Annotated in this window: 38 protein-coding genes, 1 tRNA gene and 2 pseudogenes; 18 read left to right on the top strand and 23 right to left on the bottom strand. The window is 70.0% G+C overall.

Translation table 11 applies throughout. The annotated features are described in order from the left end of the window. Nucleotides 1-77 precede the first annotated feature (77 nt). A complete protein-coding gene (locus tag HNV26_RS22645) occupies nucleotides 78-1,469 on the bottom strand; it encodes a dihydrolipoyl dehydrogenase family protein (RefSeq protein WP_171443116.1) in 1,392 nt (463 codons plus the stop codon). 501 nt (nucleotides 1,470-1,970) lie between these two features. On the opposite strand from HNV26_RS22645, the gene HNV26_RS22640 reads away from it, so the two are divergent. From HNV26_RS22640 to HNV26_RS22610, 7 genes are all read left to right on the top strand, one after another. Beyond that, nucleotides 1,971-2,333, top strand: coding sequence for a ribosome-binding factor A (locus HNV26_RS22640; RefSeq protein ID WP_011550424.1), 363 nt, complete (start codon nucleotides 1,971-1,973; stop codon nucleotides 2,331-2,333). Beyond that, a complete protein-coding gene (locus HNV26_RS22635) occupies nucleotides 2,330-3,487 on the top strand; it encodes an RtcB family protein (RefSeq protein WP_171443115.1) in 1,158 nt (385 codons plus the stop codon). The genes HNV26_RS22640 and HNV26_RS22635 overlap by 4 nt, the downstream gene beginning before the upstream one ends. A 205-nt stretch (nucleotides 3,488-3,692) precedes the next feature. Beyond that, nucleotides 3,693-3,766 (top strand) — tRNA-Gln (locus HNV26_RS22630). Between the two features lie 61 nt (nucleotides 3,767-3,827). Next, nucleotides 3,828-4,355, top strand: coding sequence for a non-proteolytic archaemetzincin-like protein (locus tag HNV26_RS22625; protein ID WP_171443114.1), 528 nt, complete (start codon nucleotides 3,828-3,830; stop codon nucleotides 4,353-4,355). 90 nt (nucleotides 4,356-4,445) lie between these two features. Then, nucleotides 4,446-5,408: a TolB family protein gene (locus HNV26_RS22620; RefSeq protein ID WP_171443113.1), complete on the top strand. Its 963-nt coding sequence runs from the start codon at nucleotides 4,446-4,448 to the stop codon at nucleotides 5,406-5,408. Between the two features lie 132 nt (nucleotides 5,409-5,540). After that, nucleotides 5,541-6,065 (top strand): DUF6484 domain-containing protein, encoded by a 525-nt coding sequence (locus HNV26_RS22615; RefSeq protein WP_171443112.1) that lies wholly within the window; start codon nucleotides 5,541-5,543, stop codon nucleotides 6,063-6,065. A gap of 183 nt (nucleotides 6,066-6,248) precedes the next feature. Next, nucleotides 6,249-6,719 carry an ankyrin repeat domain-containing protein gene (locus tag HNV26_RS22610; RefSeq protein WP_171443111.1) on the top strand — a complete coding sequence of 157 codons (471 nt, stop codon included), beginning with the start codon at nucleotides 6,249-6,251 and terminating at the stop codon, nucleotides 6,717-6,719. Nucleotides 6,720-6,815: 96 nt separating this feature from the next. Here the strand turns inward: HNV26_RS22610 and HNV26_RS22605 are convergent, their stop codons facing one another. Further along, nucleotides 6,816-9,023, bottom strand: a complete 2,208-nt coding sequence (locus tag HNV26_RS22605) for a (Fe-S)-binding protein (protein ID WP_171443110.1) — start codon at nucleotides 9,021-9,023, stop codon at nucleotides 6,816-6,818. 547 nt (nucleotides 9,024-9,570) lie between these two features. On the opposite strand from HNV26_RS22605, the gene HNV26_RS22600 reads away from it, so the two are divergent. From HNV26_RS22600 to HNV26_RS22580, 5 genes are all read left to right on the top strand, one after another. Continuing rightward, entirely contained in the window at nucleotides 9,571-9,732 is a 162-nt protein-coding gene (locus HNV26_RS22600) for a hypothetical protein (RefSeq protein WP_171443109.1), read from the top strand. A gap of 264 nt (nucleotides 9,733-9,996) precedes the next feature. After that, on the top strand, nucleotides 9,997-11,244 hold the full coding sequence (locus HNV26_RS22595; RefSeq protein ID WP_171443108.1) for a vWA domain-containing protein: 1,248 nt from the start codon (nucleotides 9,997-9,999) through the stop codon (nucleotides 11,242-11,244). 199 nt (nucleotides 11,245-11,443) lie between these two features. After that, the gene (locus HNV26_RS22590) at nucleotides 11,444-13,768 is read left to right on the top strand and encodes a protein-disulfide reductase DsbD family protein (RefSeq protein WP_171443107.1); all 2,325 of its coding nucleotides are present in this window, start codon (nucleotides 11,444-11,446) and stop codon (nucleotides 13,766-13,768) included. 46 nt (nucleotides 13,769-13,814) lie between these two features. Continuing rightward, nucleotides 13,815-14,396 (top strand): thioredoxin family protein, encoded by a 582-nt coding sequence (locus HNV26_RS22585; RefSeq protein ID WP_171443106.1) that lies wholly within the window; start codon nucleotides 13,815-13,817, stop codon nucleotides 14,394-14,396. Between the two features lie 148 nt (nucleotides 14,397-14,544). Next, complete coding sequence (locus tag HNV26_RS22580; RefSeq protein ID WP_090490897.1) at nucleotides 14,545-14,781, top strand: hypothetical protein; 237 nt, start codon at nucleotides 14,545-14,547, stop codon at nucleotides 14,779-14,781. A 113-nt stretch (nucleotides 14,782-14,894) separates the two neighbouring features. On the opposite strand, the gene HNV26_RS22575 is transcribed toward HNV26_RS22580, so the two are convergent. Next, on the bottom strand, nucleotides 14,895-16,325 hold the full coding sequence (locus tag HNV26_RS22575; protein WP_171443105.1) for a DHA2 family efflux MFS transporter permease subunit: 1,431 nt from the start codon (nucleotides 16,323-16,325) through the stop codon (nucleotides 14,895-14,897). Nucleotides 16,326-16,490: 165 nt separating this feature from the next. Here HNV26_RS22575 and HNV26_RS22570 point away from each other — a divergent pair, with 165 nt between their 5' ends. Together HNV26_RS22570 and HNV26_RS22565 are read left to right on the top strand one after the other, a co-directional pair. Next, nucleotides 16,491-16,784, top strand: a complete 294-nt coding sequence (locus tag HNV26_RS22570; RefSeq protein ID WP_171443104.1) for a UBP-type zinc finger domain-containing protein — start codon at nucleotides 16,491-16,493, stop codon at nucleotides 16,782-16,784. Between the two features lie 71 nt (nucleotides 16,785-16,855). Next, the gene (locus HNV26_RS22565; protein ID WP_253816918.1) at nucleotides 16,856-17,158 is read left to right on the top strand and encodes a hypothetical protein; all 303 of its coding nucleotides are present in this window, start codon (nucleotides 16,856-16,858) and stop codon (nucleotides 17,156-17,158) included. A 1-nt stretch (nucleotide 17,159) separates the two neighbouring features. Here the strand turns inward: HNV26_RS22565 and HNV26_RS22560 are convergent, their stop codons facing one another. The 3 genes from HNV26_RS22560 to HNV26_RS22550 form a co-directional block, all read right to left on the bottom strand. After that, entirely contained in the window at nucleotides 17,160-18,077 is a 918-nt protein-coding gene (locus tag HNV26_RS22560) for a S1C family serine protease (protein ID WP_171443102.1), read from the bottom strand. Between the two features lie 12 nt (nucleotides 18,078-18,089). After that, nucleotides 18,090-18,983: a S1C family serine protease gene (locus tag HNV26_RS22555; RefSeq protein ID WP_171443101.1), complete on the bottom strand. Its 894-nt coding sequence runs from the start codon at nucleotides 18,981-18,983 to the stop codon at nucleotides 18,090-18,092. 107 nt (nucleotides 18,984-19,090) lie between these two features. Next, nucleotides 19,091-19,354, bottom strand: coding sequence for a hypothetical protein (locus tag HNV26_RS22550; RefSeq protein WP_253816917.1), 264 nt, complete (start codon nucleotides 19,352-19,354; stop codon nucleotides 19,091-19,093). Between the two features lie 355 nt (nucleotides 19,355-19,709). Between HNV26_RS22550 and HNV26_RS22545 the strand changes: the two genes are divergently transcribed. Further along, nucleotides 19,710-20,246: a pyridoxamine 5'-phosphate oxidase family protein gene (locus HNV26_RS22545; protein WP_171443100.1), complete on the top strand. Its 537-nt coding sequence runs from the start codon at nucleotides 19,710-19,712 to the stop codon at nucleotides 20,244-20,246. A gap of 18 nt (nucleotides 20,247-20,264) precedes the next feature. Here HNV26_RS22545 and HNV26_RS22540 read toward each other — a convergent pair whose 3' ends face one another. The 3 genes from HNV26_RS22540 to HNV26_RS22530 are packed head-to-tail and all read right to left on the bottom strand — an operon-like array spanning nucleotide 20,265 to nucleotide 23,577. Continuing rightward, nucleotides 20,265-21,110: an ROK family protein gene (locus HNV26_RS22540; RefSeq protein WP_216612614.1), complete on the bottom strand. Its 846-nt coding sequence runs from the start codon at nucleotides 21,108-21,110 to the stop codon at nucleotides 20,265-20,267. A gap of 8 nt (nucleotides 21,111-21,118) precedes the next feature. Beyond that, complete coding sequence (locus HNV26_RS22535) at nucleotides 21,119-22,312, bottom strand: glycosyltransferase (protein WP_171443098.1); 1,194 nt, start codon at nucleotides 22,310-22,312, stop codon at nucleotides 21,119-21,121. Next, nucleotides 22,297-23,577 (bottom strand): asparagine synthase-related protein, encoded by a 1,281-nt coding sequence (locus tag HNV26_RS22530; protein ID WP_216612613.1) that lies wholly within the window; start codon nucleotides 23,575-23,577, stop codon nucleotides 22,297-22,299. Before HNV26_RS22530 ends, HNV26_RS22535 begins: the two co-directional genes overlap by 16 nt. A 74-nt stretch (nucleotides 23,578-23,651) precedes the next feature. Here HNV26_RS22530 and HNV26_RS22525 point away from each other — a divergent pair, with 74 nt between their 5' ends. Next, nucleotides 23,652-24,440, top strand: coding sequence for a radical SAM protein (locus HNV26_RS22525; protein ID WP_171443096.1), 789 nt, complete (start codon nucleotides 23,652-23,654; stop codon nucleotides 24,438-24,440). 29 nt (nucleotides 24,441-24,469) lie between these two features. Here the strand turns inward: HNV26_RS22525 and HNV26_RS22520 are convergent, their stop codons facing one another. The 11 genes and pseudogenes from HNV26_RS22520 to HNV26_RS22475 all read right to left on the bottom strand — a co-directional run bounded on the left by HNV26_RS22520 (nucleotide 24,470) and on the right by HNV26_RS22475 (nucleotide 36,015). Beyond that, nucleotides 24,470-25,480, bottom strand: a complete 1,011-nt coding sequence (locus HNV26_RS22520; protein WP_171443095.1) for an aldo/keto reductase — start codon at nucleotides 25,478-25,480, stop codon at nucleotides 24,470-24,472. Nucleotides 25,481-25,562: 82 nt separating this feature from the next. Beyond that, complete coding sequence (locus HNV26_RS22515; RefSeq protein WP_216612612.1) at nucleotides 25,563-27,650, bottom strand: PAS domain-containing sensor histidine kinase; 2,088 nt, start codon at nucleotides 27,648-27,650, stop codon at nucleotides 25,563-25,565. Between the two features lie 122 nt (nucleotides 27,651-27,772). Continuing rightward, nucleotides 27,773-29,092 carry a phenylacetate--CoA ligase family protein gene (locus tag HNV26_RS22510; RefSeq protein ID WP_171443093.1) on the bottom strand — a complete coding sequence of 440 codons (1,320 nt, stop codon included), beginning with the start codon at nucleotides 29,090-29,092 and terminating at the stop codon, nucleotides 27,773-27,775. Then, on the bottom strand, nucleotides 29,080-29,643 hold the full coding sequence (locus HNV26_RS22505; protein ID WP_171443092.1) for a hypothetical protein: 564 nt from the start codon (nucleotides 29,641-29,643) through the stop codon (nucleotides 29,080-29,082). The genes HNV26_RS22510 and HNV26_RS22505 overlap by 13 nt, the downstream gene beginning before the upstream one ends. Before the next feature lie 92 nt (nucleotides 29,644-29,735). Further along, a pseudogene (locus HNV26_RS39505) lies at nucleotides 29,736-29,933 on the bottom strand (hypothetical protein); the annotation flags it as partial. A 1,131-nt stretch (nucleotides 29,934-31,064) separates the two neighbouring features. Continuing rightward, nucleotides 31,065-31,313: pseudogene (locus HNV26_RS39500) on the bottom strand (hypothetical protein); the annotation flags it as partial. After that, complete coding sequence (locus HNV26_RS22495) at nucleotides 31,310-32,137, bottom strand: hypothetical protein (protein ID WP_171443090.1); 828 nt, start codon at nucleotides 32,135-32,137, stop codon at nucleotides 31,310-31,312. The gene HNV26_RS22495 and the pseudogene HNV26_RS39500, both read right to left, overlap by 4 nt. Then, nucleotides 32,134-33,669 carry a MoxR family ATPase gene (locus tag HNV26_RS22490; protein ID WP_171443089.1) on the bottom strand — a complete coding sequence of 512 codons (1,536 nt, stop codon included), beginning with the start codon at nucleotides 33,667-33,669 and terminating at the stop codon, nucleotides 32,134-32,136. Before HNV26_RS22490 ends, HNV26_RS22495 begins: the two co-directional genes overlap by 4 nt. Nucleotides 33,670-33,732: 63 nt before the next feature. Beyond that, on the bottom strand, nucleotides 33,733-34,362 hold the full coding sequence (locus HNV26_RS22485; RefSeq protein ID WP_171443088.1) for a helix-turn-helix transcriptional regulator: 630 nt from the start codon (nucleotides 34,360-34,362) through the stop codon (nucleotides 33,733-33,735). Between the two features lie 49 nt (nucleotides 34,363-34,411). Further along, nucleotides 34,412-34,780: a hypothetical protein gene (locus HNV26_RS22480; protein ID WP_171443087.1), complete on the bottom strand. Its 369-nt coding sequence runs from the start codon at nucleotides 34,778-34,780 to the stop codon at nucleotides 34,412-34,414. A 158-nt stretch (nucleotides 34,781-34,938) separates the two neighbouring features. Further along, entirely contained in the window at nucleotides 34,939-36,015 is a 1,077-nt protein-coding gene (locus HNV26_RS22475; RefSeq protein WP_171443086.1) for a dipeptide epimerase, read from the bottom strand. Between the two features lie 189 nt (nucleotides 36,016-36,204). Between HNV26_RS22475 and HNV26_RS22470 the strand changes: the two genes are divergently transcribed. After that, nucleotides 36,205-38,169 (top strand): ATP-binding protein, encoded by a 1,965-nt coding sequence (locus HNV26_RS22470; RefSeq protein WP_253816916.1) that lies wholly within the window; start codon nucleotides 36,205-36,207, stop codon nucleotides 38,167-38,169. Nucleotides 38,170-38,205: 36 nt separating this feature from the next. On the opposite strand, the gene HNV26_RS22465 is transcribed toward HNV26_RS22470, so the two are convergent. The 3 genes from HNV26_RS22465 to HNV26_RS22455 all read right to left on the bottom strand — a co-directional run bounded on the left by HNV26_RS22465 (nucleotide 38,206) and on the right by HNV26_RS22455 (nucleotide 41,026). Continuing rightward, nucleotides 38,206-38,892 carry a suppressor of fused domain protein gene (locus HNV26_RS22465; protein ID WP_011550459.1) on the bottom strand — a complete coding sequence of 229 codons (687 nt, stop codon included), beginning with the start codon at nucleotides 38,890-38,892 and terminating at the stop codon, nucleotides 38,206-38,208. Nucleotides 38,893-38,976: 84 nt separating this feature from the next. Continuing rightward, the gene (locus HNV26_RS22460) at nucleotides 38,977-40,176 is read right to left on the bottom strand and encodes a GNAT family N-acetyltransferase (RefSeq protein WP_171443085.1); all 1,200 of its coding nucleotides are present in this window, start codon (nucleotides 40,174-40,176) and stop codon (nucleotides 38,977-38,979) included. Nucleotides 40,177-40,231: 55 nt separating this feature from the next. After that, nucleotides 40,232-41,026, bottom strand: coding sequence for an acyl-CoA desaturase (locus HNV26_RS22455; RefSeq protein ID WP_171443084.1), 795 nt, complete (start codon nucleotides 41,024-41,026; stop codon nucleotides 40,232-40,234). Nucleotides 41,027-41,251: 225 nt separating this feature from the next. On the opposite strand from HNV26_RS22455, the gene bioA reads away from it, so the two are divergent. Next, on the top strand, nucleotides 41,252-42,583 hold the full coding sequence (gene bioA / locus HNV26_RS22450; protein ID WP_171443083.1) for an adenosylmethionine--8-amino-7-oxononanoate transaminase: 1,332 nt from the start codon (nucleotides 41,252-41,254) through the stop codon (nucleotides 42,581-42,583). The last annotated feature ends 559 nt before the right edge of the window (nucleotides 42,584-43,142 follow it).

Raw genomic sequence — 43,142 nt, 5'->3', positions numbered from 1 at the left:
CTCCGTTGCGTGCGCGGGGGTGGGCAGCGGCACCATTCCACGCCCACCCCCGCGCACGCAACGGAGGGGGCGGCGCGTTAGAGGCCGTACGCCTCCAACAGCTTCAACCACACCTCGCTCATGGTGGGGAACGACGGCACCGCGTGCCACAAGGTATCGAGCGGAACCTCTCCCGCCACGGCGATGGTGGCCGCATGGAGCATCTCTCCCACCTCCGGCCCGGTGAACGTGGCGCCCACGAGCACCCGGCGCTTCTCGTCCACCACCCACTTCACGGTGCCAGTGAGGCCCTTGCCCACCAGCGACGTGCCGGACACGTCCTGGAGCTGCTGCTCCACCGTGCGCACCGGCAGCCCGGCCTCGCGTGCCTTGGCCTCGGTGAGGCCCACGCTGGCCACCTGCGGGTGGGTGAAGATGACTTGCGGGGTGGCCTTCGCGTCCGCCCAGGCTCTTGCCTGTTTGCCCGCGATGACGTCGCCCACCATGCGGGCCTGGTACTTGCCCATGTGGGTGAGGAGGTTGCGGCCATTGGTGTCGCCGCACGCGTAGAGCCAGCCGCCGTCCACGCCCTTCGCGCGGAGCTGGTCATCCACCTCCACGGGCTTGCCGCCCTCGAGCCCCACCGTCTCCAGCCCGATTCCTTCCGTGCGGGGCACGCGGCCCATGGCCACCAGGATTTCGTCCGCGACGACCTGCTCGCCGTTGGACAGCGTCACCGTCACCTCGCCCTTGCCGCCGGGCCGCTGGACGCGCGTCACGGTCATTCCCAGCAGCACGCGCGCGCCGGCCTCTCGCAGCGCCTGGGCCACCTGCTCGCTGGCGAAGGGCTCCGCGCGGGACAGCAACCTCTTTCCGCGCTGCACCAGCGTCACCTCGGAGCCCAGCGAGCGCCATGCCTGGGCCAGCTCCACCCCGACCGCGCCGCCGCCCAGCACCACCAGCCGTTTGGGCACCTGCCTGGCTGCGGTGCCCTGGCGGTTGTCCCAGGGCTGGGCGTCCTTCAGCCCCGGGATGTCCGGGATGCGCGGATGGCTGCCGGTGGCCAGCACTACGGCTTTTCGGGCCTCCAGCTCCCGCGCGGCGCCGTCCTTGTTCTCCACGCGCACCTTGCGCGGGCCCGTGAGCTTGCCGGTGCCCCGCACCACCTTCAGCTTCGCGCCCTCGGCCCACTTCACCTGGGAGTCGTCCTGGTAGTTGTTGACCATCGAATCCCGGCGGGCCAGCACCGCGCGCGCGTCGATGCCCTCCTGGAGCTTCTCGCGGACGCCGGCGGCATGCTCCGCCAGCCACCGCGCTTCGCTCGGGCGCAGCAAGGCCTTGCTGGGGATGCAGGCCCAGTACGAGCACTCGCCGCCGAGCAGCTCATGCTCCACCAATGCCACTGACAGCCCGGCCTCCGCGGCGCGCGCACCGGCGACCTCACCCGCGGGGCCTGCCCCAATCACCACCACGTCGAACGCTTCCGCCATGTGCCTTCACCTCGTGCCCGCTGCGTAGCGCGGCGGCGGGCCATGCCCACGGCCGCGTTGAGACGCACGTCCGCTGCTGGAAAGTGAGGGTGGCCACCCGCCGACACCGGACACAGGGCACGGGCCCCAGGGGTGGCTGGCTGTCAGGTCTGTCCGCGTCCTGCCGTCCGGGGCTGTCGCTTGACGCGGGCAGGGGGCGGTTACATCTTGCCTGCGTAGCATCACGGTCCGCGCGGGAGTCACGCACGCGGCGGGAGGTGTGCCATGGGACGTGTCTTGAATGGAGTCTCGGGTCGCTCCGCGCTGAACGTGCTGAACCGGTCGGGCCGCCTCCCTCGCTGAGCGGGACGGAGCGCGCTTCCAGAGCCTGGGATTCGGCATGTGCGCGGGGCTTTTGCCTCCGTGCAATGGGCCGGCGTGTGTCTCGTGCGTCGCTGACGGCTTTGAAGCCGGGAGCGCACGAGGGGCACGCGCGGCCTTCTGGGAACCGTTCGTCCTCTCATGTCCTCTTCCAGGAATCGCCGTACCTCGGCATCGCGCCATCTGCGCGTGCAGTCCCATCTGTCCCAAGAAGTCTCCCGCACCTTCCGGGGTGAGCTGTCCGACCCGAGGCTTGAAGGCGTCGCGCTGACGTCCTTCGAGCTGTCGCCGGATGGCCGCCTCGTTCGCATCGGCTACACCGTCACGCCCGAAGCCGCGGCTGCCGGCCTTCGTCCCCTGCAGGCGGCGCTCGAAGGCGCCAGCGGCTACCTGCGCTCGCAGCTCGCGGAGCACCTCGACCTCAAGCGCGTGCCGCAGCTTCGCTTCATCTACATCGGCGTCTCGGAGCACACGCCCGGAGCGGCGGAGGAGGGCGAGTCATGATGCCCCGTCTCCTTCCGCCCGCGCCGGGCTGCAGGCCCATCCTCGTCTGGGCCCGAGCGCTGCCTCCCGGCGCGGAGAAGCAGCTGCGTCACATCGCTTCCCAGCCCTACGTCGTGGAGCACGTGGCCGCCATGCCGGACCTCCACGTCGCTTCCGGCATCGCAGTGGGCACCGTCTTCGCCACGGAGCACCACGTCGTACCGGGGGCCCTGGGCGGAGACCTGGGCTGCGGCGTGAGCGCCTGGCGTTTCCCACTCACCTCGGGCCCTCCCGGACGGGACGTGCTGGAGCGCGTGCTGACTCGGTTGGCCGAGCGCATCCCCGTGGGGGACGCCGCCCACCGGGGCCGGGGGCTGCCCTTGCCCCCAGCGCTGGAGTCACCGCCCCTGTCCACCCAGAAGCTGCGCCATGCCTGGGAGCGGCTGGCGCCCAGACACCTGGCGACGCTCGGGGGCGGCAACCACTTCCTCGAACTGGACCGGGATGCGGACGGGGCCCTCTGGCTGCTGCTGCACACCGGCTCGCGGGGCGTCGGCGCGGCCATCGCGGACCACCACGGGCGGGTGGCCCGGGCGCTCGGGGAGGGCGGCTTGCCGGCCCTGGACATCCACACCGCCGAGGGCGCCGCCTGCCTCGCTGACACGCAGTGGGCCTGCCGCTTCGCGCTCGCCAACCGGGAGGCCATCGCCGCTCGCGCGCTGGTCGTCCTGGAGGAAGCCCTGGGCGTGGCCGCCGACCCCACGTCGGCCGTGGACGTGCACCACAACCACGTCGCCCAGGAGGAGCACGGGGGCCGCCTGCTGTGGGTCCACCGCAAGGGCGCGGTGGGGCTCCAGGCCGGCCAACGCGGGCTCATCCCGGGGTCCATGGGGACGGCGTCCTACGTCGTGGAGGGCCGGGGCGAGCCGCGTGCCTTCCGCTCCTGCTCACACGGGGCGGGCCGCGTCCTCACCCGGGCGGAGGCGCGGGCGCGCATCCGCCCGGCCGCGCTGGAGCACGTGCTGCGCCGCGTGGTGTACGACAAGGGGCGCGCCGCCGCCCTGGTGGAGGAGGCGCCCGCCGCCTACCGCGACATCACCGAGGTGCTGGAGGACGAGGCCGACCTCGTCCGGCCGCTCCTGCGCCTGACGCCGCTCGCCGTCCTCAAGGGCTGACCGGGAGGGCCGCTCCTGGCGAGAATCCGGGGGCGGCTTTACTCCAGGTGTAGTGGGAGAGTGACAATGCGCCCGGCTCCGGCCGTCACCGGGGCCCGGGCGAGGGGTCCAGTGGCTGACATTGCAGAGAACCGCGTCAGGGGAGTTCCCCGCACCCGTCGGGATGCCGTACACTCGGACACCAGAAGTACACGAGAGAACCTGCTGGGGCGTCGTCTAATGGCAGGACATCAGACTTTGACTCTGAGTATCAAGGTTCGAATCCTTGCGCCCCAGCCACTCCGCTCCGGGGGGACGCGGTAGCCATGCGTCCGTCCCGTGCATGAAGGACGGTGGGCCGATGCCGCAGAAGACACTCCTTCTGGTCTCCGTGGGTAGCCCGCCAGTCTCTCTCTTGAGGGACTTGCAGGACCCGCTGGCGGCGCAAATGGGTGTCGCGGCCGTGGTGTCGAAGACGGTATTGCCGACGCCCGCCTACGCCTTCAACAAGGACCGTGGCCAGTATCACTGCAACGCCATCATGCGGCGGCTGACGCCCATGCTGGAGCCCGGCCAGTTCGCCGTGTTGGGCATCTCCGACGTGGACCTCTTCGTCCCGGACTCGCCTTTCGTCTTCGGGGAAGCGGACCGCGAATCGAAGACGGCGGTGATGAGCCTCCATCGCCTGGCCCAGGGCGCCGCCAGTGACATGTTGCGGCGCCGCGCGCAGGTGGAGGTGGTGCACCAGGCGGGACACCTGCTCGGGTTGTCCTACTGCGAGGACCCGCGGTGCGTGATGTTCTTCGCGCAGACGCCGCAGGACTGCGACCGCAAGCAACTGTCGCTCTGCAACCTCTGCCGCAACGAGCTCCAGAAGCTCAACCGCTGACCTTGACCGTGCGTTGAATCACCCGTGGCGCGTTGACGTCAGTCCCGGTGCGCTCTGTAGTACGGGGCTCTCTATCGGCCGGGAAGCGGAGTGATGACGATGACGGGCAAGCGGAGGTTCCTCGGAGCGGTCTTGGCGGTGGGGATGTTGGGGGGCTGCGAGCCCCTGGACGACGGCGGCGGCGGCGGCATCGGGGACGTCCTCTTCACCCGCGGCTTCGCCTTCGTGCGCGAGGACGACCGCAACGTCTTCGTGGTGGACGACAACGGCGACGCCAACAGCCCGCAGCGGCTGACCAGCGTGGGCGGCGCCTACTGGCCTTCCGTGTCGCGTGACGGCCGCAGCGTGGTGTTCGTCCAGCGCAGCGGCGGCACCACCTCGCTGCTGACGGTGCCCACCTCGGGCGGCACGCCCTCCACGCTGTTCCGGGCGAATGATTCGACGTGCGCGCGCGGCTGCTCCAACTTCCGCACGCCCACCTTCAGCCCGGACGGGCGCAGCGTCGTCTTCGTCTTCTCGCCCGGCAACAGCTCCCAGACGGCGCTGGCGCGCATCAACACGGACGGCAGCGGCTTCCAGGAGCTCACGCCCAACAACGTCATCGCCTACGGCGCGCCGTCTTTCCTGCCCAACGGGAGCGCGGTGCTGGCGGGCGCGGGCAGCGGGCTGAACCAGCTCGACCAGCTTGCGCACGTGCCGCTCAACGGTGGCACCATCACCTACTCTTCCCTGAGCGCGGGTGTGCAGTTCGTGGAGAACCGCGTGGCGGTGTCTCCGAACGGCTCCCAGGTGGCGCTGGATGGGCGCCTGTCCTCCGGTGGCACGCGTATCTTCGTGGGGCCGTTGTCGGGCTCGAACGTGGGGGCGCTCCAGCGCGTCACCGTCGGCGGGACGGGCGAGGAGTCGTGGCCGAGTTGGACGGGCGCCAGCCAGTTGGGCTTCCTCATCAGCGCTGGCGGGAGCGACACGGGCATCTACCGCGCGAACCTGAGCACCGGCTCGGTGTCGCTGGCGGTGCCCAGCGCCACGGAACCGTCCTACGGGCCGATTTGACCTGGAGCCGCTGACCTCGGACCCGGTGGGGTGGCGCCAGCGCCGCCCGCCTGGCGTCCGAGGGAAGGGGGTTCGGGCCTGATTCGCGCCGTGGGGGGCGCCTGCGGTACCCTGACGCATGGAGATGCTGGCATGAGCGTGTCACCCGACAGCAAGCCCCTTGCCTCTGGCGCGCAGTCCCCGGAGCCCATCCTGGGGAGCCGGGCCGGCCATCTGGTGGGCGTCGATGCCAGTGGCGCGGTGCTCGTGGATTTTCCGGGGAACACCTCGGGCCCGGTGGTCGCGCGGCTCGCCGTCGTCGTGGAGCCGAAGGCGCTCCAAGCCGCCGTCGCCCAGCGGCAGAAGGCGGTGCTCCTCTTCGAGAACGGAGACCCCCGGCTGCCCTTCGTCATGGGGCTCATCCAGGAGCCCAGCGCCACGCCGCTGTTGGACGCGTTGCTGGAGTCACCCCCCCCAGAAGCCGCGCTGCGCCCGACAGAGGCCCATGTCGACGGCAAGCGCGTCGTCATCGAGGGCCAGGACGAAGTCGTCCTCAAGTGCGGTGAGGCCAGCATCACCTTGCGCCGCAACGGCAAGGTCATCGTGAAAGGCACCTACCTGGAGTCGCGCGCCACCGGTACCCACCGTATCAAGGGCGGCACGGTCGAAATCAACTGACGCTCCGGGCGTAAGGCGACCTGCGTGGACGCCACGTCCAGCACGACGCGGCATGGGCCGCCGAGGGGCGGGGTGCATGGCTTCCCTGCCGGGCGCCGTGCTTGTGAGCCAGGGCGCCGAGCGCCCGGGGGCAACTGGCGTCCCAGCGCGCGAGGCGCGATGCTGCCGCGCGGAGGTCTGACGATGTCCCTCTTCGATGCCGTGCTGGCGGGCGACCGTGACGCCGTGGAGTCCCACCTGTCCGCTGGAGCGGACCCGAACCCCTTCGACGCGGAGGGGCGCACGCCGCTGATGGCCGCGGCCCGCGCGGGGCGAGCGGACCTGGTGCAACTCCTCCTGGAGGCGGGAGCGGACCCCGAGCTGACGGACAGCATCGGCGAGTCCGCGCTCATCATGGCCGCGGCGCACGGGCACCCCGAGGTCTGCCAGTGGCTGATGCCTCACGCGCGCGCGGATGACCAGGACCTGGCCCGCACGCTGCTCTCCGGCCTGGGCATCACCGACCTGCGCTTGGACGCGCCGCCTCCTCCGGACAACAGCTTCCGCCGCAAGCTCGCCTCCGCGGGGGCGTATGTCTCCGGCAAGCTGGGGGACGACGGCGCCACGAAGCGGCTGGAGCGCGTCCTGCGCTCGGAGAAGCAGCGCAAGCCCTGAAACGGCGAAGGCCCGGGGCTTCACGGTGGAAGCCTCCGGGCCCTAGTCTGAAGCGAAGCGGGCGGGCCCTTCATCGGGCCCGCCGCACCGCTGGCGCTACTCCGGCTTGGCGCTCACCGTGGCGCTGGGGGCCACGGTGCCCACCGCGCCGCTCTTGGTCTCCAGCGCGTCGGCGACCAGCTCGGTGATGTCCTTGATCTTGATGTTCTCCTCGCGGCCGGTGTCGTTCACCGCGTCGGAGAGCATCGTGGAGCAGAACGGGCACGCCACCGCGACGATGCCGCTGCCGCCCTTCTCCTTGTAGTCACCCACCTGGCCCGGCTTCTTCTTGTCCGCGGCGTTGGGGTAGGGCGTGGTCGGGTCCTCGGCGTGCTTCAGCGTGAGCGCGGCCTCGTTCAACCGGTTGTGGTTGATGCGCGTGCCAATGTGCTCCTCCATCCACATGCGGCCGCCGCCGGCGCCGCAGCAGAAGCCCTCGCGCTTGCTGCGCTGCATCTCCACCACCTCGAGCCCGGGGATGCTGTTGAGCACCTCGCGGGGGGCGTCGTAGACGCCGTTGTGGCGGCCCAGGTAGCAGGGGTCGTGGTAGGTGAGCTTGCTGTTCATCACCGCGGAGAGCTTGATGCGCTTCTCCTTCAGCAGCTCGTTGATGAGCTGCGTGTGGTTGATGACGCGGTACTCGCCGCCGAACTCCGGGTACTCGTTCTTGATGGTGTTGAAGCAGTGCGGGCACTGGGTGATGACGGCCTTCACGCCCATCGAGTTCCACGTCTCGACGTTCGTCTTCGCCATCGTCTGGAACAGGTACTCGTTGCCCATGCGGCGCGCGGAGTCGCCGTTGCACATCTCCTGCTTCGACAGCGTGGCGAAGCTCACGCCCGCCTCGCGCAGAATCTTCACCAGCGCGCGGCTGACCTTCTTCTGCTTGTCGTCGTAGCTGCCCGCGCAGCCCACGAAGAAGAGGTACTCGTAGGGGCCGCCGTCGTCACCCCACGTGGGGAGCGCCAGGTCCTCCGCCCACTCGTCGCGCCGGTCCTGGCCCAGGCCCCAGGGGTTGCCCTGGCGCTCGATGCCCTCGAACACGCGCTGGATTTCGGGGGGGAACTCCGCCTTCACCTGCACCTGGTAGCGGCGCATGTCGATGAGGCGCGGCACGTTCTCGATGAACACCGGGCAGGCCTGCTCGCACCAGCCGCAGCTCGTGCACGCCCACACCGTCTCCGCCGACAGCGCGCTGCCGACGATTTCAGGCAGCGGCTCCTTGATGCCATTGGGGCCGTAGCCTTCCTCCACCCACTGCTCGTTGTCCCAGAGCCAGTGCTTCAGGTCCTGGTTGACGCCCTTGTGGGTGAGCGGCTTGCCGGTGATGTACGTCGGACAGTGCGTCTGGCAGCGGCCACACTCCGTACAGGAGTAGAGGTCCAGGCCCTGCTTCCACGTCAGGTCCTTCACCGTGGCGGTGCCGAACTCCTCCTTCTCCAGGTCCGGCGTGGGCAGCTTGCCGGTGGAGTGGGTGCGCTGGAAGAAGACGGTGGGCAGGCCGGTGATGATGTGGAAGTGCTTGCCGATGGGCAGGAAGTTCAGGAACGCCAGGATGATGACCAGGTGAACCCAGAAGCCGGCCACGCCCACCACGTGCGCGGCGGTGGCGCCCAGCGGCATCATCGCCAGGCCGGTCAGGCTGGTGAACGGCTCCCACCACACCAGCGCGGCGGGGGACTGGGGCACTTGCGCGGCGCCCACCTGCGCCTGCGCGGCGTGCGCGGCCACCATGTGGCTGCCGCCGAACAGGAACTCGGAGACCATCAGCCCGCCGATGAAGCACAGGATGAGGTACGCCTCCCACGACGGCGTCAGGCGGTCCGGCTTCACCTTCCAGCGGACCCAGATGTAGTAGGCCACGCCCAGCAGGGCCAGCGCGGCGACCACGTCCTTGGCCAGCAGATAGACCTTGTAGATGAAGAGCAGCGCGGATTGATCCGCCCAGAACGGGTGGCCCAGGTCTGTCAGCACGTCCAGCGCCGTGGTCGAAAACCCCATGGCGAAGAGCATGACGGTGCGCAGGGCCAGCACCATGAAGGCCGCGTAGATGAGGACGTGGAACAGGCCCGGCGTGAACTCCTCCGGGTCCACCAGTCGCTTCTGGCCAAGACCGAAGCGCACCAGCTGCGCCACGCGGAAGGGGATGTTGTCGAGCCGGTTCTCCTTCTTCATCGCGAGCAGGACGCCCACGCGACCGGACATGGTCATTACGAAGATGGGAATGGCGAGGGCTAGCAACAGGCCGGTGATGATGGGACTCATGGGACTCCGAGGACCTCTCGGGCGCCGCAGCGGATGGGCCCGGGCTGCCGCGTCGCGGCAATTCTTGAGTGCACTTCAACCCTAACAGGGGTGATTCTCGAATCAAGCACCCTGCTGCCCCAGGTGTCCTTCACTGGAGAACGCGGCCCGGGTCCACTGGGGAGTGAGCGGCCATCGCACGGATTTACCAGTGGCGGACGGCAGCCAGGCGCCCTTTGAAAATGCCCGGGCGTAAACCGCTGTGGGGGTTCCTTTCTCGGGCCCAGGGCTTACCTTGTGCGATTGCCACGGGCACTATCTGACGCCTGAATGTTCGTAACTGCCTGTAAATACGAACACTCCTCGCTGGAGGGCAGGCAGGCAGGCAGCCGGACGACATGGCCTTCAGAACTTTGAGACCCCAAGGGCTTTACAACGCGAGGCGACATCCCCAACATGGTCGGTAAATCGGTCAACGATTGATGGAGCGGGCCTCGCATGGGGCGAGCCCGGGTCGACCGAAGCGGGATGCCTCCCTTCACCTGGGTGGCCTCCAGAGGAGCCGGCGATGGTTCACGATGACACCACGTACATGGACGATGAAGGTTTGCCTTATGTGGATCCGCGGCCGGAAGGTGGCGTGGAGTCTTCTGAGGCCGACGAGGGCGCGCCCGGCCGCCGTTGGGGCTACTCCGAAGAGTCGTGGGGCGGCTGGACTGCGGCCGAGTGATTCGCGGCCCCCGCGGCCGGTGGACGCGCGGGGGCACTAGCGGTAACCGGGGCAACCGACGCCCGCGTGGTGGCTCCCCTGGGTGAGCCCCCGGGCCCCCTTGCTCCAAAGCACGACTCCCGACATTCTCAGACCCCGCAGCCTGCCCGTGAGCGCCCCCCGCTCCCGTGCGTTGTGGCCCATGAGACTTCCGGCATCGGGGGCGGTCCGCTCTCGCAGATTGATTCGCGGCACAATGCCTCGTGCGACCACGGGGGAGTACGTATGAAGCAGACGGCCTGGGCAGTGGAGCGTGACGCCGAGCATGGCCGCGAGGTGCTCCTCCTCGTCACCCTGGAAGCCGACGCCGACGCCCCCCGCGCACCCGTGGCCATCAACCTCGCTTTGGATCGCAGCGCCTCCATGCGTGGCGTGCCGCTGCTCGCCGCGGTGCAGGCCGCCCAGGCGCTCGTGGAGCGCGCCAGCCCACGCGACTACCTGGGCCTGCTCACCTTCGACGCCGAGCCCGAGCAGGTCCTCCCCATGCGCGCCATGGACCCCAACGCCCGCGCGCAGCTCCTCAAGGTGCTCGCGCGCCTGGAGTCCGGCGAGGGGACCGCCCTGCACGAGGCCGTGGAGCGCGCCTCGGAGTCCGCCCGCCGCGTGCTCGTGCCCGGCGCCCGGCCCCAGGTGCTGATGCTCACCGACGGCGAGCCCTCGGTGGGCCCGTCGCAGCTCGCCGAGTTCAAGACCCAGGGCGCCCGCATCGCCGAGTCTGGCGTCATGCTCCACGCGCTGGGGCTGGGCCGCCACTACCTGCCCGACATCCTGGAGGCCCTCACCAGCCCCTCCGGCACCGGCTTCGTGCACGTGGATGACCCGGAAGGTCTGCCCATGGCTGTGGGCCAGCTGGGCGCCGAGCTCTTCGGTGAAGTCGTCGCTGACGCGCGCGTGCACGTGCTGCCCACGGGCTTCGCCGACGTCCGTTGCCGCCACCGCTACCCCTCGCGCGTGGAAGGCGACGCCATGAGCGCCACCCTGGGCGCCATCTCCCAGGCCTTCCCGCGCCGCGTCCTCTTCTCGGGCATGTTGAGGGACGCGGAGTGGAACCTGGGCGTGTCCACGTCCTACTCCGAGCGCGGCGATACGCGGCGTATCAGCGTGCCAGTGACGCGTGTGCTGCCCGACAGTGACGCGGGCCGCTTCGTGCGCGCCGTGTCCGCCGAGCTGGACCTGGTCGCCGGTGAAGCCGCCGCGTGGAAGGCCCTGGGCCGCCGTCACCAGGACGCCGCGGAGCGGGCGCTGGAGGCCGCGGACGTCGCCCTCTACAAGCTCGCGCGGCTCGGCTCGGCGGAGGTGCCCGCGCAACGCCACGTGGAGCGGCTGGCGGATCTGCGCCGGGTGATGGAGCGCCGTGCAAACAAGCTCCCCGCGCTGGTGATGCGGCGCGCACACTCCGAGGTCTCCCGCATCACCATGAGCCGCGTGGGCCCCGCGGCGCCCGCGCTGCTGCCCTGGAAGACCGAGGACTGACGCCCGTCGCTCGGCTGCCGTTGTGGGTTCATGACGTTACCTCTGTGACGCTGTAACCCCTCCTGTCCGGACCGTCCGCCTGGGAGTGGGCGTGGCGCGTCATGTGAGGGGAATGCCCGCCTGCCCGAATGGTTCACTGTGCTCGGAGGCGCGTGTCTGCCGCTGGCGGGCCGGCCTCCTCTGGGTTAACGGGAGTCGCATGACGCATCAGCAGTCCAAGAGGCTCGGCGTGGTTGGTGGAATCGGACTGCTGCTGGTGGCGGCGGTCGCGTGGGCGGACCTCCCCGCGTCAGCGGTGGCATCGAGCGCGCCGGACGAAGGCGACCCTCGCATCGAGGGTGCCCTCCTGGTGGACGCCACCCAGGTGAAGCCGGGAGACACCTTCCGCGTGGGCGTGCGCTTCCGGTTGGATCCGGGCTGGCACGTCTACTGGAAGAACCCGGGCGACTCCGGCCTGGAGACGGAAGTGGCGTGGGACACGCCCGGCGTCACCGTGGGGCCGCTGCAGTGGCCCTTCCCGGAGACGTTCCGCACGCCCGATGGCTTCATCACCACCCATGGCTATGACGGCGAGGCCATCCTCGTCGCCGACGCGAAGGCCGTGGAAGGTCCCTCCACGGGTCTGCTGACGGTGTCCGCCGCCGTGGAAGCGCTGGTGTGCGAGGTGCACTGCATCCCCGCGGAGCTGATGCTGACGCGCTCCATCCCCCTGGGGCCCCAGACGGTGCGCGACGCCGAGACGGCGGCTGTCTTCGACGCGGAGCTGGCCAAGGTGCCCCGTCCCGCCAAGGACAGCGGCCACGCGGCGACGGTGGCGCTGGATGCGCCGCAGCTCACCGCGGGCCAGGATTTCACCGGCACCCTCACCCTGACGGCCTCGGGCGGCGCGGCGGTGCCCGCGGTGGAAGGTGACTTCTTCGTCGCTGACCGCATCCCCGGCGTCGTGCGCGTGGGGTTGGCCTCGGACGGTCCGGGCCGCTTCAAGCTCAAGGGCAAGGCGGAGCCGGACGCGCAGGCGTCGGCGCCGGGCCTGACGGGCGTGATGCGCCTGGGCACGGCGGCCACGGGCTACCAGTACCTCGAGGTGACGGCGCCGCTGGCCCCCATGGTGGCGGCTGGTGGCGCGGCTGGGACGCCGGCCGCGGTGAAGCCGCCGTCGGTGAAGGACAGCATCGCGGCGGTGAAGCCGGTGGGCGCCGCCATCGCCACGCCGCCCGCGGCCGAGTCATCCATGGGCCTGGGGCTGGCGCTGGTGTTCGCCTTCTTCGGCGGCGCGCTGCTCAACCTGATGCCGTGCGTGTTCCCCGTGTTGGCGCTCAAGGCCTACGGCTTCACGCGCATGGTGCAGCAGGAGCAGGGCCGCGTCGGCGCGCACGCGGCGGCCTACGCGGCGGGCATCATCGGCACCATGCTGCTGCTGGCCAGCGTCGTGCTGGCGGTGCGCGCGGGTGGCGCGAGCGTGGGCTGGGGCTTCCAGTTCCAGGAGCCGCTCTTCGTCGCGGGTGTGTGCGCGGTGTTGGTCGCCTTCGCGCTCAACCTCTTCGGTGTCTTCAACGTGGGCCTGGACGGTACGGCGCTGGCGGGCAAGGTGGACCAGAGCCACGGCCTGATGCACAGCGCTGGCGAGGGCGTGCTGGCCGTGGTGCTGGCCACGCCGTGCTCGGCGCCGCTGCTGGGCACCGCGGTGGGCTTCGCCTTCGCGGCGGGCCCCGTGACGGTGCTGGCCGTCTTCACCGCGCTGGGCCTGGGGCTCGCGCTGCCCTTCTGCGTGCTGGTGCTGGTGCCCGGGCTGGCGAAGAAGCTGCCCAAGCCGGGCGCGTGGATGGAGCGCTTCAAGCAGGTGCTGGGCTTCGCGCTGCTGGCCACCACTGTCTGGCTGGTGTGGGTGATGGGCGGGCTGGCCGGCGTGGACGGCATGGCGCGGCTGCTGGCGTTCCTGGTCGCGGTGGGGCTCGTCACGTGGCTGTACGGTCAGGGGCAGGCGCAGGACGGCGTGCGCAAGCTGGCCACCGTGGCGGTGGCCGCGGGCGTGCTGGTGGCGTCAGGGCTGCTGACGCTGCGTTTCGATGACCAGGACGCCGTGGCGGCGCCTCGGCCCGGGTCCGCGGTGGCGCAGGCGCAGCCGTGGAGCACGGACGCGGTGAACGCGGCGCTGGCGGCGGGCCAGCCGGTGTTCATCGACTTCACGGCGGACTGGTGCCTCACCTGCAAGTTCAACGAGCGCACTGTGCTGTCCACCGACGAGGTGCGGGACGCCTTCACGAAGCACCAGGTGGCCTTCTTCATCGCGGACTGGACGCGCCGGGACGCGAGCATCACCACCAAGCTGGCCGAGCACGGCCGGGCCGGTGTGCCCATGTACCTGGTGCTGAGCCCGGGCGCCCCCGACAAGCCGGAGGTGCTGCCGGAGTTGCTCACGCCGGGCATCGTGACGGACGCCGTGAAGCGCGCGGCGGAGTGTGCACCCTCGAAGCTGGGCGACGGCGCGAACGTCTTCTGCGCCGCGGGTTTCCCAAGCCACTGAAGTCGTGCTGTCTTCCCCGCAGCCCCAAAAACTCTGGAGGAACGCCATGCAGCAGGTCTTCACTGCACTCGCGCTGGGCACGTTGTTCGTGGGGGCGCCCGCCCTCGCCGACGCGGAAGTTGGCAAGCCCGCGCCGACCTTCACGCTGAAGGATGAGTCCGGCAAGGAGCACTCGCTGGCGCAGTACAAGGGCAGGGTCGTGGTCCTGGAGTGGACCAACCCCGAGTGCCCCTTCGTTCAGCGGCACTACAAGAGTGACACGATGGTCACCACGCTGAAGGGCTTCGACGCGAAGAAGGTGGTGTGGCTGGCGGTGGACTCCACCGCGCACAACACCCCGGAGAAGTCTGCGGCGTGGAAGAAGGACGAGGGCTTCCCCTACCCGGTCCTCCAGGACGCGAGCGGCACGGTGGGCAAGTCCTATGGCGCGAAGACGACGCCGCACATGTACGTCATCGATGAGACGGGCGTTGTCCGCTACGCGGGCGCCATCGACGATGACCCGCGCGGCAAGAACGCCAAGCCGGCCAACCATGTGAAGACGGCGGTGGACGCGGTGGTGGGTGGCCAGCAGGTCCCGACGAGCACCACCACGCCCTACGGCTGCTCGGTAAAGTACAAGAGCTAGCGCTGGCTCGGCTGTGTTTGTTCCCGAAGGCCCTCGTCCCTGCTGGGACGGGGGCCTTCTGCTTGGGCGGCAGGCGACGGCGCCATGACAGGTGCCTTGTCCGGTGCGAGGGCGGTTCGGACCTTTCCCCCTGAAAGGGGAAATGACCATGGCCGACAACAAGGGCAGTCCGGTACGGGGCGACGAGCGGATGGACACGACGCGCCCGGAAGAACTGGAGCGCGAGGCGCGGCACCAGAAAGGCCCGGTGCGAGGCGACGTGACGGACGAAGACGTGGGCGAAGACCGCATCCTCCAGAAGGGGATTGGCGGCTACGGCGCTCAGAAGGGCACCGAGCCGGCGCGCGAGGCACCTCCGCTGAGCGACGACCACGGACGTCATTGAGGTGCGAGCCTGGGGACGGCCCGCACGCCGGCAGGGCCGCGAAGAAGCCATCCGGGGGCTGAGGTGCCATCCGGCGACGACGTCAGGGGCGCTCGTTGGACCCGCGCGGTGCGCTAGGCCCCGTGTTCCTGTTGCGCGGAGCTCGCGCGCCCGGCCTCGCGTGGAATCGTGAGCAGCGAGCACAGCGCTCCCACGGCACACAGGCCGGCGGACGCCCAGAGCGCACGCCGTGTGCCCACCAGGAAGTCCATGCCGGCGTCGCCAGCGAGGCCGCCCAGCAGCGGCAGCAGCGCCACCGCGAGCAAGCCGGCGATGCGGGCCACGGCGTTGTTCACGCCGGAGGCGATGCCCGCGTAGCGGTCCTCGACGGCGCCAAGCACCACCGCCGTGAGCGGGCCCACGGTGAGCGCCAGCCCCAGTCCCAGCACCAGGATGCCAGGCAGCACGGTGCTGACGTAGTCACCTCCGCGCTGGATGCGCGTCAGGAGCGCCAGCCCCACGCCCGCGAGCAGCGGCCCCGCCGTCATCAACGGACGCGCGCCGATGTGCCCCGCGAGCCGCCCCACGGAAGGTGAGAACAGGAGCAGCATCAGCGTGATGGGGAGCAGCGCCGCCCCCGCGCCGAGCGCCGAGTAGCCGAGTTGCTGCTGCAGGGCGAGCACCACCAGGAAGGTGGCGCCTCCGAGCGCGAAGTACACGACGAGCGTGGTGAGGTTCGCGCCGGAGAAGGTGCGCGAGTGGAAGAGGGTGAGCGGGAGCATCGGCTCCCGCTGCCGTGCCTCCAGGACGACGAACGCGGCCAGCAGGACGGCGCCTCCGGCCGCGGCGCCGATGGCCGCCAGGGGCCATCCGTGAGCGGGGCCTTCGATGAGCGCGTAGATGAGGCCACCCAGCCCGAGCGCCGCTGTCACCGAACCCGCGACGTCCAGCCCGCGCGCCCCTGCCTTCGGCGCGATGTCCGGCACGTGGCGCAGCGCCACCCACGCGGTGAGCGCGGCCAGGGGCACGTTGAGGAAGAAGACGAAGCGCCATGAGCCCGCGTCCACGAGCCACCCACCCAGCAGCGGCCCCACGGCCGTGGTGACGCCGGACAGTCCGGCCCAGGCGGACACGGCGCGTTGCCGGTCCTGAGGCGGAAACGACGTGCGCAGCAAGGCGAGGCTCGCGGGCACCAGCAGCGCGGCTCCCACGCCCTGCGCCGCGCGGAAGGCGGCCAGCGTCCAGGTGTTGGGCGCCAATCCGCACAGCACCGACGTGATGGTGAAGGCGAGCATGCCCAGCAGGAAGACGCGTCGCTGGCCCTTCACGTCGCCGAGCGCGCCCCCGGTGAGCACCAGGGAGCCGAGCGTGAGCAGGTACGCGTCCACGGCCCATTGGAGGCCGGACAGGCCCGTATGCAGCTCGCGGCCCATGGCGGGCAGGGCGACGTTGACGGCGGTGGAATCGAGGAACGCCATGCCGCTGCCCAGCACGCTGGCGAGCAGCACACCCCGGCCACGGGGACTGCCATAGGTGACGGTGGTGTCGGGGGCGTTGGTGGCCATGTGGCTCTACCGTGCGCCCGGGGCTCCGCGCGCGCCATCCGCCGCTGCGGGGTGGGGACGTGCCTCCAGTGGCTCGCCGTCCTGGCTGGTGCCCACTGAAGGGCCTCGCACCCAGTGCCTACGCTGTGGAGGGCACGGGTCGCCCCCGTCACGGAGAGGTGTCACATGGAGCCGATTTGCGAGCACATTCAACAGGCCGGAGACCCGCCTCCGCGCTCGCGAGGCTGCGAGGAATGTCTGGCCATGGGAGCAAGCTGGGTGCACCTGCGGCGCTGCCTGAGCTGTGGCCATGTGGGATGTTGTGATTCCTCGCCCAACCGGCATGCGACGAAGCACTTCCAGCAGTCGGCGCATCCCGTCGTCCAGTCCTTCGAGCCGGGGGAGGAGTGGGCCTGGTGCTACGAGGATGAACTCTTCACCGAGCACCGTCCGACGCCATCGCAAGACGCGCGGCTATGACGTGGGCTGTCATCCGCTATCATCCTCCGGGCCCGTTTCAGCTCGTGGGAAGAAAGGCGCGGCACCGCACCATGGACGCGTGGACTCTCGAAGGCGCGCGCATCACCGACCCGGACACGTTGAGCCGCCTGCGCGAGATGCTGGCGAACGAAAGCCCGCTCATCATCGAGCACCGCTTCTACCGGGAGACGCGCGCCCCGCACCGCTTCATCTGTGACGATGCCGACGTGCTGGACGAGTATCTCCAGGAGTCACGTCCTGGAGACTCGTTCTGCGTGTGGTCCTACAAGAGCCTCTGTCGGGGCGACAACCTGCTGCTCCAGGGGAAGATGCCGGACGCGCAGGGGCGGACGCCGCGCGGCGGCGTGGCCTGAGTCAGGCGGCCACGGGCTCGATGCGCGGGCGCGTCCGTGCCCGAGCCGTCTTGCGGCCACGGCCCTTGCGCAGCAGGTCCAGCGTCACCTCGTCCTCCGTGGCCAGCGCCATGAGCCGCTGGAGGTCGTCCACGCTGTTCACCGGCCGCTGATTGATGGCCAGCAGCAAGTCATCCACCTGGAGCCCGGCCTCGTGGGCAGGTGTCCCGTCCTGCACGCGGAGCACCTTCACCGCGCGGGACTGGCCGTTCTCCCGGGTGAGCCGTGCGTCCAGGTTCACCGCCGTCGCGGCGATGCCCAGGAAGCGCCGGTCCACCTTGCCGCGCTGGATGAGCAGGCCCGCAATCCACGCCGCCGTGGTGGCGCTCACCGCGAAGCCGATACCTTGCGCGTAGGGCAACACCAGCGTGTTGAGGCCCACCACCTGTCCTCGCATGTTGAGCAGCGGCCCCCCGGAGTTGCCCGGATTGATGGCGGCATCCGTCTGGAGCATGCCCTCCAGCATGACGCCGTCGGGCAGGCTGATACTGCGGTTGATGGCGCTCACCACGCCCAGCGACACGGACTGCTCCAGGTGGAACGGGTTGCCAATGGCCATGACGAGCTGGCCCACGCGCACCGACTCGGGCCCGGCGAGCGGCAGGGTGGGGAAGTCACCGCCCTCCGCGCGGACCACGGCCAGGTCGGTGGGGGCGTCGCTGCCCACCAGGGTGCCGCGCAGCTCCTCTCCGTTGGAGAGCTGGACGGTGAGCTTGCGTGAGCCGCGCACCACCACGTGGCGGTTGGTGAGGACGTAGCCGTCCGGTGTGAGGAAGAGGCCGGTGCCGTGGCCGCGTGCGTGCTCCACGCCCACGACGGCCGGCGAGGCATGTGCCACCAGCGACTCCAAATCATCCGAGAAGTGTTGCAGCAGTTTCATGGCGGCCTCCCTTCACGCGCGCTTGCCCACGGTGATGGGGACTTCGCGAACCTCTCCGGCGCGCAGGACGCGGACCTGGAGGGTGGTGCCCACCTTCTCGTCGCTCAGGGCGCCGAGCAGGTCCTCCACGCCGTGGAGGGGCTGACCTCCCAGACTCACCAGGACGTCTCCGAGCAGCAGCCCCGCGTCATGCGCCGGGCCGTTCGGGTCCACGGAGAGGCAGATGAGGCCGTGCTCGTTCCCCGTGCCCAGGTGTGGGGGCAGACGCACGGGGTAGGCGCCCACGCCCAGGTAGCCGCGCCGGATGCCCCCGTGTTCCTTCAGCGACGCAATCACGCGCGTGAGCGTGTCCGTGGCGATGACGACGGCGGCGGTGCGAGAGAAGGCGGCGCTGAGCAGCCCGACAAGTCGTCCCTCGGTGTCCACCAGCGCGCCGCCGGAGAAGCCGGGCGGGAGGTCGGCATCCGTCTCCAGGTAGCGCTCCACGCGGCCTCCGGCATGGGTGCGCCAGCCCTCGCCGTGGGTGCTGACCATGCCGAGCGTCGCGCGAGCCGTGCGGCCAGGGCGGCCCACGGCGATGACGAGGTGACCGACCTTCACGTCATCCAACGGCGCGGAGTTCAGCGGCGCGAGGCCGGTGGCTTCGGCCTTGAGCAGGGCCAGGTCGGTGCTGGCGTCGCGGCCGACGAACTCTGCGGAGACGGTGCGGCCATCCGGCAGGCCGATGGGGAGTCGGCCCTCGTGCTCCACGGCCTGGCTGGTGGTGAGGATGTGGCCCTCGGCATCCCAGACGATGCCGGTGGCGCCGCGCTTGCGCCGCGTCTCCACACGGACGATGCCAGGCGCGGTGCGCTCGACGACGGAGGCGAGGGACTGTGACAGCGACTGGAGGAGGCCGGTGGACATGATGTGTTCCTTTCGAGGCACAAGGTAAAGGCCTCGAAAAGGCGCCACATCGGCGGACCGGTCAGGTCGGGAACCTGCCCATTTGGGGAGGTCACCTCGTCTTGGGTTCAGCCTGCCTCGCGGAAACGCTCGTAGCGCGCTTCTCGGCCCTGACGAGGAACGGTCGTCTTGATGGACAGCGCCGTCTCGCGCATGTGGCGAGGCCAGAAGATGCCGCGTGCGCGGTTGGCGAAGTTCAGCGTCTCGCCCTGGTACGTGAAGCCACGGTCGATGACGTCCCAGGACAGGACCTCGCCATGCTGGCGCACCAGGTGTTGCAGCGCGTTCATGGCGGCGACCCGGATGGGCCAGTCGAGGTCCTGGTTCGTCAACCCCGCCAGGCTACCAGGTCCAGGCCAGAGGCGAGGCCATTGGGGCCGCTCCGCGTTGCCCTCGTGGGGGCCCGGACTCTGGCTGGGAGCTCGCTGTTCGGAAATGTCGGGGGTTTTGGTGGCGCCAAATGTCCCGACATTTCCGAACAGCGAGGTGCAAGGCCGCGCCGGAGGGGGGGCAGGGCGGACGGCTTGATTCGCTCGTCTTCTGCCTGGAGGCGGGTGGCTGTCTGCTTTGCGGCGACCGGCCCACCAAGGGAGCGACCCATGCAACTCCAGCCCTGCTGCTTCCCCACGGCCCGCGCGTCCCTACGTTCTCCAGGAACTTCACGATGCCGAACGAAAGGCCAGCCCCATGGAACAGTCAGGCGAGCGCATGCTGAAACAGCCGCAGGGTGTCATCCAGGGAGACCGCCGGGAGTTCGAGGAACTGTTGAAGGACTACGACACCGCGCTCCTCACCACCCGAGGTGCGGACGGACACTTCCACACGCGGCCCATGGCGGTGGCGAAGAAGCACAAGTCCGGCACCGTGCTCTGGTTCGCCACCTGGGCGGACACGCAGAAGGTGCAGGACCTGGAGTCGGACCCGCACTGCTCGCTCGCCTTCCACGCGTCGGAGGACAGCGCCACGTATCTCTCCGTCTCGGGCGTGGCGGAAATCGTCCGCGACCGGCGGGCCATCCATGACTTGTGGGAGCCCGGCTGGAGGCCCTGGTTCCCACAGGGCCCGGATGAGGGTGACATCGCCCTGCTGCGGTTCACGCCCGAGCACGCCGAATACGTCCACCCGGCAGGCGGAAGGCTCAAGGTGCTCTTCAGCACCGCGAAGGCGTTGGTGACGAAGCAGCGCCCCGACATCGCGCCCAAGAAGGAGTTGGACCTGCACTGAGCCTGGACGAGCGACCGGCTACCGCCGTTCCAGCAACGCGCCACCCGGCCCGAAGCCCAGCGTGAGACACAACACGCGCGAGTGGTTCGCCAGCCGCGAATCCCCCCGCGCGGCCTCCGTGGCCAGCTCCGCGTCATTGAGCACCAGCGCCGTCCCGCGGCCCTCGTCCCCCATGGCGGCCTGGAGGATGTCCGCCACCAGCGAATCGTGGCCTTCCCAGCCGTAGGTGCAGCCCCCGGGGACCAGCGACGCGTCCAGCGGACACGGCAGCGCGAGGCACAGGGCATCGGGCGGCCGTGCCGAGAACACGCGCAGGGCACTGGCGATGAACGCCACCGCCGCCTTCACGTGTCGCCTGTCCGGAGGCCGCGCCATGCCGATGAAGTACCGGGGCAACCGCGCGGTGTCGCGCTCGAAGATGCGCGGGTTCGCTGTGTGACTCACGCACTTGATGCCCGTCTGCCCCACGTCGAGCGCCACCGGATGCGCGGGCGCGAGCGGCGCCAGCAGGCGCAGTCCCGCCTGGGCCGGAGCGAAGAGTGGACGCTCCGCCGCGTACACAGGGCAGGGAAGCGCGGTGGACACACTCGAGAGCATTTCACCGAAGCCCTCCAGGCACACCAATCCGCCACTGAGCCACACGGCATCCACCGCGTGTCGCTTCACCAGCGTGGACAGCGCCACCGCGAGCGCCGGGCCCAGCCGGCCCGCGATCGCCGGCTCGGGAACCCCCGCGCGACGGTCCGTATCCACGCGAGGCGCCCCGAGCAGCTCCCACAGCTCGCGCCCCATCACGGGCAGGTTCCACACCTCCAGCGGCGACACACCCGGCAGCACCAGTCGCCACACGTCCCAATCACGCATGCAATCACTCACGTCACGAGTCGGAGGATGCGTTCAGCGGCGTCCTTCGCGCCGTCACGCGCCTGGTAGGACGCGGCGATGCCGGCCGCCCGCTGTCGCAGCGCCGTGCCCGGCTCCAGCAGCTGTCGCAGCGCCTCGCGGCAGTCCTCCACGGAGAGCGAGCTCGGCGCCCGCACGAGTCCCGCGCCCGACTTCTCCAGGAAGTGCGCCTGGATGGGCTGGTCGTTGCAGACGGGCAGGAGCAGCATCGGAACGCCTCCGGTCAACGCCTCCATGACGGAGTTGGCGCCGCCGTGAGACACGAGCACGGAGACTCGTGATAACAGTTGTCGCTGAGGAGTGTATGGCACGGCGACCACGTCCCCGGGAAGGCTGTGAATAAAACCTGTATCAGCCAGCTCACCCGCGCTGAGCACCACGGTGACGCCCAGGGGCGCGGCGGCCTCGGTCAGCGTCTGAAACAAATCGGGTTGCCACGAAATCTGGCTGCCGAAAGACACATACACCACGGGCTTGGAGCCCAGCCGCTCCCACGGGAAGTCCACCTCGTCACCGCGCGCCTCCGGAGGCTGTGACGGCCCGACCAGGTGTGTGGCGGGAGGCAGCACTGCGTCGGAGCCCAGGAAGGCCTCGGTGGCGAAGATGACGTTGAGGTCCGGCGACAGGCACTCACAGTTGCGGAAGCGGGCATTGAAGCCGTGGCGGGCGAACAGGGCCTGTCGCTCATCGGCCAGTGCACGCACGTTGCGGCGCAGGCCGTAATCGATGGGCGGCTCCAGCAGTGACAGCGCGGAGGAAACGCCCGCCCAGGGGATTCGCAGCGCATGGGCGGCCAGCACGGCGGCGTACTGCATGCCGTCCAGGGCCATGACATCCGGACGGAAGCGCTCGACGGCCTCGCGCACCGGCGTCAGCAGCGAGGGGACGGCGTCAATCAACAGGCCGCGAATCCACTGCCCCAGCGCCGCTTCATCGAGCACCAACCGCGCGAGCGCTTCGCCTCCCGTCTCGATGGCGGGCACGGGCGTCTCGGCGTGGGGCAACGCCAGCACCTCCACGCCCAGCCGTTCGAGCTGTGGTGCGGGCTCGGGGATGCACAGCCAGCCCACGTGGTGGCCCATGCGGCGCAGCCACTGCGCGACACCGGCCATGGGGTTGAGGTGGCCCTTCTCTGGGGAGGTGGCAATCAGGATTCGGGACATGGGGGACGGGCGTGGGCGTGGAGCATGACGAGGGAGCACAACCGCATCAACAGCCGGTCCATGACGCTCGCCTCGGGAGCGTCGGCGGCCAGACGTGCGTAGCGCTCCAGCAGCGCCCGGGTCGCGCCCGCGTCGATGACCTCCAACGGCGCCAGCCGGGCCGGTGTGAGCCATTCCCGGTAGAGCTCCAGCCAGCGCGCGCGGACGGGGCTGGAGAGCGCGGTGTGCGCATAGCGCGGTGTCTTCCGGGCCAACCGGACCTCATCCGGCACCAGCGTGCGCACCGCATGTCGGAAGAGCCACTTGCCGGCCCCGTGCCGCGCGAGCACGCCCAAGGGGAGTCCCAGCGCCACGTCCGTGAAGTCCGCGTCCAGGTAGGGCGTGCACACGCTCACGCCATGTGCGCCCGCGCTCCGGAGCTCGGGAGGCAGCACCAGCTCCCACAGCACCCAGGCCGCGTAGCGGACCTCTTCGGGGTGATCCTCGTCAACGGAAGCAAGCTCCGCGTCCCACGGAAGGCGAAGTACCCGCTGATCCACCCCCAAGTTGTCCACAGGCCCTGGGTGCAGCACCTCATGTACGAGGCGCCGGTCCTCCGTCACACGGGCCGCCGCACCCGCGAGCGCCGCCGGGTTGCCCATGAGCACCTCATCCGCGCCCGCGCCGCTCAGCAACGTGGAGGCGCCCTGCCTTCGGGCCTCCGCGTAGAAGGCATGGCTGGCCACGGCGCGGGCGTTGAGGATGGCCGTCTCCTGGCTCAGGACGGCGGGCTCGAACAGCTCTGGCAGCACCGCGTCCGGAACGGACACGTCGACCAGCTCGACTCCGGCCGCGTTCGCCACCATCCGGGCATTCCGCCGCTCCGTGGCATCCGCGAAGTGGACATCCATGGTCCAGGCGCGCACGCGCCCGGGCGCCTGCCGCGCGGCCAGGGCGCACAACGCGGCGCTGTCCACGCCGCCGCTCAGGCTCACGTCCACCGCGCCCGCCGCCAGGTGTTTGCCCACGCTGTCCGCCAGCGCGACCACGAGCCGTTCCGCCAGCCTGTCTTCATCCTCACGAGTCTCCGGAGTCCCCTCGCTCCGACGCACGCGAGGCAATGCGCCCGGAACCCGGCGCACGCCCTGGAACACGCTTCCGTTCGGAGGCAGCGCATGGCGCAGGAATGCAGCGACGGCCTCTGGTGCCAGCCCCGAGGGATTCAGCCGCCACACAGACGGCGCCAGGCGCGCCGATGACAGGTAGCAGGGCAGGGTGGCGAGCATTCCGCCGGAAGCGTGAGACACGCGGGTACTGTGACAAGCGCCAGGGGCCCCGGGCAACCTCGTATAGTCCCGCCGTGCGCTACGAGCTCCAAGATGGACGCATCCTCACCTGGTCCCTGGAGACGCATGTCGCCACGCACTGCAACCTGCGCTGCGTGCAGTGCTGCCCGCTGTCGCCGCACCTGCCTGCCTGGTCCGTGGACCCCGCCGCCCTGGGCAAGGACTTGCGCCAACTGGCCCGAGCCCTCCGGCCCAACGTCTTCAAGCTCACCGGCGGCGAGCCGTTCCTCCACCCCGACCTGCCCGCGGTGCTGGACGCCGTGCGCGCCTCGGGCATCTCCCCGCAGGTGTCCGTCACCACCAACGGCTTCCTCGCGCAGAGCGCCCCCGATGCGGTCTACGAGCGCCTGGACCGGATGACCCTGTCCGTCTACACCTCCGCGCCGCTGCCGGAGCGCTCCATCGCCCGCATCACCGAGCGCTGCGAGCAGCACGGCGTCTTCCTCACGGTGAAGCGCATCGACGCCTTCCAGCAACTCACTCCGGAGGCGCCGCACGACTCCGAAGATGCCGTGCGAGGCATCCACGCGCGTTGCTGGTTGAAGGTCCGCTGTCACCTGGTCCACGCGGGCCGCTTCTACGCCTGCACGCGTCCGCCGCACGTGGCGACGGTGCTCGGCGGCACGTACCCGGAGATGCCCGCGCTGGGCGAGGTCGACGGCGTGCCGCTCGACACGCCGGACCTGCTGGACCAGATGCTCGGCTATCTCGAACGGGAGACGCCATTGGCCACCTGCCGTTACTGCCTGGGCGGCGACGGCGCATGGCAGCCGCACGCCCAGCTTCCTCGTATTCGAAGCTGAAGGGCCCCCCTCCAGCCTCTCGTTTCATCTCACTGGCCGCGCGGCTGGGCGGCCTTGGGCAGCGAGGACTGCATGGACGGCGGATAGCGCCCACCCGCGGCGACGCCCGGAGGCGCGACGGCGTTGATGGCGGCCACGTCCTGGTCCGTGAGCGTCACCTCCAGCGCGCCGAGGTTCTCGTCCAGGTACTTGCGGCGCTTGGTGCCGGGGATGGGCACCAGGTCCTTCCCCTGAGCCAGCACCCACGCGAGCGCGAGCTGCGCCGGAGTGCATCCCCTCTCCTTCGCCAGCCGCTCGATGTGGCCGACGAGTTCCAGGTTGCGCGTGAAGTTCTCCCCCTGGAAGCGGGGCGAGAAGCGGCGGTAGTCGTCCTGTGCGAGGTCCTCGAAGCGCTTGATTTGCCCCGTGAGGAAGCCGCGTCCCAGCGGGCTGTAGGGAACGAAGCCCACGCCCAGCTCGCGGCACGCCTGGAGCACGCCGTCTTCCGGCTCACGGCTCCACAGGGAGTACTCGCTCTGGAGCGCGGTGATGGGATGCACCTTCGAAGCCCGGCGCAGCGTGTCCGCGTCCACCTCCGACAGGCCGAGGAAGCGCACCTTGCCCTCGCGCACCAGCTCCGCCATGGCACCCACCGTGTCCTCGATGGGGGTCTGCGCGTCCAGCCGGTGCAGGTAGTACAGGTCGATGACGTCCACGCCCAACCGGCGCAGGCTGGCCTCGCATGCTTGCTTCACGTACTCCGGCCGCCCGTTGACGCCGCGCTTCTGCGGGTCCGTGGGGTCGCGGACGATGCCGAACTTCGTCGCCAGCACGACGTTCGCCCGGTGCGGCTTGAGCACCCGGCCCACCAACGTCTCGTTGGCGCCCGACCCGTACATGTCGGCGGTGTCGAAGAAGGTGATGCCCCGCTCCAGCGCGTGCAGCAGCGTGGCCTCCGACTCCGCGTCATCCCTGCCCGCGTAGAAGTCGGACATCCCCATGCAGCCCAGGCCCAGCGCCGAAACGGTGGGGCCCTGCCTTCCCAGCTTCCGAGTCTCCATGTCCCTCGCTCCTTCCTCGTGGTGACGCCCCTCTAACTGGAGGCTCCCGGCCTCGCATGACCTTCGAATCTGGAAACGACAGTCAGGGGGCCTGACGGGCCTGCTCCGCGCCCAGGTGGCTGGGCAGCTCCACGGTGAAGGTGGAGCCTCGCCCCAGCCTGCTCTCCACGTGGACCCGGCCGCCCATGGCCTCCACCAGCGTGCGGGTGATGTACAGGCCCAGGCCCAGGCCACCGTAGTTGCGCTCGGACACGGCGCGCTCGAAGCGGCCGAAGAGGCGGGGCAGGTGCTGGGGCTCGATGCCGATGCCCTCGTCCCGCACCGTCAGCCGCGCTCCGCCGTCATGCGGCTCCAGGTGCACGTGGATGGGCCTGCCGTCGCCGTACTTCACGGCGTTGTCCACCAGGTTGGTGATGACCTGCTCCAGACGCAGCCGGTCCCACCGGCCCACGATGTCGAAGTCTCCCGCCTCCAACTGCAAGGAGGAGCCGGTGCGCGCGGCCTGGGGTTCATACCGGGTGACGACGTCCCGGACGAGCGACCCCAACTCCAGCTCCTCCAACTCCAGCGAGAGCCGCCCCGCGGAGATGCGCGACACGTCGAGCAGGTCGCCCACCAGCTCCGCCAGCTTCTGCACCTGCCGTGCGCCCACCGCCACGTAGTTCTCCACCAAGTCGCGAGGAACCGAACCCGGATGGCGGGCCAGCTCCCGCGAGAGCGCCTGGAGCTTCAGGCTCAGCGGGGTGAGCGGCGTCTTCAGCTCGTGGCTGGCAATGGACATGAACTCATCGCGCAGACGGATGGCCTCCCGAGCCTCCGCATAGAGCCGGGCATTCTCCAGGGAGAGCGCGGCCCGGTGCGCGAGTTCCTTGGCGAACGCCAGGTCTGACGTGGAGTAATGCCGGCCGGAGTAGGCGTGGATGAAGCTGAGCACCCCCAGCACTTGTCCGCGCGCAATCAATGGCACGGCGATGTAGGAGACGGGCCCCATTGCTTCCAGCACCCGGGCGTGTTCCGCGTCGTGAGCGAGCTCGTGAATGCGCTCCCGGGTCAAACGCTCGACATGGACCGTCTCCGCCTTCATCAAGGCGCCCGTGGGGGGATGCCCCGGGTTGCCGCCGGGCTGCAATCCGAAGCGGAGGATGTCCTCCGACAGCGCGTCGTCCTCGCGCCGGAAGTGAGCCGCCTCCAGGCGCCGGAACGTCCCATCTGGCTCCGCCACGTCGACGAGGCACCAGTCCGCGAACGTGGGCACCACCAGCTTCGCCATGTTCCGCAGCGTCGTCTCGTCGTCGAGCGACGATGTCAGCACCGCGCCCGACTCCGCGAGGAGCCAGTCACGCGCCTCGGCCAGTTGGAGCTCGTGCGTCAGGGCTTCGGCGCGCTGTCGGGCCCGGACCAGGTCCGTCACGTCGAACCCGAAGCCGACGATGCCGTCGACCTCATCCTGCTCGTTCCGCGTGGGCTGATACACGATGTTGAGATACGTCTCCTGTATCTCGCCATGGGGCGACTTGCGAGGGAGCGGCACCGCCTTGCCCGCGAAAGGGACGCCGGTGCGGTAGACCTCGTCCAGCAGGGTGATGAAGCCTCGCGGCTCCGCCCACGGCAGGGCCTTGCTCGCCTCCTGGCCCACCAGTGAGTCTGTTCCCATCAGCGCGTTGTTCATCGTGTTGGAGAAGGAATAGACGTGCCGGGGACCGCGCATGATGACGATGCCGGCGGGCGCGTCCCGGAAGAGCGCGTGGAGCCGTGCCTGACCGGTCTCCGCATCGCTTCGGGCTGCTCGCTCCCGCTCCAGTAGCCGCGCCCGCTCCGCGTTGGCCTTGCGCAGCATGACGTTCAGCTTCGTCATCAGCAGCGCGAGCACGACAAAGACCGCCAGCGAGACAGCCCCTCCCGTGCCTGGCATCAGGTTGAGCAGTGGCTCCAGGAAGTAGAAGTCCACCACCACCACCGACAGGAGCGTCGTCGCCAGGGCGGGGCCCCAGCCGCCCCACCAGCCGGACACCATCACCGCGCCGAAGAAGAACAGGAACGGGGTGGCTGGAATCAACGACGCCACACCCGCCTGGATGAGCCACGCCGCGACGAACGCGAGGAGCGCGACGCCATAACGTCCGGCGCGTGAAGCCCAGAGTGGGTGATGTCGTTCCGGACGAGCGTGCATGGTCAGGGGCGGGCTCCCGGCCGACTGCATGCATACCGCTGGGGAGGCGCCGCGCACTTCTCAGGTAAGCACCGGAGCCCACTGCATGACAGCTCGCTCGCTGCGCTGCCATGCAGGGATGCTCAGCCCAGCCGGCGGAACGGCTGTGGCTTGGTGCCCACGTCCAGCGCCGATACTTCCACGTGACGCACGTCCAGGCTCGCCTGCGCCCAACCCAGGTTCCGCAAGGCGCCGGTGAGCCGCTCGCGCAGTGGCGCTACGTCCGCATGGCTCGCGCCCGCCAGCTCCAGTTGGAAGTGCGAGACGTCCACTTGTGTCAGTCGGAAGCCACGCAGCGCATGGTGCTTGAACACCCAGGCCAGCGCCCAGGCGTCCACCTCCCGGCCCGAAGGCGTGGCGAAGTGGCAGGCCCCGCGCCCGCCGAAGTGCTCCAGCGTCCATCCATGAAACCCACAAGCGCAGGCGTCACGCCGCACGCTGCCCGCGTCGCCCGGGAGGTAGCGCAAGAGCGGCAGCACGCTGGGACGCAGCCTCGTCACCACCACCTCGTCCAGTCCGGGCTCCAACCAGACATCCGGAGCCAGGACGTGGAACCGGCCAGGCGCCTCGGGCCGCAGGCACTCCCAGGCCAGAGGTCCCGTCTCCGTCGTCGCGTAGTAGTTGAGGACAGGCGTGGGCACCGCGTTCGCCAGCTCCGCGCGCAGGCCGGCGGGCAGGTGCTGCGCGGAGGTGAGCACCAGCTGGGGCGTGGGCACGCCGCGCTGGGCCGCCAGCCACCGCAGGCCTTCCGGGTCGGAGAAGAGTACGGCGGGGCGCACGCGGCGCAGGCGCAGGAGCGCGTCCTCGCGAAGGACGGAGATTCGGTGCAGCGCGCCGTCGTGGAGGATGGGCAGGCGCACCGAGTACTCCAGCCCGCCCGGCAGCGCGTCCAGCAGCACCACCCGGGGATTCGGGGGCAGCGCCGCTCCCGCGCGCGCCACGAGGAACCGCAGCACGGCCCACATGTGCAGGCAGTCGCGCCGGTCCCTCACCACGTTCACCGGCGCTCCGGTGGAGCCGGAGCTCTTCACCACCACGCAATCATCGGCGTCCGCCGGCAGCGTGGGCACCGCGTCCCAGTTCGCGGCCAGGGCCTCACGGTCCAGGAAGGGCAGGTGGCGCAGGTCGTCCAGCGTCTGGAGGTCACCCGGGTGGATACCCGCCGCGTGGAGCCTCCGGGCGTGGTACGGCGAGTCCCGCAGGGCACCGCGCAGGAAGGACAACCGGGCGTCCAGGTCCGCGCGGGCCGCGTCCTCGTCAGCCAGGGACGCGAAGCGGGCCAGTCCCTGGGCGATGGACTCGGCCCAGGGGACGTGGGGGCGCTGCGAGGAGGTGTCCCGGCGGATGTTCGCGCGAGGCGCGACGCGCAGGTCCGCGGACAGGACCTCCGTCACTCCCGCCACCCACGCGCCTCCGTGGCGCGCTGCTCCGCCTCGCGGAGGGCCTGTTGGCGTTTGTCCGCCTCCCTCTTCCGGGCCTCTTCCGCGCGCCGCATCTCCGCTTCCGCCTTGCGGTAGTCCAGTTGCTGGATTCGCGCGGCGGAGCCCTTCGGGGACTCGCCCTTGCACTCGCCGCCCACGACGCGCACCCACTTGCGAAGGAACTCCTCGCGGCGGAAGGTGTTGGAGCGAATCATCTCCGCCGTCAGCGGGCCCACGTCCTGGAAGAAGCGCTGCAGGAGCGTCGTCGCGTCGTCGTTCTCGTTCAATGCGTGCACTGTCTCCTGCCGCAGCGCCGAGGACACCAGCACGTGCGCGAGCATCACCACCTGCTCCCGCCACAGCGGGGAGCAGGCCTGGTCCTCCAGCGCGCGCCAGTCCGCGCGGGACGGGGGGCGGACCTTCGCGAGCCGGAAGGTGTCGCAGATGATGGCGAGCGCCAGGTCATGCGAATACGGCGACACGATGGGGGCTGCCTCAAGCTGCGTCTGAATCTCGCGGATGTCGAAAGCCATGGGACTCAATTCTCCAGCAATGCCTGGGCGAGGTCGGCGGCGGCCTTCGCGAAGTCGGAGGGCCAGCGCACCACCACCAGCCGGAAACGGCGCTCGCGCAGCAGCGGCGCCAGCGCCTGCCGGGCGCGTCGTTCGTCGGGAACAGCGAGGATGGCCACCACGAGGCGCGAGCGCCGGATGGACTCCAGCACCGGCGCCAGGGGCTTCTCCGCGGTGACGTTCGCGAGGAAGTCGCTGTCGGAGATGATGATGCGCAGCGCATCGGGCCGCTCGCGTGACAGCGCGTCCATCACGTCGAAGGGGAACTGCGTGCCTCCGCCGATGTAGCTCAGCAGGAAGTCGCGCGCCTTCTCCTCGTCGTACATCCACGGCGACACCTGCGGGTTGCCGTGCGAGTACACGATGCCGCGCACCGTGGCCTTCTTCCGCAGCGCGGAGGCGGACAGCACCTGGGCCGCCAGCGTCATCGCGTTGAGGCTCAGCTCCGGGTTGGGCATGGAGCCGCTGGTGTCCAGGTAGATTTCCACGGACGGCGCGCCCAGCTCGGACGGGGGCGGCAGGTCCGCCTCCAACTCGCGGCGCAGCGGTGACACCGCGGCCAGGTGGCCCTGGGACAGCACCGTCAACGTCCAGTCGATGCTGGACGGGTCATCGCCGTACCCCCACGCCTGGGGCGTGGTGCGCAGGTAGGGCTCCGGCTGGGACGGCGTCGTGGGGAGCTTCAGGAGGTGCCGGTCCACCAGCCGCCGATAGTGCTTCGCCACCAGGGCCTGCCGCAGCCTTCCGCCCTGCTTGCCGGGCAGGTGCTCGGTGACGCGGTGGATGGAGTCCAGCTCGTCCTTCTCCTTCGAGCGGGTGCTCAAGGGAGCCAGCCAGCCCCGCTCCTCCGCTTCGTCCAGGGCGTCGTCCCAGCGACCGCTGCCGTGGATGGCGGCATCCAGGTCGTCCACGTCCGGCACGGAGACGTCCCCGCCCAGCGGCAGGCTGAACTCCAGGTCCGCGGGCTTCTCGATGTAGCGGATGAAGGTGGCGCAGAAGTAGAGGAACTGGAGCTTGCCGCTGGGCAGCGCGTAGAAGGTCTGCGCGAACATGCGCGCCTCGGCGCGAACACCGGGGTAGCGCTGCTCCATCGGCTCGAGCTGCGCGGCGGGCACCAGATTCCCAGGGGGCAGGCCCCACAGCTCCTCGTAGATGGCCAGGTAGAAGAAGAACAGCGGCGACAGCTCGCCGCCCTGCACGCGCTGGAAGCCCCGGTACACCGCGCACAGCGCCTCCGCGTGCGTGCGGCCCACCACCTCGTTCACCTGCAAGTCATAGAAGAGGTTGGTGAGGGATTGCTTCAGGCCGGGAACCAGCCGCTGCTCCTGCACGCGCAGCTCCGCGTCCCAGCCCAGCGTGTGTGGGAAGCGCGCGTGGTGGCCGATTTCATGTGCCAGCACCGCCGTGAGGCTGCCCGTGGCCTCCATGGCCTCCAGGAGCTTGAAGTTGACGAAGACCTGGCGCTTCACCAAATCGATGTACGCGAGCGGCTCCTGGGCGTGGCTGGCGTCGGGGTGGAAGCCCACGTGTGGCTCGGGTGGGCTGAGCTGCACGCGCACGTCCCACAGGGCCTGGGCGTCGCGCCAGCCCGTGACCACTTCCTCAGGGGTGATGTGCCGCGACGGACTCATTCCGGAACGAACACCAGCACGTGCTGGGAGGTGTGCAGCGTGGCCGCCACCCGCCAGTCATTGGACAGGGTGGCGAACCACGCGTCCGCGCGCGGGTCCTCCCGCAGCGCCTCGTCCAGGTGGGGACTCTCCACCTGGGTCAGCTCCGGCGCCTCGCGGCAGCCCATGGCGCCCAGGCTGATGGGCGTCTCCGCCAGCCAGATGCCCTGCGTGGCCGCGTCGCGGCCCGCAACGGCTTGGCGGTGCCGGTCATGGACGCACACCACGGTGGGGGAGAGGAAGTGCATCGCGCCGGGGAGGAAGCGGCTGTCCTCTTTCGACAGGTCCACCCAGTGTGCCTGGGCCCGCGCGGCCAGCGGCGCGTCGGGCGGCTCCAGGGCCACGGAGGAGGTCTCTCGCAGCCGCGCCTCGATGTCCTGGAGTGACGTCAGCTCCCGGCCCACGCGCCAGAAGATGCGCTGCACCCACGGCGGCGCGGACTCCAGGTTCTCGCCCAGGTTCCACAGCTGGGCGAACACCTGCGAGCGCTCCGCCGAGGGCACGGCGGCCAGCAGGCGGGGAATCAGGTCCGACCAGGCGAGGGTGAAGAAGTTCTGCCGGCCCGCGCTCGTGGGGTACAGGTAGCCCAGGCCAATGGCCTCCGCGCCCAGCTGGAGGTAGGCGCGCAAGAGCTCCTCGCCTTGCGCCGCCGGTGTCCCCGCCTCGAACAGGGCTTGTCCCAGCCGCTGCGCTGCGCCGCCGGTGAGCTCGCGCCACAGGGTGGAGTCCCAGCGCACGAACCGGGCGCGGGCATTGGCTTCCAATTCGTCGGTGAAGGTGCTCATGGGCGACCGCCCGGGTTCTCCTTCAGCCACGTCGCGTAGTTCCGGTAGCGGCTGTACAGGGACTTGAGGTGGATGACGTCCTCGTAGACGGGGCCGGACAGCTCGTGCCGCGTGAGCAGCTCCTTCATGAGCACCGTCACCTGGTTCATGCGCTTCTCGGTGGTGCGCAGGTCCACGCCGGACAGGCCCTTGTCCAGCTCCTGGCGCAGCGTCGTCACCTTGCGCCGGATGGGCGCGTGCGTGTCGTAGTGGCCCATGGCCATGTCGAACATGTTCCGCAGCCAGGCCACGCGGTCCTGGAGGAGCATGCGGTGGCCCTTCACCTCGAAGAAGGCGCTGCGCGGGTTGGGCACCAGCTTCTCGTGCAGCACCCAGGGGGCAATCTGCCGGAAGTCCTCCAGCTCCACGGCGCTGTGGCCGCGGAAGAAGGCCATGGCCTTCGCGAAGTGGAGGATGGTCTGGTACGCGCGCACGCTGACGCCGTTCTCCGTCTGCGTGCAGAGGTGGACCTTCTTGTCCAGCGGGCACTGCTCGTTGCACACCGCGGCCACTGTCTGCCCGGCCAGCTTGAGCGTGTCCTTGTGCTTGAACTCGAAGCGCGGCGAGGCCATGCGGCAGAAGTCCAGCTGCCCCAGGAAGAAGGCGATGCGCTCCAGCACGTCCTTGGGTACCTCCACTTCCAGGATGGCGGCGTAGGCGCGCTCCAGCTCGCCGTGCGTGAAGACGATTTCCTTGGGCAGCAGCTCCTCGGGGGACTTGTCGGCCTCCAGGCGCTGGAGGAGCTGGTCCATGAACCCCGAGTTGAAGGGCACCGCGCGCACCACCACGTCGATGCGGTCCTTCAGCGCCTCGATGACCTGGAAGGTGCCGCCGCCCTGGTCGTCGTTGGCGGTGAGGAACCAGGACGAGCGGCCCGCGTAGACGTACTGGTCCATCATCTCCGCGTAGCCCTCCGCCATGAGCGACAGGAGCGCGGACTGCGTCTTGGTGGGGATGCGGTTGTACTCGTCGATGATTTTGACGCGCTGGCCAATCCACTTGCGCCAGCTCACCTTCACCGCGGACAGGTCCTCCGCCTTGAGCATGTCGGAGGGCAGCGGCGCGCCCAGCAGGTCCGCGATGGAGAGCTGCGGGTGCCCGCGCTGGATGCCGCGGTGGACCTCGTCGCGGCCCATGCCGGACAGCAGGGCCATGAGGATGGCGGACGTCGTCTTCCCGCGTCCCGGTCCGCCCACCAGCAGCGCGCGCCGGCAGGTGAAGAGGGTGAGCAGGGGGATGAGGACGAACGAGCTGTAGCTGGTGTCCTCGGGGAGGTGGAGCTCGTCACCCGCGGGCGTCTTGAGGGACGCGGACGAGCCGAACTCCAGGTCATAGTAGGGACAGATGACGGCGTTGTTGGTGATCCACCAATAGGCCTGCCGCATCTTGTCGTGGAGGCTGCCGCCGTCGCGCTCGGAGAGGTGGACATTGAGCTGCTTGTCCGCCGTCGCGCGCCCGGTGAGCAGGCGCGTCACCCAGTCCTGGTTGGCCATGCGCGCCGGAGCCTATCACCCAGCAGAAACGCGACGTAGCACCGTCGCGTGGCGGCCCCATGCCTACAGGGTGACCAGGCCCAGCTTCGCCGCGCGGACCACGGCCTCCGTGCGCCGCTGGACGCCCAGCTTGGCGAGCACGGCATTCACATGGAACTTGGCGGTGTGCTCGCTGATGTCCAGCCGGTCCGCGATGGCCTTGTTGGACAGCCCCTCCGCGAGCAACCCGAGCACCTCGCGCTCCCGCGGCGTGAGCGCGTCCGGCGCGGTGGCCTGGGCCGGGAGCGAGGCACGCGGCGTGACGCGCAGCTCCGCGAGCGCGGGGTCGAACACGGCCAGCCCCCGTGCCACGGAGAGCAGCGCGGCGGCCAGGGCGGAGGGCTCCGCGTCTCGGAACAGCAGGCCCCGTGCGCCTGCGCCCAGGGCCGCCTCGCCCGCGGCTTCATCCACCACCAGCGCGAGGACCGGTGCGCCCAGGTCGGGCCCCTCCATGTTGGACGGGCGCAGGCCGGTGTCCCACAGCACGGCGTCGGGTGGCTCGCCGGGTTGGGACTCCAGGTCCACCTGCGTCCCGGCCGCCACCTCGAAGTGCACGCCTGTCTGGTCGCTCAGCGCCCGGGAGAGCGCCCCCCGGGCGAGCGGGTCCTCCGAGACGAGGAACAACCGGAGCGGAGAGGTGGAGGCGGCCAGCACGGGACTGCTTCACTAACCGGCCCCTGCGGCCGACGCTGTCCCAGCGCGCTCAGGGGCCTCGCAGTCGCGACATGAGCAGGAAGCCCACGGCGAGCACGAGGAGCACACTCACCACGGTCCATAAAGCGACGGAGCACCCGGGGGAGGACTTCGAGACGATGGGCAGCTTTTTCGTCCGGAGGTCCTCGGTAATCTGCGCGAGCAGCCCTGCGTCGTAGGCCACGGGCTCGCCCTTGCGAATCTTCCGGCCTATCTCCTCCAGCTCCCCCCCAGGCAGGTAGCGCTCCGTGAGCAGCAGGCTGCGCGCCTGGAGGTCCCGTTCGGTGCCGTGGGCGGCGGGGTCCAGGCCGCAACCCGTGCAGGGGGTGAACGCGCCCACCTTCGAGTTGCCACACCGCACGCAGACGGCCAGGGTCATCCGCCTACCCTAGCGCGAATGCCCCACGAGGAGCCGCCCGCCAGGCCTCACGCGATGCCCTCCACCATCTACACGAGCGCAGAGCCGCTGGAATGCTCCAGCAAAGCGGTTTCAAGTGAGGCGGTCGCCTGTTCGCAGGCGGTGCGGCGGGGCGCGGCTCAGGCCAGCGTGACACCGTGCCCGGGCGCATCCGTTGGCAACTCCAGCCGTGCGCCCGTGTACCGGGCGCCGCCCTGGAAGGGGTGGCGTGCGATGAACAGCGGCGTATCCAGGTCGGCGTAGGTGAAGCCCCCCAATCCGGCGGCCAGGTGCGCCGAGGCGGACATCGCCAGCACGCTCTCCACCATGCCGCCCACCATGAGCTCCAGGCCCGCTGCGCGAGCGAGGCTCCACATCGTCAGTGCCTCGACGACGCCGCACTTCATCGTCTTGATGTTGATGGCATGCGCGGCGCCTTCCCGGATGAGTCGCAGCACGTCCTTCGCCGAGCGCGCCGACTCATCCGCGCACACTGGCACGCGCGAGCGGCGCGTGAGCTCCGCCATGCCGGCCACGTCATGCGCGGGCACGGGTTGTTCGAAGAGGGCCAGGGGGACGTCCGCGCGCGCCAGCTCCTTCAAGAAGGCGAGCGCCTCGGCCACGTCATAGCCGCCGTTGGCATCCGCGAAGAGCCGCGCCTGGGGCGCGACTTCATGAATGGCCACCAGCCGTGCCGCGTCCTCGACGGGCGGCAGCGCCCCGACCTTCACCTTCAGCGTGGTGATTCCCCGCGCCAGGATGGCCTGCGCGGACGTTCGCGCATGGGCCACGTCTCCCGCGGTGACCGTCATGTCGATGTCCAGCGCGGACTGCGCGCCGCCCAGCATCACGTACAACGGAACGCGGTAGTGCCGAGCCAGCGCATCGAGCAGCGCCGTCTCCACGGCGCACCGGGCGGAGGGGGCCAGCGCGAGTGAATCCCCCAGCGCCTCGGACGCGGGCCGCCACGCGCGAGCGTCGCGTCCCACCAGCCCCGCGCGCACCTGTTCCAGGGCGGCCAGCGTACTGGCCTGTGTTTCTCCACTGACGGCGGGGAAGGGGGCGGCTTCGCCCAGTCCCTCGGAGCCGTCCGCCAGGGTGAGCCGGACCAGGACGTTCTCCGCGGCGTACTGCGCGCCGGTGGCGATGGCGAAGGGCTCGGTGAGGGGGAGGTGCAGCGGCTCGAAGCGGACGGCGGTGATGAGGGTGGGCGTCATGGGCGGCCGAGGAGCCTAGCCGCGCGGGCCTCTCCTGCGCGCGCGAGCCTGGTCAAGCGGCGGCTGGCCGACAGACACACGGGAACTGATACTGATACATGTTTGCCGTGTGTACTTGTGACGGCCACGTATTCGTGTCGACATGGAGCCATTCTGAACGACCGATTCCAGGCGGCTCCGGCGCCCGACATGGATGTGCTGCTGGTGGTGCTCGAGGAAGCGGAGCGACACCAGCCTGAGGGCTGCATGGTGTTGCACGCCGTTCGGGACGCGGCGGGAGCGGTCGTCGACTTCCAGTGGGCCTGGGCGAATCCCGCGGGTGCGCGCGCACTGGGGCACGCCGCCCCGGAGTCGCTGCGCGGCCGGCGGCTGCGCGAGCTGATGCCGGGCTCGGGCCTGGCCTCCCGGGTGGACCTGCTCCGGAACGTGGTGGAGGAGGGCCGGCCGGCCGCGGACAGCTTCCAGGAAGGGGACGTGTGGCTGCAGGGAACGGCGGTGCCTCTCCGGGACGGTGTGCTGCTGCGCCTGCGTGACATCACCAGCGCCCTGCGGTTGGAGGAGAGCGTCCGCGAAACCCTGGACTGGGTGCGGAGCATGCTGGAGGCCACGCCCGACGCGTTCTTCACGCTGGATGCGGAGTGGCGAATCACCTACGTGAACCACGAGGCCGCGGCCCTCAGCGGGCGTTCGCAGGAGCAACTCTTCCGGCAGATTCTGTGGCAGGCGTGCCCGGAGTTGCTGGGCACGCGGATGGAGCGGGAGCTGCGCCGGGTCGCGAGCGGCGCGGGCCACACCATCTTCGAATGGCGCGCCACGCCTGGACGCTGGCATGAGGTGCACGCCTGGGGCGCCAACGGCAACGTGTCCATCTTCGGGCGGGACATCACCGCCAGGAAGCAGGCGGAGGCGGAGCGGGACGTGCTCCTGTCGCGCGAGCACTCGGGCCGCCTGGAAGCCGAGGCCCTGGTCCACGAGCGCACCCGCGAGCTCATGGCCGCGCGTGAGCGACTGGTGCAGTCGGAGAAGCTGGCCATGGCGGGACAGCTCGCGGCGGGCGTGGGGCACGAAATCAACAACCCGCTTTCCTATGTCGTGGGCAACCTGCAGTTCGCGCTGGAGCAGCTCGAGCCCCTCGCGGAGCAGGGCGCGGTGCGTGAATCATGGGCCCGCGCGTTGGGCGAGGCGATGGAGGCCCTGCGCGAGGCGAAGGAAGGCGCCGAGCGCATCCGCACCACCGTCCGTGACTTGCAGACCTTCGCTCGAGCGGAGGAGCCGCAACTGTCGCCCGTGGACGTGCACGCGGCGCTGGAGTTCGGCCTCTCCATGGCGATGCCGCACCTGCGCCACCGGGCCCGCGTCGAGAAGCGCCTGGGGCCGGTGCCCACGGTGATGGCGCACGAGACGCGGCTGGGGCAGGTGTTCCTCCAACTGCTCGTCAACGCCGCGCAGGCCATCCCGGAAGGGGACGTGGCGCGCTACCAGGTGACGCTCTCCACCTGGAGGGACGGCGCGACGGTGGTGGTGGAGGTGGCGGACAACGGCCACGGCATGGCGCCCGAGGTCCTGGAGCGCGCCTTCGAGCCCTTCTTCACCACCCGTCCCCTGGGGGAGGGCGCTGGACTCGGCCTGTCCACCAGCCTGGGCCTGGTGCGAGGCATGGGGGGCGAGTTGTCGGCCTCGAGCGCGCCGGGGCTGGGCAGTGTCTTCCAGGTGCGGCTGCCCACCACCGACGCGGACGCGCCAGCCGTGCGGGTGGTGGAGGACAAGGACCTTCCCGGGCGGAAGCGGGTGCTGGTGGTGGATGACGAGCCGCTGCTCGCCTCGGTGCTGGGCCGCATCCTCGGCGTGCGTCACGAGGTGGTGGTGGTCCACAGCGGGCGCGAGGCGTTGGACACGCTGGCGCGCGACGGGGACTTCGACCGCATCTTCTGTGACTTGATGATGGGGGACCTGACGGGGATGGACGTGTACGACGCGCTGTCCTCGCGTCAGCCGGAGCTGCTCGCGCGCTTCGTCTTCATGACGGGCGGAGGCTTCTCCGAGCGAGCACGGACCTTCCTCCAGTCGGTGCCGGTGCCGCGCATCGAAAAGCCGTTCGAGCTGGGCGTCCTGCACGCGTTGGTGGAGGACGCCCCGCCGCGCGCCGGTCCCTGAGAAGGGCGGCCGGCGCGCGACTCGGAAGCAGTGTGATTACAACTTCACTTCTTCCCGGTCGGGCTGGGTGATGTAGCCGGAGCCCGCGGCCACCAGCTTGGCCATCAGCTTGTCCATGCCGTTGGAGCGGGCGAAGGCCATCTCGTTGCGGGTGGCGCCCACCAGGGTGAGCAGCTGCACCTTGCCGCTGGGGAGCACGAAGTGGTCGGGCCGGGACGGGTCCCGGACGAACACGAAGCCGCTCAGCTTGGACTCGCCACCGTCCAGGGAGCCTTCCACCGGGTAGCGGTGGCCCATGGCGAAGGCGCGCAGGGACACGAGGTTGTAGGCCATCATGTCCAGCAGCCGGAACACCGGCCACTTCGCCTCTTCGGGCGAGTGGATGACCATCTCGTAGCCCAGCCCGCTGGGCGCGCCGTCGGGGATGTCCTCGCCGGGCGCCACGGTGAAGGGGTTGGACAGTCCACTGGTGACATAGGTCCAGTAGGGGTAGCTCTCGCTGGGCGGGGAGACGCGCACGCCCATGGGACCCCAGTTGGGGTCCGCTTCCTGGACCTGGGCCAGCTCACTCTCCATCCACGCTTGGATGGCATCCGTCTGATCGAGCGTGAAGACGCCTTCGTCAATGGCGCCGAACATCTTCGGATACTCGACTTCGTCGCGGTCCGCCCAGCAGTCCTCGTACCACTGGATGAAGTCTTCGTCCGTCTCCGGGGCTTTCATGGCGATGACACTCTAGAGGCTCACCCCGGTTTCACAACTTCAAGTCGCGGAGAGGCCTCTTCAGGCTGACAGTCCGGGGGGCGTTCAGGTGCCGGTGGCCCCTTGGGTGCCCGGGGAGGCGGCCAGGGGCCAGGGTTTCAGCCCGCAGATGCGCTCGGCCTCCTCCACGGCGGGCGCCAGCCGTCCGTACTCCCGGCGGAGGAAGCCCCGTACCGCGCCGTCCAGTGTCTTGTCGAAGAGGAGGTGGGCGCTGTGCACGGCGGTGGGCTCGAAGCCCCGAGACACCTTGTGTTCACCCCCAGCGCCGGGCTCGAACACCTTGCGGCCGGTCCGGATGCAGTCCTCCACGGAGTGGTACAGGCAGACGTGGAAGTGGAGGAAGGGGTGCTCCTCGAAGGCGCCCCAGTAGCGGCCATAGAGGCGCTCCGGGGTGGCCAGGTTGAAGGCGCCGGCGATGACCTGCTGGCCGCGCACCGCCTCCACCAACTCCACCGAGCCCGGCATCGTGCGGAAGACCCGCGCGAAGAAGTCGGGGGTGAGTTGAATCTGCCCCCAGGCGTGGCGCTCGCAGGTGGAGGTGTAGAAGCCATAGGCACGCTGGGCGTGCGCCTGGGAGAGCGCGTCGCCGCGCACCGTGCGTAGGGAGATGCCCTGGGTGGCCGCGGCCCCGCGCTCGCGCTTGAGCTGGTTGCGGCGCTTGGAGTCAAAGCGCGCCAGGTAGTCGTCGTAGCTGCCGTAGCCCGGGTTCTTCCAGTGGAACTGAAGGGTGATGCGCCGGGCGAGCCCCTCGGCCTCCAGGAAGTCCGCCTCGTCCCCCGTGGGATACAGGACGTGAACGGAGGAGCAGCCCGCCTCCTGGGCGCTCCCGGCGGCGGCGGCAAGCAGGGCCCGGCGCAGCGCGGGGACGTCCTCGCCCGGGGCGATGAGGAAGCGGGGGACGGTGGCGGGGGACAGCGGCCCGCCCACGACGAGCTTCGGGTAGTACTCGACTCCGAGGCGGGCGGCGGCATCCGCCCAGCCGAAGTCATAGATGTACTCGCCCATGCTGTGGAACTTGAGGTACGCGGGCGCGGCGGCCACCAGCTTGGGGCCACGCCACAGCGTGAGGTGATGCGGCGCCCAGCCCGTCTCCTCGGTGGCGCTCCCGCTCTCCTCCATGGCCGCCAGCCAGGCGTGCCGGACGAAGGGCGGGGCGCCAGGGCCCACGAGCGCGTCCCAGCCTTCGGCCGGGGCATCAGTCACTGCTTCGAGGATGCGGAGACGGAGCGGGGTATCGGCGGGCACGGGGGCACTCTTAACGCGCCCCGCACGTGCCCGCCGTGTGTTGCTGGCCTGCCCGTCAGGCGGCCCGAGCGGCGCTCTCGGCGCGCGCGGCCTCGCGGGCCTCCGGCCAGACTGCACGCTGAGGGGTGGCGATGCGGATGATGCGCAGCAGGGCCAGCACGCGCATCACCTGCCACGTGGGGTCCAGCTCGAACTTCCGCGCCGCGAAGTTGGGGCTGCTGCCGTACTTGTGGTGGTTGTTCTGGAAGAGCTCCCCCATGCAGAGGAAGTCCATGGGCAGGGAGTTGCGCGACTTGTCGGTGCTGTCGAAGTTCCGGTAGCCGTACTTGTGGCCGCACCAGTTGACGATGGCTCCGTGCACCGGCCCCATGAGGAAGTGCAGGGGCAGCAGCAGGAACTGCCAGGGCGAGGTGGCGAACGCCACATAGAAGGCGGAGTAGAGGGCCACCCAGCCCAGCGTCGCGAGCCACGAGGTGCGCAGCGTGGTGTCCACCAGGGGCCACTCCGGGTAGCCGCCCAGGAAGCGGGCCTCGGGCTGTCCGCGGCCGGCCGCGTAGTCGTCGTAGCGCGCCTTGGTGTGCCACATCATCCGCGCCACATCCTTGAAGAAGTGGGGCGAGTGCGGATCCTTCTCGGTGTCGGAGAAGGCATGGTGCTCACGGTGGAGGATGGCGTACGCCTTGGGCGACAGGTAGGACGAGCCCTGCACCAGGTAGGTGAGCAGGTGCATCACCCGCTCCGTCTTCGGCCCCATGGTGTACATGCGGTGGGCCGCGTACCGGTGCTGGAAGAAGCTCTGGAAGAACACGCAGAGCAGCCAGTGCGAGACGAAGAAGATGAGGACGGCCATTCGAGTTCCCTGGGCAGTGACTGAACCGGGGTAACACCGGGCATGTCATGGCAGCGTCACGCGGGACGGAAGAGCGGCGGCCCTGCCCTCCGGGGCGACGGGCCCGCTCGCTCCCCGCTTCAGGGGGCCATCAGTAGAACGCGCCGTGGCATGACATGACGCGCGGCGGCGCGGCCCGTTCTTCCGGTACGGAGGGGCACGGAGCTCCAGGAGAGGAGTACACGCGTGAAGCGGGCGGACATCGTCGGATTGGACAAGGCGCACGTCTGGCATCCCTACACGGCGATGGAGGCCTACATCGCCGAGACGGATCCGCTGGTGGTGGTGCGCTCGGAGGGGGCATACCTCCATGACGCGGACGGCACGCGCTATCTGGACGCCAACGGCTCCTGGTGGGTGTCCACGCTGGGCCACCGTCACCCGCGCTTGATGCGCGCGCTCGCCGAGCAGGCCGCCGCGCTCCCACACGTCTCCCTGGCGGGCATCACCCATGAGCCGGGGGCGCTGCTGGCGTCGGAGCTGGCGGCCATCGCCCCCGGTTCGGACTGCCCCGGCCTCCCTGCGTCCGAGCGCCTCTCGCGGGTCTTCTATTCAGACAACGGCAGCACGGCGGTGGAGGTGGCCATCAAGATGGCGGCCCAGTACTGGGCGCAGAATGGCCAACCGCGTCGCACCCGCTTCATCACGCTGTCGGGGGCGTTCCACGGCGAGACGATGGGCGCCACCAGCGTGGGAGGCGTTCCCCTGTTCCGGGAAGTCTTTGGCCCCCTGCTCTTCGACGTGGTGCACGTTCCCTCTCCGGCGGAGGAGGGGGGCTGGACGCGCGCCTTCGAACAGGTCAGGTCCACCTTGCGTACGCGCCCGGAGGAGATTGCGGGCGTCATCCTGGAGCCGGTGCTGCAGGGCGCGGCGGGCATGGTGATGTACTCACCGGACTTCGTCCGGGCCGTGCGCGAGGCCACGCGTGAGGTGGACACCTTCCTCATCGCCGATGAAGTCTTCACGGGGCTGGGGCGCACGGGCGCACGCTTCGCGGTGGATCTGGCGGGCGTGGTGCCGGACATGTTGTGTCTGGCGAAAGCCCTCTCGGGAGGAGTCCTGCCGTTCGGCGCGACGCTGGCCTCGGAGCGCGTCTTCTCCGGCTTCCTCGGGGCGGCGAGCCGGGCGCTGTATTACGGGCACTCGTACTGTGGGAACCCGTTGGGCGCCGCCATCGCCCGGGAAGTGCTGGCCGTCTACCGGGACGAGGATGTGATGGGGCAGGTGGCGCGAAAGGCCCCCCGCGTGAAAGCCGCCTTCGAGCGGATGGCCGCCTCGATTCCGGGCCTGGTGCGCCCCCGCGCCGTGGGAATGGTGGGCGCGGTGGACCTGGGCGGTGGTGGTTACCTCGCTCGAGGAGGGTGGCGAGTGTACGAGGCCGCGCGTCGCCGAGGGCTCTACCTGCGGCCCATGGGAGACACCGTGTACATCGCGCCGGCACTGACTATCTCTGACGAGGCGCTCGAGGAGCTGCTGTCCGGAGTGGAGGCGTCCCTCCAGGAAGTCGCTGGCGGCTGAGCCTCGTGGATCCGCTGCCTACGAATGTGTGGGCGCGAACCGAAGGGTGGTTGACAGGTCGCGCGTCGCGGGGATAGAAGCCGCGCCCCGCCCGACGCAGATCCGGGCGGGGAGCTGACAGCAGAATAAGAGGGTCGATGAAGATTGTTGACCCAGGACGCGGCGGTGGTAGAAGCCGCGCCCCTTCGGACGGGTGGCTGATCCAAGCGCCTTGACGGAGCAGCAGCAGGAAATAGAGGGCTCGACTTGGAAAGTTGATCCCAGGGCCGGTGGTGGTAGAAGCCCTGAATCTCGCAAAGAAGCCCGCGCACTGGCGCGGAAGGCACTTCGAGCGAGTCAGTACGACAATGCGGAATACGGCGGTCAACGCAGCGAGTTGACAGGAGGCGCGGTGGTGGTAGAAGCCGCGCCCCGACGAAGAAGCCCGGAAGAAAGGGCGGACGAGTCGAGGAAGTCAACGAAGCAGCGGTTGACAGGGAGGGCGGCAAAGCGGTAGAAGCCGCGCCCCTCCGGAAGAAAACAGCGGAAGCCACTGGGCGGCGCTGAAGACTCCGGAAGC

The sequence above is a fragment of the Myxococcus xanthus genome (assembly GCF_013116825.1).
Taxonomy (GTDB): Bacteria; Myxococcota; Myxococcia; order Myxococcales; family Myxococcaceae; genus Myxococcus; species Myxococcus xanthus_B.
This window is presented reverse-complemented; position numbering and strand designations above follow the sequence as displayed.

What these genes read in the sequence shown, in the direction of transcription:
- HNV26_RS22645 (WP_171443116.1), bottom strand. Translation starts at nt 1,469, where the DNA reads ATGGCGGAAGCGTTCGACGTGGTGGTGATTGGGGCAGGCCCCGCGGGT.
- HNV26_RS22640 (WP_011550424.1), top strand. Translation starts at nt 1,971, where the DNA reads ATGTCCTCTTCCAGGAATCGCCGTACCTCGGCATCGCGCCATCTGCGC.
- HNV26_RS22635 (WP_171443115.1), top strand. Translation starts at nt 2,330, where the DNA reads ATGATGCCCCGTCTCCTTCCGCCCGCGCCGGGCTGCAGGCCCATCCTC.
- HNV26_RS22625 (WP_171443114.1), top strand. Translation starts at nt 3,828, where the DNA reads ATGCCGCAGAAGACACTCCTTCTGGTCTCCGTGGGTAGCCCGCCAGTC.
- HNV26_RS22615 (WP_171443112.1), top strand. Translation starts at nt 5,541, where the DNA reads ATGAGCGTGTCACCCGACAGCAAGCCCCTTGCCTCTGGCGCGCAGTCC.
- HNV26_RS22610 (WP_171443111.1), top strand. Translation starts at nt 6,249, where the DNA reads ATGTCCCTCTTCGATGCCGTGCTGGCGGGCGACCGTGACGCCGTGGAG.
- HNV26_RS22605 (WP_171443110.1), bottom strand. Translation starts at nt 9,023, where the DNA reads ATGAGTCCCATCATCACCGGCCTGTTGCTAGCCCTCGCCATTCCCATC.
- HNV26_RS22600 (WP_171443109.1), top strand. Translation starts at nt 9,571, where the DNA reads ATGGTTCACGATGACACCACGTACATGGACGATGAAGGTTTGCCTTAT.
- HNV26_RS22595 (WP_171443108.1), top strand. Translation starts at nt 9,997, where the DNA reads ATGAAGCAGACGGCCTGGGCAGTGGAGCGTGACGCCGAGCATGGCCGC.
- HNV26_RS22590 (WP_171443107.1), top strand. Translation starts at nt 11,444, where the DNA reads ATGACGCATCAGCAGTCCAAGAGGCTCGGCGTGGTTGGTGGAATCGGA.
- HNV26_RS22585 (WP_171443106.1), top strand. Translation starts at nt 13,815, where the DNA reads ATGCAGCAGGTCTTCACTGCACTCGCGCTGGGCACGTTGTTCGTGGGG.
- HNV26_RS22580 (WP_090490897.1), top strand. Translation starts at nt 14,545, where the DNA reads ATGGCCGACAACAAGGGCAGTCCGGTACGGGGCGACGAGCGGATGGAC.
- HNV26_RS22575 (WP_171443105.1), bottom strand. Translation starts at nt 16,325, where the DNA reads ATGGCCACCAACGCCCCCGACACCACCGTCACCTATGGCAGTCCCCGT.
- HNV26_RS22570 (WP_171443104.1), top strand. Translation starts at nt 16,491, where the DNA reads ATGGAGCCGATTTGCGAGCACATTCAACAGGCCGGAGACCCGCCTCCG.
- HNV26_RS22565 (WP_253816918.1), top strand. Translation starts at nt 16,856, where the DNA reads ATGGACGCGTGGACTCTCGAAGGCGCGCGCATCACCGACCCGGACACG.
- HNV26_RS22560 (WP_171443102.1), bottom strand. Translation starts at nt 18,077, where the DNA reads ATGAAACTGCTGCAACACTTCTCGGATGATTTGGAGTCGCTGGTGGCA.
- HNV26_RS22555 (WP_171443101.1), bottom strand. Translation starts at nt 18,983, where the DNA reads ATGTCCACCGGCCTCCTCCAGTCGCTGTCACAGTCCCTCGCCTCCGTC.
- HNV26_RS22545 (WP_171443100.1), top strand. Translation starts at nt 19,710, where the DNA reads ATGGAACAGTCAGGCGAGCGCATGCTGAAACAGCCGCAGGGTGTCATC.
- HNV26_RS22540 (WP_216612614.1), bottom strand. Translation starts at nt 21,110, where the DNA reads ATGCGTGATTGGGACGTGTGGCGACTGGTGCTGCCGGGTGTGTCGCCG.
- HNV26_RS22535 (WP_171443098.1), bottom strand. Translation starts at nt 22,312, where the DNA reads ATGTCCCGAATCCTGATTGCCACCTCCCCAGAGAAGGGCCACCTCAAC.
- HNV26_RS22530 (WP_216612613.1), bottom strand. Translation starts at nt 23,577, where the DNA reads ATGCTCGCCACCCTGCCCTGCTACCTGTCATCGGCGCGCCTGGCGCCG.
- HNV26_RS22520 (WP_171443095.1), bottom strand. Translation starts at nt 25,480, where the DNA reads ATGGAGACTCGGAAGCTGGGAAGGCAGGGCCCCACCGTTTCGGCGCTG.
- HNV26_RS22515 (WP_216612612.1), bottom strand. Translation starts at nt 27,650, where the DNA reads ATGCACGCTCGTCCGGAACGACATCACCCACTCTGGGCTTCACGCGCC.
- HNV26_RS22505 (WP_171443092.1), bottom strand. Translation starts at nt 29,643, where the DNA reads ATGGCTTTCGACATCCGCGAGATTCAGACGCAGCTTGAGGCAGCCCCC.
- HNV26_RS22495 (WP_171443090.1), bottom strand. Translation starts at nt 32,137, where the DNA reads ATGAGCACCTTCACCGACGAATTGGAAGCCAATGCCCGCGCCCGGTTC.
- HNV26_RS22490 (WP_171443089.1), bottom strand. Translation starts at nt 33,669, where the DNA reads ATGGCCAACCAGGACTGGGTGACGCGCCTGCTCACCGGGCGCGCGACG.
- HNV26_RS22480 (WP_171443087.1), bottom strand. Translation starts at nt 34,780, where the DNA reads ATGACCCTGGCCGTCTGCGTGCGGTGTGGCAACTCGAAGGTGGGCGCG.
- HNV26_RS22475 (WP_171443086.1), bottom strand. Translation starts at nt 36,015, where the DNA reads ATGACGCCCACCCTCATCACCGCCGTCCGCTTCGAGCCGCTGCACCTC.
- HNV26_RS22470 (WP_253816916.1), top strand. Translation starts at nt 36,205, where the DNA reads ATGGATGTGCTGCTGGTGGTGCTCGAGGAAGCGGAGCGACACCAGCCT.
- HNV26_RS22465 (WP_011550459.1), bottom strand. Translation starts at nt 38,892, where the DNA reads ATGAAAGCCCCGGAGACGGACGAAGACTTCATCCAGTGGTACGAGGAC.
- HNV26_RS22455 (WP_171443084.1), bottom strand. Translation starts at nt 41,026, where the DNA reads ATGGCCGTCCTCATCTTCTTCGTCTCGCACTGGCTGCTCTGCGTGTTC.